The sequence below is a fragment of the Allobosea sp. P4_E12 genome, from assembly GCF_056401655.1.
Genome location: NZ_JBFUIY010000018.1, coordinates 1 through 55,562 on the forward strand (window position 1 = coordinate 1; position 55,562 = coordinate 55,562).

At 64.6% G+C, this 55,562-nt stretch carries 54 protein-coding genes (1 of these 54 running past the window's edge); 29 read left to right on the top strand and 25 right to left on the bottom strand.

Annotated elements, in window-relative coordinates:
- The first annotated feature begins 8 nt into the window (after window positions 1-8).
- The 4 genes from AC1DW9_RS21985 to AC1DW9_RS22000 all read left to right on the top strand — a co-directional run bounded on the left by AC1DW9_RS21985 (window position 9) and on the right by AC1DW9_RS22000 (window position 2,117).
- On the top strand, window positions 9-275 hold the full coding sequence (locus AC1DW9_RS21985; protein ID WP_476855189.1) for a YggT family protein: 267 nt from the start codon (window positions 9-11) through the stop codon (window positions 273-275).
- Between the two features lies 1 nt (window position 276).
- Window positions 277-594: a DUF167 family protein gene (locus AC1DW9_RS21990; protein ID WP_441508199.1), complete on the top strand. Its 318-nt coding sequence runs from the start codon at window positions 277-279 to the stop codon at window positions 592-594.
- A 71-nt stretch (window positions 595-665) separates the two neighbouring features.
- The gene (locus tag AC1DW9_RS21995; protein ID WP_441508200.1) at window positions 666-1,364 is read left to right on the top strand and encodes a carbonic anhydrase; all 699 of its coding nucleotides are present in this window, start codon (window positions 666-668) and stop codon (window positions 1,362-1,364) included.
- 90 nt (window positions 1,365-1,454) lie between these two features.
- The gene (locus AC1DW9_RS22000; RefSeq protein ID WP_476855180.1) at window positions 1,455-2,117 is read left to right on the top strand and encodes a cold-shock protein; all 663 of its coding nucleotides are present in this window, start codon (window positions 1,455-1,457) and stop codon (window positions 2,115-2,117) included.
- Between the two features lie 71 nt (window positions 2,118-2,188).
- Here the strand turns inward: AC1DW9_RS22000 and AC1DW9_RS22005 are convergent, their stop codons facing one another.
- Window positions 2,189-2,344 (bottom strand): hypothetical protein, encoded by a 156-nt coding sequence (locus AC1DW9_RS22005; RefSeq protein ID WP_476775541.1) that lies wholly within the window; start codon window positions 2,342-2,344, stop codon window positions 2,189-2,191.
- Between the two features lie 247 nt (window positions 2,345-2,591).
- On the opposite strand from AC1DW9_RS22005, the gene AC1DW9_RS22010 reads away from it, so the two are divergent.
- Entirely contained in the window at window positions 2,592-3,434 is an 843-nt protein-coding gene (locus AC1DW9_RS22010) for an inositol monophosphatase family protein (protein WP_441505808.1), read from the top strand.
- Window positions 3,435-3,641: 207 nt separating this feature from the next.
- Here the strand turns inward: AC1DW9_RS22010 and hemP are convergent, their stop codons facing one another.
- The 6 genes from hemP to AC1DW9_RS22040 form a co-directional block, all read right to left on the bottom strand.
- Window positions 3,642-3,824: a hemin uptake protein HemP gene (gene hemP / locus AC1DW9_RS22015; RefSeq protein WP_441505807.1), complete on the bottom strand. Its 183-nt coding sequence runs from the start codon at window positions 3,822-3,824 to the stop codon at window positions 3,642-3,644.
- 244 nt (window positions 3,825-4,068) lie between these two features.
- Complete coding sequence (gene bfr, locus AC1DW9_RS22020) at window positions 4,069-4,554, bottom strand: bacterioferritin (protein ID WP_113517171.1); 486 nt, start codon at window positions 4,552-4,554, stop codon at window positions 4,069-4,071.
- A 124-nt stretch (window positions 4,555-4,678) separates the two neighbouring features.
- Complete coding sequence (locus AC1DW9_RS22025) at window positions 4,679-4,966, bottom strand: (2Fe-2S)-binding protein (RefSeq protein WP_441505806.1); 288 nt, start codon at window positions 4,964-4,966, stop codon at window positions 4,679-4,681.
- A complete protein-coding gene (gene irrA, locus AC1DW9_RS22030; RefSeq protein ID WP_441492420.1) occupies window positions 4,963-5,502 on the bottom strand; it encodes an iron response transcriptional regulator IrrA in 540 nt (179 codons plus the stop codon). Before irrA ends, AC1DW9_RS22025 begins: the two co-directional genes overlap by 4 nt.
- A gap of 145 nt (window positions 5,503-5,647) precedes the next feature.
- Window positions 5,648-7,225, bottom strand: coding sequence for a DHA2 family efflux MFS transporter permease subunit (locus AC1DW9_RS22035; protein ID WP_476855181.1), 1,578 nt, complete (start codon window positions 7,223-7,225; stop codon window positions 5,648-5,650).
- Window positions 7,226-7,372: 147 nt separating this feature from the next.
- The gene (locus AC1DW9_RS22040; RefSeq protein ID WP_476768949.1) at window positions 7,373-8,560 is read right to left on the bottom strand and encodes an HlyD family secretion protein; all 1,188 of its coding nucleotides are present in this window, start codon (window positions 8,558-8,560) and stop codon (window positions 7,373-7,375) included.
- A 142-nt stretch (window positions 8,561-8,702) separates the two neighbouring features.
- Between AC1DW9_RS22040 and AC1DW9_RS22045 the strand changes: the two genes are divergently transcribed.
- The gene (locus AC1DW9_RS22045) at window positions 8,703-9,362 is read left to right on the top strand and encodes a TetR/AcrR family transcriptional regulator (RefSeq protein WP_441505803.1); all 660 of its coding nucleotides are present in this window, start codon (window positions 8,703-8,705) and stop codon (window positions 9,360-9,362) included.
- A gap of 5 nt (window positions 9,363-9,367) precedes the next feature.
- Here AC1DW9_RS22045 and AC1DW9_RS22050 read toward each other — a convergent pair whose 3' ends face one another.
- Together AC1DW9_RS22050 and AC1DW9_RS22055 are read right to left on the bottom strand one after the other, a co-directional pair.
- Window positions 9,368-10,270, bottom strand: a complete 903-nt coding sequence (locus AC1DW9_RS22050; RefSeq protein WP_441505802.1) for a DMT family transporter — start codon at window positions 10,268-10,270, stop codon at window positions 9,368-9,370.
- 187 nt (window positions 10,271-10,457) lie between these two features.
- Window positions 10,458-11,492: an aspartate-semialdehyde dehydrogenase gene (locus tag AC1DW9_RS22055; RefSeq protein WP_441492424.1), complete on the bottom strand. Its 1,035-nt coding sequence runs from the start codon at window positions 11,490-11,492 to the stop codon at window positions 10,458-10,460.
- 473 nt (window positions 11,493-11,965) lie between these two features.
- Between AC1DW9_RS22055 and AC1DW9_RS22060 the strand changes: the two genes are divergently transcribed.
- Window positions 11,966-13,030, top strand: a complete 1,065-nt coding sequence (locus AC1DW9_RS22060) for a hypothetical protein (protein ID WP_476775540.1) — start codon at window positions 11,966-11,968, stop codon at window positions 13,028-13,030.
- A 141-nt stretch (window positions 13,031-13,171) separates the two neighbouring features.
- A complete protein-coding gene (locus AC1DW9_RS22065) occupies window positions 13,172-13,477 on the top strand; it encodes a hypothetical protein (RefSeq protein WP_441492426.1) in 306 nt (101 codons plus the stop codon).
- 136 nt (window positions 13,478-13,613) lie between these two features.
- Here AC1DW9_RS22065 and AC1DW9_RS22070 read toward each other — a convergent pair whose 3' ends face one another.
- From AC1DW9_RS22070 to AC1DW9_RS22085, 4 genes are all read right to left on the bottom strand, one after another.
- Entirely contained in the window at window positions 13,614-15,050 is a 1,437-nt protein-coding gene (locus AC1DW9_RS22070; RefSeq protein ID WP_476768947.1) for a homospermidine synthase, read from the bottom strand.
- Window positions 15,051-15,218: 168 nt separating this feature from the next.
- Entirely contained in the window at window positions 15,219-15,746 is a 528-nt protein-coding gene (locus AC1DW9_RS22075) for a GNAT family N-acetyltransferase (RefSeq protein WP_441492428.1), read from the bottom strand.
- 117 nt (window positions 15,747-15,863) lie between these two features.
- Window positions 15,864-17,009 carry a type III PLP-dependent enzyme gene (locus AC1DW9_RS22080; RefSeq protein ID WP_069878757.1) on the bottom strand — a complete coding sequence of 382 codons (1,146 nt, stop codon included), beginning with the start codon at window positions 17,007-17,009 and terminating at the stop codon, window positions 15,864-15,866.
- A 584-nt stretch (window positions 17,010-17,593) separates the two neighbouring features.
- Window positions 17,594-18,151: a glyoxalase superfamily protein gene (locus AC1DW9_RS22085; RefSeq protein WP_476855182.1), complete on the bottom strand. Its 558-nt coding sequence runs from the start codon at window positions 18,149-18,151 to the stop codon at window positions 17,594-17,596.
- Between the two features lie 294 nt (window positions 18,152-18,445).
- Between AC1DW9_RS22085 and AC1DW9_RS22090 the strand changes: the two genes are divergently transcribed.
- A complete protein-coding gene (locus AC1DW9_RS22090) occupies window positions 18,446-20,035 on the top strand; it encodes an OpgD/OpgG family glucan biosynthesis protein (RefSeq protein ID WP_476775538.1) in 1,590 nt (529 codons plus the stop codon).
- 9 nt (window positions 20,036-20,044) lie between these two features.
- Here the strand turns inward: AC1DW9_RS22090 and AC1DW9_RS22095 are convergent, their stop codons facing one another.
- Window positions 20,045-20,428 (bottom strand): RidA family protein, encoded by a 384-nt coding sequence (locus AC1DW9_RS22095; protein ID WP_441505797.1) that lies wholly within the window; start codon window positions 20,426-20,428, stop codon window positions 20,045-20,047.
- A gap of 173 nt (window positions 20,429-20,601) precedes the next feature.
- Between AC1DW9_RS22095 and AC1DW9_RS22100 the strand changes: the two genes are divergently transcribed.
- The gene (locus tag AC1DW9_RS22100; RefSeq protein WP_476775537.1) at window positions 20,602-21,297 is read left to right on the top strand and encodes an AprI/Inh family metalloprotease inhibitor; all 696 of its coding nucleotides are present in this window, start codon (window positions 20,602-20,604) and stop codon (window positions 21,295-21,297) included.
- 21 nt (window positions 21,298-21,318) lie between these two features.
- Here the strand turns inward: AC1DW9_RS22100 and AC1DW9_RS22105 are convergent, their stop codons facing one another.
- The gene (locus AC1DW9_RS22105; protein ID WP_441492433.1) at window positions 21,319-21,936 is read right to left on the bottom strand and encodes a GNAT family N-acetyltransferase; all 618 of its coding nucleotides are present in this window, start codon (window positions 21,934-21,936) and stop codon (window positions 21,319-21,321) included.
- Between the two features lie 234 nt (window positions 21,937-22,170).
- On the opposite strand from AC1DW9_RS22105, the gene zapE reads away from it, so the two are divergent.
- The 8 genes from zapE (at window position 22,171) to AC1DW9_RS22145 (ending at window position 32,313) form a co-directional block, all read left to right on the top strand.
- On the top strand, window positions 22,171-23,370 hold the full coding sequence (gene zapE, locus AC1DW9_RS22110; protein ID WP_441505795.1) for a cell division protein ZapE: 1,200 nt from the start codon (window positions 22,171-22,173) through the stop codon (window positions 23,368-23,370).
- 13 nt (window positions 23,371-23,383) lie between these two features.
- Complete coding sequence (locus AC1DW9_RS22115; RefSeq protein WP_441492435.1) at window positions 23,384-23,983, top strand: TetR/AcrR family transcriptional regulator; 600 nt, start codon at window positions 23,384-23,386, stop codon at window positions 23,981-23,983.
- 261 nt (window positions 23,984-24,244) lie between these two features.
- Window positions 24,245-25,207, top strand: coding sequence for a malate dehydrogenase (gene mdh / locus AC1DW9_RS22120; protein WP_043241858.1), 963 nt, complete (start codon window positions 24,245-24,247; stop codon window positions 25,205-25,207).
- 83 nt (window positions 25,208-25,290) lie between these two features.
- Window positions 25,291-26,487 carry an ADP-forming succinate--CoA ligase subunit beta gene (gene sucC / locus AC1DW9_RS22125; RefSeq protein ID WP_476775535.1) on the top strand — a complete coding sequence of 399 codons (1,197 nt, stop codon included), beginning with the start codon at window positions 25,291-25,293 and terminating at the stop codon, window positions 26,485-26,487.
- A gap of 9 nt (window positions 26,488-26,496) precedes the next feature.
- Window positions 26,497-27,381, top strand: a complete 885-nt coding sequence (gene sucD, locus AC1DW9_RS22130) for a succinate--CoA ligase subunit alpha (RefSeq protein ID WP_476855183.1) — start codon at window positions 26,497-26,499, stop codon at window positions 27,379-27,381.
- Between the two features lie 111 nt (window positions 27,382-27,492).
- Complete coding sequence (locus AC1DW9_RS22135; RefSeq protein WP_441492437.1) at window positions 27,493-30,450, top strand: 2-oxoglutarate dehydrogenase E1 component; 2,958 nt, start codon at window positions 27,493-27,495, stop codon at window positions 30,448-30,450.
- Between the two features lie 45 nt (window positions 30,451-30,495).
- Window positions 30,496-31,722 carry a 2-oxoglutarate dehydrogenase complex dihydrolipoyllysine-residue succinyltransferase gene (odhB, locus tag AC1DW9_RS22140; RefSeq protein ID WP_476855184.1) on the top strand — a complete coding sequence of 409 codons (1,227 nt, stop codon included), beginning with the start codon at window positions 30,496-30,498 and terminating at the stop codon, window positions 31,720-31,722.
- A gap of 165 nt (window positions 31,723-31,887) precedes the next feature.
- The gene (locus AC1DW9_RS22145) at window positions 31,888-32,313 is read left to right on the top strand and encodes a VOC family protein (protein WP_441505793.1); all 426 of its coding nucleotides are present in this window, start codon (window positions 31,888-31,890) and stop codon (window positions 32,311-32,313) included.
- A 26-nt stretch (window positions 32,314-32,339) separates the two neighbouring features.
- Here the strand turns inward: AC1DW9_RS22145 and AC1DW9_RS22150 are convergent, their stop codons facing one another.
- Window positions 32,340-34,001, bottom strand: coding sequence for an L-lactate permease (locus tag AC1DW9_RS22150; RefSeq protein WP_441505792.1), 1,662 nt, complete (start codon window positions 33,999-34,001; stop codon window positions 32,340-32,342).
- A gap of 221 nt (window positions 34,002-34,222) precedes the next feature.
- On the opposite strand from AC1DW9_RS22150, the gene lpdA reads away from it, so the two are divergent.
- Window positions 34,223-35,620, top strand: a complete 1,398-nt coding sequence (gene lpdA / locus AC1DW9_RS22155; RefSeq protein ID WP_441505791.1) for a dihydrolipoyl dehydrogenase — start codon at window positions 34,223-34,225, stop codon at window positions 35,618-35,620.
- A 138-nt stretch (window positions 35,621-35,758) separates the two neighbouring features.
- On the opposite strand, the gene folD is transcribed toward lpdA, so the two are convergent.
- Window positions 35,759-36,622 carry a bifunctional methylenetetrahydrofolate dehydrogenase/methenyltetrahydrofolate cyclohydrolase FolD gene (gene folD, locus AC1DW9_RS22160; RefSeq protein WP_441505790.1) on the bottom strand — a complete coding sequence of 288 codons (864 nt, stop codon included), beginning with the start codon at window positions 36,620-36,622 and terminating at the stop codon, window positions 35,759-35,761.
- A gap of 223 nt (window positions 36,623-36,845) precedes the next feature.
- On the opposite strand from folD, the gene AC1DW9_RS22165 reads away from it, so the two are divergent.
- From AC1DW9_RS22165 to AC1DW9_RS22185, 5 genes are all read left to right on the top strand, one after another.
- On the top strand, window positions 36,846-38,174 hold the full coding sequence (locus AC1DW9_RS22165; protein WP_441505789.1) for a cytosine deaminase: 1,329 nt from the start codon (window positions 36,846-36,848) through the stop codon (window positions 38,172-38,174).
- On the top strand, window positions 38,171-39,598 hold the full coding sequence (locus tag AC1DW9_RS22170) for an FAD-binding oxidoreductase (protein ID WP_069878773.1): 1,428 nt from the start codon (window positions 38,171-38,173) through the stop codon (window positions 39,596-39,598). Before AC1DW9_RS22165 ends, AC1DW9_RS22170 begins: the two co-directional genes overlap by 4 nt.
- Window positions 39,599-39,600: 2 nt before the next feature.
- A complete protein-coding gene (locus AC1DW9_RS22175; RefSeq protein ID WP_441505788.1) occupies window positions 39,601-40,182 on the top strand; it encodes an NAD(P)H-dependent oxidoreductase in 582 nt (193 codons plus the stop codon).
- 93 nt (window positions 40,183-40,275) lie between these two features.
- Window positions 40,276-40,758: a MarR family winged helix-turn-helix transcriptional regulator gene (locus AC1DW9_RS22180; protein ID WP_441480592.1), complete on the top strand. Its 483-nt coding sequence runs from the start codon at window positions 40,276-40,278 to the stop codon at window positions 40,756-40,758.
- Window positions 40,759-40,855: 97 nt separating this feature from the next.
- The gene (locus AC1DW9_RS22185; protein ID WP_441505787.1) at window positions 40,856-41,770 is read left to right on the top strand and encodes a DMT family transporter; all 915 of its coding nucleotides are present in this window, start codon (window positions 40,856-40,858) and stop codon (window positions 41,768-41,770) included.
- Window positions 41,771-41,783: 13 nt separating this feature from the next.
- Here AC1DW9_RS22185 and AC1DW9_RS22190 read toward each other — a convergent pair whose 3' ends face one another.
- Window positions 41,784-42,701: an NAD(P)-dependent oxidoreductase gene (locus AC1DW9_RS22190; RefSeq protein WP_476775533.1), complete on the bottom strand. Its 918-nt coding sequence runs from the start codon at window positions 42,699-42,701 to the stop codon at window positions 41,784-41,786.
- A gap of 98 nt (window positions 42,702-42,799) precedes the next feature.
- Here AC1DW9_RS22190 and AC1DW9_RS22195 point away from each other — a divergent pair, with 98 nt between their 5' ends.
- Entirely contained in the window at window positions 42,800-43,879 is a 1,080-nt protein-coding gene (locus AC1DW9_RS22195; RefSeq protein WP_441505785.1) for a LacI family DNA-binding transcriptional regulator, read from the top strand.
- Between the two features lie 7 nt (window positions 43,880-43,886).
- Here the strand turns inward: AC1DW9_RS22195 and AC1DW9_RS22200 are convergent, their stop codons facing one another.
- From AC1DW9_RS22200 to AC1DW9_RS22220, 5 genes are all read right to left on the bottom strand, one after another.
- Complete coding sequence (locus tag AC1DW9_RS22200; RefSeq protein WP_441505784.1) at window positions 43,887-44,786, bottom strand: NAD(P)-dependent oxidoreductase; 900 nt, start codon at window positions 44,784-44,786, stop codon at window positions 43,887-43,889.
- A gap of 47 nt (window positions 44,787-44,833) precedes the next feature.
- On the bottom strand, window positions 44,834-45,739 hold the full coding sequence (locus AC1DW9_RS22205; protein WP_441505783.1) for a carbohydrate ABC transporter permease: 906 nt from the start codon (window positions 45,737-45,739) through the stop codon (window positions 44,834-44,836).
- Between the two features lie 11 nt (window positions 45,740-45,750).
- The gene (locus tag AC1DW9_RS22210; RefSeq protein WP_441492533.1) at window positions 45,751-46,650 is read right to left on the bottom strand and encodes a carbohydrate ABC transporter permease; all 900 of its coding nucleotides are present in this window, start codon (window positions 46,648-46,650) and stop codon (window positions 45,751-45,753) included.
- A gap of 129 nt (window positions 46,651-46,779) precedes the next feature.
- Window positions 46,780-48,099: an ABC transporter substrate-binding protein gene (locus AC1DW9_RS22215; RefSeq protein WP_441492451.1), complete on the bottom strand. Its 1,320-nt coding sequence runs from the start codon at window positions 48,097-48,099 to the stop codon at window positions 46,780-46,782.
- A 179-nt stretch (window positions 48,100-48,278) separates the two neighbouring features.
- Window positions 48,279-49,331, bottom strand: coding sequence for an ABC transporter ATP-binding protein (locus AC1DW9_RS22220; protein WP_069878780.1), 1,053 nt, complete (start codon window positions 49,329-49,331; stop codon window positions 48,279-48,281).
- 258 nt (window positions 49,332-49,589) lie between these two features.
- Between AC1DW9_RS22220 and AC1DW9_RS22225 the strand changes: the two genes are divergently transcribed.
- The 3 genes from AC1DW9_RS22225 (at window position 49,590) to AC1DW9_RS22235 (ending at window position 52,294) form a co-directional block, all read left to right on the top strand.
- On the top strand, window positions 49,590-50,351 hold the full coding sequence (locus AC1DW9_RS22225; RefSeq protein ID WP_441505782.1) for a FadR/GntR family transcriptional regulator: 762 nt from the start codon (window positions 49,590-49,592) through the stop codon (window positions 50,349-50,351).
- Window positions 50,352-50,522: 171 nt separating this feature from the next.
- Window positions 50,523-51,482, top strand: a complete 960-nt coding sequence (locus AC1DW9_RS22230; protein ID WP_441505781.1) for a 2-hydroxyacid dehydrogenase — start codon at window positions 50,523-50,525, stop codon at window positions 51,480-51,482.
- Between the two features lie 134 nt (window positions 51,483-51,616).
- Window positions 51,617-52,294, top strand: coding sequence for an AprI/Inh family metalloprotease inhibitor (locus tag AC1DW9_RS22235; protein WP_441492454.1), 678 nt, complete (start codon window positions 51,617-51,619; stop codon window positions 52,292-52,294).
- A 105-nt stretch (window positions 52,295-52,399) separates the two neighbouring features.
- Here AC1DW9_RS22235 and AC1DW9_RS22240 read toward each other — a convergent pair whose 3' ends face one another.
- Both AC1DW9_RS22240 and hppD read right to left on the bottom strand, forming a co-directional pair.
- Complete coding sequence (locus tag AC1DW9_RS22240) at window positions 52,400-53,722, bottom strand: dicarboxylate/amino acid:cation symporter (protein WP_441492455.1); 1,323 nt, start codon at window positions 53,720-53,722, stop codon at window positions 52,400-52,402.
- 134 nt (window positions 53,723-53,856) lie between these two features.
- A complete protein-coding gene (gene hppD / locus AC1DW9_RS22245) occupies window positions 53,857-54,990 on the bottom strand; it encodes a 4-hydroxyphenylpyruvate dioxygenase (protein WP_441505780.1) in 1,134 nt (377 codons plus the stop codon).
- 117 nt (window positions 54,991-55,107) lie between these two features.
- On the opposite strand from hppD, the gene AC1DW9_RS22250 reads away from it, so the two are divergent.
- Window positions 55,108-55,562: the 5' portion of an Lrp/AsnC family transcriptional regulator gene (locus AC1DW9_RS22250; protein ID WP_441505779.1), read on the top strand. Its footprint extends 25 nt past the window's final position; only the first 455 of its 480 coding nucleotides appear in the window; its start codon is at window positions 55,108-55,110; its stop codon lies off the right edge, out of view.

Below are 55,562 nucleotides of genomic sequence, written 5' to 3' on the forward strand. Positions count from 1 at the left end.
ACGTGGTGATGCTCGCGCTGAACATCTACACTTGGCTCCTCATCATATCAGCGGTTTTGAGTTGGCTGATCGCCTTCAACGTCGTTAATACCCGCAATCAGTTCGTCTCCTCGGTCTGGGATTTCCTCTATCGGGTGACCGAGCCGGTGCTCAGGCCGATCCGGAACATGCTGCCCAATCTCGGCGGTATCGACATCTCGCCGATCATCCTGCTGCTGATCATCTTCTTCATCGAGCGCGTGATCGAGCGCTATCTGTACCCTGCCGTATTCTGAGATGGCCGTTCCCTGGACGGCGACGCCCGGGGGATTGCGGCTGAGCGTCAGGCTGACCCCGCGCGGTGGGCGCGACGGGGTCGACGGCATCGAGGTCCTCGCGGACGGCCGTGCCGTGCTCAAGGCACGGGTGCGGGCCGCGCCCAGCGAGGGGGAGGCCAATGCAGCGCTGATCGCCTTGCTGGCGCGCAGCCTGTCGGTCTCCCGTTCCGCCGTGACATTGGCTGCCGGAAGCACGGCGCGGCTCAAGACTCTGCTGGTTGCGGGGGAAGCCGACCTGCTCGCGGTGCGGCTGGAACAGCTTCTTGCGGCGGGCTAGGGGCTCTTCGCTCCTCCCGCGCTGCACAAATCTCTTGACGAAGGCGGCCAGTTCCTGTCCGAACAAGGGCAATGGACACACCCCAGTCTTTTCCTGAGCGGCTCACGGAAGGCTATCGCGCCTTCCTCGACGAACGTTTCTCGCGCGAGAAGAGCCGCTATGAGGAGCTCGCCGAAAGCGGCCAGACTCCCAAGATCATGCTGATCGGTTGCTGCGACTCGCGTGTCGCGCCCGAAACCATCTTCGATGCGCGCCCCGGCGAAATGTTCGTGGTGCGCAACGTCGCCAATCTGGTTCCGCCATTCTCGCCCGACGATCAGCTGCACGGCACCTCGGCCGCGCTCGAATATGGCGTTCAGGCGCTGAAGGTCGAGCATATCGTCGTGATGGGCCATGGCCGCTGTGGCGGCATCCGCGCCTTTGCCGATGATGCGCAGGGGCCGCTTTCGCCCGGCGATTTCATCGGAAAATGGATCACGCTGATCAATCCGGCAGCACAGCGCAGCGGCGGCCGCGGCCGCAACGAGGACCTGGAAACCTATGTCGAGCGCCTGGCGCTGGCCTCGATCCAGCAATCTCTCGCCAATCTGCGGACGTTTCCCTGCATCAGCATCCTCGAGGGCAAGGGCCGGCTGAAGCTGCACGGTGCCTATTTCGCCGTCGCGACCGGCGTGYTGATGGTGCTCGATGCCGCGACCGGACAGTTCGTTCCGGCCATTGGCGAGATGCCCAAAAAGGTGCAGACTATCCGCTGCAGCGAAGCCGGATGAGGGCGAAAATTTAGCTGCTCCGCCCCCCATGACGGCGGGCGCGGCTTGCGCTAGATTGTCGCTTCCCGGTCACTGATTTTTGAAGCTCGCATGTTCGATCGTCGTAAGCCCTCGGCTCCCGCTCCCTTCGTCACCCACGAAAATATCGAAGCCAAGATCAAGTGGTTCGACCCTGAGAAGGGCTTCGGATTCGCGTCTCCTGCCGACGGATCCGGCGACGTTTTTGTGCATGTCTCGTCCATCGGTCCGCTCGATCCGCAGGATCTGCAGCCGGGTGCGACGATCGTTGCCGATCTCGGCGAAGGCCGCCGCGGTCTTCAGGTCGTGGCCGTGCACGAGATCGACGCCTCGACCGCAACGCCCGCCGCCCCGCGTGGCGAGCGTGCTCCGCGCCCGTTCTCGCCGCGCCCGCCGCGTGACGATTTCGGTGGTGGCGGCTATGGCGGCGGCGGTGGTTATGGTGGCGGTGGTGGTGGCTACGGTGGCGGTGGTTACGACCGCGGCGATCGCGGCGGCTTCGGCGATCGCAACAGCGCCCCGATGGAAGGGCCCTATGACGGTGCCGTCAAGTTCTTCAACTCCGATCGCGGATTCGGCTTCATCGCGCCTGACAATGGCGGACCGGATGTGTTCCTGCATGTCAGTTCGCTGAGCCGCAGCGGCCTGCAGCCGCCGATGGACGGGCAGCGCGTGCGTTYCTCGATCCGCGCCGGCAAGAAGGGCCCGGAAGCTGCGAACGTCAGTTTCATCTGATCGTTGCTTTTGCACCGACCTGATCCAAGGCCCGCCGGTTTGGCGGGCCTTCTCTTTTGGGGCGGTAGGAGTCAAGCAAAAGCGCCCACCGCGGGGTCATAGAGCCCGCCGTCGATCGCCTCCGGCTCGCTCTCGACCTTGCTCTCCCGGATCAGCTTGCCGCCCGCATCCATGACGCAGACGCTGGTGGTGCGAACAGACACATCAAGACCGACGAACAGCTCCATGGCAGGCCTCCTGACCGGTTGGATCGATGGAGCCCGACCGGAAGACCGCTCTCCGTCATCCCGTATCAACGGGCGGCCGGAGCCCCAACAACCCGATCTTTTTGTTTCGCGATCGGTGCTCGCGGTTCGGGCGCGAGTACGGGGCGCTTCCTTTGAAACGCGGCGCCGGTTTGGGTGGTGGTAGGCGGTCCTTGGCAAATTGGCGGGATCCAGAAGGCAAGCCCGAGATAGGGGAGCCGAAATCACGATGAGTCTGATCGATAAAGTATCGACGGTTCTGCGACAGGCAGCTGCAGAGGCGATTTTGCCGCGCTTTCGCAATCTGACCGCGCGTGATGTGGAGGAAAAGTCCCCGGGAGAACTCGTCACCGTTGCCGATCAGCATGCCGAACGGTTGATCGGCGAGCAATTGCTGCTGCTCGATCCGTCCGCCAGGGTCGTGGGCGAGGAAGCCTGCGCCAAGACGCCTGCATTGGCTGACACTCTCGATCGGGGCACCGTCTGGTTGATCGATCCGCTGGACGGCACCGGAAATTTCATTTCCGGCCGAGGACCATTTTCGATCATGCTTGCACTGCTTCGCGAAGGCGAGGTCGTCGCAGCCTGGATGCTCGATCCGTTGTCGGATCAGCTTCATGTCGCCGAACTGGGCAGCGGCGCCCAGATCAATGGAGTGCCCGTGGTCGCTGATGGGAAGCCGGATGGGCTGCGGCGGGGCTCGATCTCCACTCGTTTCCTGCCGCCTGACGTGCTTGAGGTCATCGAGGCGCGCTTGGATCGAGTGCCCTTAATCGTGCCGCCGCTGCTTTGCGCGGGGGCCGAATATCCTGCCATTGCCACTGGCGAGCGCGATTTCGCCGTCTTCTGGCGAACGCTGCCATGGGATCATCTGCCCGGAACGTTGTTCCTGAGCGAGGCTGGCGGCCGCGTCGCGCGCTGGGATGGTTCGCCCTATCGCGCTGGACAAGACGGCTCTGGCCTCTTGGCAGCGCGCACGCCCGAACATTGGCGAGCGACGCACACGGCGCTCTTCGATTGGCGCAATGATCGCTCAGGGCCGAGCGAGTCTTGGTTGCGAGCGCTCGACTAGACCCGTTCGAGCGCGCGATGCGGGAGGTCAGGCAAGGTCAGGCCGATGGCATCGCCTGAGCGGATTTCGCCGCCCGCCAGAACGATCGCCATGATTCCGGACTTGCGAACGAGCCGGCCCTCGGAATCGCGCCCGAGGACAGCGGAGAGGAGTCCGGGACGGAAGCAGGCTCTCTGGCACAGAGCGCGTGGCTTGGCGAGCGGGGCGCTATTTGGTCAGGATCAACCGGTCGCGGGCGGTGACGCGCAGGCGATAGGCCTCGCCAAGATGCATCAGGATGACCTCGCGTCCGGTGCCGACCAATTGGCGGACGTCGACGACCGGGACGTCCGATTGTCCGGAGTGGGGTGCTGTCTTGCCAGCAAGATCAGATGGCGGAACGGAACTCATCGCAGCGATCCAAATCGATAATCTGCAGGAGGCAGACAAGGTTCGGCGCTGATCTTCCGTAGAGCTTCAGTATTGAACGATAATCATTACAAACTACGTCGGTATCAGCCTATGAATTAGGTCGCTTTCAATCGCGCCGTCAAGGCGGTGGTCCTGTTCCGACTTCGGGCCACTGCTTCCGCACGAAAAAGCCGGACCTGCGGGGCAGGTCCGGCTTGCGACCGGCGTCGGAATGCTTCGGGGATCAATGATCCGCTTCGAGTCCGCCGATATGTTTCTGGGTGTAGAGTTCGATGCCGACGCGCTCGATGAGGTCGAGCTGGGTCTCGAGGAAGTCGATATGACCTTCCTCATCCTTCATCAACGCCTTGAACAGGTCCTCGGACGGGTAGTCGCCGACCTCGCGGCAATACTTGGCCGCTTCCTGATAGAGTCCGCGCGCCTCGACCTCGGCCTTGAGATCGCACTCGATCACTTCCTTGACGTTCTCGCCGATGCGCAGTGCGTCAAGCGTCTGCAGATTGGGGAAGCCCTCGAGGAAAAGGATGCGGTCGACGAAACGGTCGGCATGGACCATTTCCTCGATCGATTCCTTCTTCCAGGTCTTGGCCATCTCCTTCAGCCCCCAATTGTCGAGCATCCGGTAGTGCAGCCAGTACTGATTGATCGCGGTCAGCTCGGAGCGGAGCCCCTTGTTGAGGTATTCGATGACCTTCTTGTCACCCTTCATCGCAGCTCTCCTCGGGCTCGCATCACATTAGAATGATCCTAATGTAGAGCGGCAATTCGGAGAATGAAAGGGAGAAGTCGCGCCAGGACCGGGAAATATCGACGTGGCCCGCGGCCGAGAAGCCTCAGGCCGCGATCGTGTCTTTCTCGATCGCCAGCCCGTCCATCATCTGGGTGACGGAGACATGCACCGCGCATTCAACGTCGCGACTGGCGCAGGAATGGCATTGGCTGGCGCAGGCGGCGCGGGCCTCAGCAAGAATGGCTCTGACGGCCCGGGCGCAACGTCCGCAGTCCGGGCTGCAGCCCAGACAGTCATAGGCCTCGCCAGCCGTCACCGGTCCAGTGCCATCGGGGGCAATGGTTCCCTTGATCTGCCGACAGGACAGGACGTTGCAGGAGCAGACGATCACGCGTGGTGCCCAGCTCCGGCGGCGACCCGGGTCTCGACTTCGGCGCCATCGGCGTTGCGCAGGCGGACAATGACCTCCACGGACGAGATCATCATGCCTTCCGGGGCGACGGGCAGGCCGGAGACCTGGATTTCCGAGCCAGGGATGTCGACGACGGTTTCGTCGTCCTCGTTATAGAAATGGTGATGCTCCGACACATTGGTGTCGAAGAAAGTCTTGGGGCCGGACACCGAAACCTGGCGGAGCAGGCCAGCTTCCGAGAACTGCCGCAGCGTGTTGTAGACGGTCGCGAGGGACAGCGGTTCGCGGGCGCGCAGCGCCTCCTCATAGAGCATTTCGGCGCTGACGTGCCGGTCGCCCTTGGCGAAGAGCAGCCAGCCCAGCGCCATGCGCTGCCTGGTCGGACGCAGGCCAGCATTGCGTAGCCGCGTTTTCACCGCGCTGATCGGGCAGGAAGCAGGGCTCTTCTGCGGCCACGGAATCTGTTCCGCGGCAGCACGGGCCTGGCTGGGATCCTTCACGGGCAAAACGCTCATCGGTACGCCTTCCACATCGCCGGCATGCCGGCCTCGTAGTTTAGAAAATATCTAAACTACTGATATCATTGCTATATTTGGCGGGACTCCGCGCGAATGTCAATCCGGAGCCGGCTGCGACACGGTGCATCAGGTCCCGGCGCGGCTAGTGCCCGGCCTCGGCGGGGGGCGCTTTGGGCGGCTTGCGCATGAACACGGCCAGCACGACCAGCCCTGCAAAGATCCAGGTCAGGCCGAGAAAGACATCGCCGAAGGCCATGACCAAGGCCTCGCGATGGGCGAGTTGACTGATTTTGGCGAGCGCCATCGCCTCGGCATTGGCGCCATAGCTGGCGAAAAGCTGCATCATCTGGGCCAGCCTCTCTTCGGCGACCTGGCTGCCGACAGCGACAGCTTCATGCAGCCGGGTGATGTGCAGGTCGGTCCGGGTGTTCAGCAGCGTGTTGATCACGGCGAGGCCCACCGCGCCGCCAAGATTGCGCGTCAGGTTGTAGAGGCCCGATGCGTTCTTGAGCTGCGCCGGAGGCAAGGTGCCGAGCGCCAGATTGTTGATCGGCACCATGCACAGCATCAGCGAGACGCCGCGCAGGATCTGGGGCAGCAGCAGTTCGTGGAAGTCCCAGTCCTTGGTGATGAAGGACGCGAGATAGGTGCCGGCGGCGAAGCCGGCGAAACCGATCATCATCATCACGCGTGGATCGAGCTTCTGCGACAGCTTGCCGGCGACGGGCGCCGTCAGGAACATGCACAGGCCGGTGACGAACATCGTCTCGCCGATCATCAGCGCGTCATAGCCGCGGATGCGGCCGAGAAAGACGGGGTRGAGATAGGTCAGCCCGTAGAGGCCAATGCCCATCGTGAAGCTGAAGAGCGAGCCGAAGGCGAAGTTGCGGTTGGTGAAGGCGTAGAGATCGACGAGCGGATCCTCGCGCGTCAGCGCCCGCCAGAAGAACAGGACCGCGCCCACCAGCATCAACGCGGTGAAGAACACGATCTCGTGGCTCTGGAACCAGTCGAGCCGCGTGCCTTCCTCCAGCACATATTCGAGGCTGCCGAGGAAGGCGGCCATGCTGGCGAGGCCGAGCCAGTCGAAACGCTTGAGCAGGCCGGGCTGCGGCTTGTCGAAATCGATCAGCGTCCAGGCTGCGATGGTGACGCCGATGCCGGGGATGACGTTGACCAGGAAGAGCCAATGCCAGGAGAAGGCATGGCTGAGATAGCCGCCGACCGTCGGGCCGATGGTCGGCGCGAGCGTCGCGACAAGCCCGATCAGCGGCGAGACGATCGGCCGCTTCGAGGCCGGGAAGATGGTGAAGGCGGCCGCGAAGACGCCGGGAATCATGCCGCCGCCGATGAAGCCCTGGACCGCGCGCCACAGGATCATCTCGTTGATCGAGGACGACATCGCGCACAGCACGCTCGAGACCGTGAACCCGGCTGCGGCGATCGAGAAGAAGACGCGGGTCGACAGCGCCCGGCTGAGATAGCCGGAGAGCGGGATCATGATCACTTCTGCGATCAGATAGGCGGTCTGGACCCAGGCGATCTCGTCGGCGCTGGCTGACAGGCCCGCCTGGATCTCGGCCAGCGAGGCGGAGACGATCTGGATGTCGAGGATCGCCATGAACATGCCGAAGACCATCGCCAGGAAGGCGAAGATCCGCCGCATCGGGATGGCGTCGGAGGCCGCCGGCGCGCCGGCTGTCAGTGTTGCAGTGGCCATGACGGCCTCGTCTTCCTGGCGCCCCGCACCGTCGCCCTGGCCAAGCGGCATTGGCCGCGCAAAGCCGGGGTCAATCGGTGGGCGTTACGGCTGCATGGATTCCGGATCGTCGCGACGCGCCATCCGGAATGGGTCTTGTGGTTCCGTTCAGGCCTGAGGGCGCGGGTCGATCTTCACCACGACCGACATGCCCGGACGCAGCGCATGGCGCGCAATGGCCTGCGGGCTGAGCGTGATGCGCACCGGGACGCGCTGGACGATTTTGGTGAAATTGCCGGTGGCGTTGTCAGGAGGCAGCAGCGAGAACACCGAGCCCGTGCCGCCGGAAATGCCGCTGACGACGCCGTCAAACACCTGATCGGGCAGGGCGTCGACCGTGACCCTTGCCTTGTCGCCGATCTTCAGGCCGCCAACCTGCGTCTCCTTGAAGTTGGCATCGATATAGACCTGGTCGAGCGGGACGATCGACATCAGCCGCTTGCCGGCACTGACGAGGTCGCCAAGCTGGACATTGGTGTTGGCGACCAGTCCGTCGATCGGCGCTGCGATCCTGGTGAAGGACAGGTCGCGGGCGGCCTTGTCCTCGGCGACCTTCAGCTCGTCCATCTGGCGGGAGGCTTCGTTGCGCTGTGCCTCCAGCACCTTGATATTGGCTTCGGCCGCGGAGACCCCGGCCTCGGCGCTGGCCAGTGCGGCGCGGGCTCGGTCACGCGCTGCCGTTGCCGCATCGAGGGTCGCCTGCGATCCGTAGGACTTGGCGGCAAGGCTGTTGGCGCGGTCGAAATCGGCGACGGTGCGGATGATATCGGCCTGGGTCGAGTCCCGCTGCGCCTGGGCCTGCAGCAGGCTGGCGCGGCCGGCCTCGATCTGGCTGTCGATGCGCAGCAGCGTCGCGCCTGCCGTCGCGCTCTTGGCGCGGGCGCTCTCCAGTGCGATGCGCTGGTCGCCATCGTCGAGGGTGACGAGCGGCTCGCCGGCCTTGACCTGCTGGTTCTGCTTGACGGCGACAGTTGCGACATTGGCTGCGAGCTTGGCCGAGATCGTGGCCATCTCGGCGCCGACATAGGCGTCGTCAGTCGAAACGATGAAACGGCCATTGCGCCACCAGTCGACGCCGAACCAGAGTCCGGAGCCGAGCGCGGCTGTCGCCAGCAGCATCATGCCCGCACGGCGCACCGTCTTGCCGCGGGGCTTGGCGGCGGCAGGGCTCTCCGCTTCGCGCGGAGCTGCTTCGTCGGCCTTGCGGGCCTGGGCGGGGAGCGGCGTGGTTTCGAGCGCGGGGTCGACCAGCTTCAGCCGGTCCCGACGCGACTCAGTCTTTGTCTCGGCGGACATGGGCGATCCTGATAATCACTGTTCGAACCGATCGGTTCGATTTCAGTTGAAATAGCGCTGGCGATGGCGCATATCAAGTGAAATCGAACTGAGTGGTTCGATTATTTTTGTGCGGCGCAAAATGCCGGGGCGAGATGGGGTCATGGACGAGGTTGTGAAGATCGCAGGAGTGCCGCCGCGCCGGAAACGGCGTGCGGCGGGCGCAGATCCCGACAAACGTCGCCAGATCCTGGACGGAGCCCATGAGGTCTTCCTGACGCGCGGGTTCGACAATGCCAGCATGAGCGACATTGCCGCGGCCGCGAATGTCTCGAAGGGCACGCTCTATGTCTATTTCGAGGACAAGGAACATCTCTTCGTCGCCCTGATCGAACGCGAGCGTGAAGAACAGAAGCGCGGGATCTTCGAAGCGCTCGACGATGATCCCGATCTCGGTCATGCGTTGACGCATTTCGGCGAGCGGATCGTCCAGCTCCTGGTCTGCGATTTTGCGCTCAGCGCCCAGCGCATCGTCGTTGGCGTGGCGGAGCGCATGCCCGATCTCGGCCGTGAATTCTACGAGAACGGACCGTTGCAGGGCGCACGGCGCATCGCCGGCTATCTCGACCGCAAGGTCGCGGAGGGACAGCTGGAGATCGACGATACCGCGCTGGCAGCCGTGCAGTTCGTTGACCTGTGCCAGTCGACCGTGCTGCGCCCGCGCCTGTTCAATGCGGTGCGCGAGCGACCGTCCGAGGCCGAGATCTCCCGCGTGGTTGCCTCGGCGGTCGCAATGTTCCTCGCGCGATACGGCAAGCGATAGTCCGCTTACAAGGCTCGCGCCCGCATCCGCTCGCGATGGGCGGTGTAGAGGCCCGAGGCGGCGATGATCACCGAGCCCAGCAAGGTGAAGAGATCCGGCAGGACCGAGAACAGGAAGAAGCCGAAGACCGAAGCCCAGAGCAGTTGCACATAGGAGAAGGGCGCGAGCAGGGAGGCGTCGGCATGGCGGAAGGCGATGATGACGAACCAGTGCCCGATGGTCGAAGCGACGCCGATGAAGATGCCGATGGCGATCGCCTCCGCCGTAAGTGGCTGCCAGCCGAGGGGCTGCAGTACGGTCAGCAGCAGGAAGCCGACCACGGCCGACCAGGTCAGTGTCGTCACCGGATCCTCGGTCGTGCTCATCATGCGGGTAACGATCAGGGCAAAGGCCCAGGTCGCGGCTGAAAGCGCTGGCAAAAGCGACGCGGCGTGGAAGTTGGCACCTCCGGGCCGGACGATGATCAGGACACCGGCCAAACCGACCAGGGTCGCGGTCCAGCGCCGCCAGCCAACCTTCTCCCCAAGCATCGGGATCGACAAGGCCGTGACGAAGAGCGGCGCAATGAAGCTTGTCGCGGTCGCATCAGCGATCGGCAGGTATCGCAGCGACGAGACGAAGATGATGGAGGAGAGGGTGACTGCGACGCCTCTCAGCAACTGCATGTGCAGACGCTTCGGTCGCAGGCGTGCTGCGCCGCCGCGCAGTGCCACCGCCAACATGATCGCCGTAAAGGCGGCATAGCGCAGCCAGGTGATCTGTAGCGCGGGCATCGTCGCCGCGAGATATTTCGAAGCGACGTCGGAGCTGGACAGGAAGATGCTGGCAAGCAGCATCAATCCGATGCCGCGCAGCGCAGCATCGCGACGTTGCGGCACGGGAGGAACGGCCTCGGTATGCGCGGGCAAGGCCGGTACCGGAGCTTTTGAAGGGTGGGGAGAGGACAAGGCGACGCCGGAACTGGAGAGTGGGACGACGCTAGCAGGATTTGCCTGCGGCGGGCGCGCAAACTCGGAACAGCGCCCATGCGCCCGGGCCCTTCATGAAAAAGGCGGGCTTGCGCCCGCCTTCGTGGAGCTTTCCGAGCTGTCGGAATCAGGCCGCCTTCTTGCGCGGCTGGATCAGCTTGCGGTTGACCAGCACCTCGGCGATCTGCACGGCGTTCAGGGCTGCGCCCTTGCGCAGATTGTCCGAGACGCACCAGAAGGCGAGACCGTTCTCGACCGTATTGTCCTCGCGGATGCGCGAAACATAGGTCGCGTCCTCGCCGGCCGCCTCGTGCGGGGTGATGTAGCCGCCGGGCTCGTGCTTATCGATGACGAGGATGCCGGGCGCGGTGCGGAGCACCTCGCGCGCCTCGTCGGCTGTGATCGGCTTCTCGCATTCGATGTTGACGCTCTCGGAATGGCCGATGAAGACGGGCACGCGCACGCAGGTGGCGGTCAGCTTGATCTTCGGATCGAGGATCTTCTTGGTTTCCGCCATCATCTTCCACTCTTCCTTGGTGAAGCCGTCCTCCATGAAGACGTCGATCTGCGGGATGAGGTTGAAGGAGATGCGCTTGGGGAACTTCTTGGTGACGACGTCGCCGGCCGAGAACACGGCGCGCGTCTGGTTGAAGAGCTCGTCCATGCCTTCCTTGCCGGCGCCGGAGACCGACTGATAGGTCGAGACGACGACGCGCTTGACGCCGAAGCGGTCATGCAGCGGCTTCAGCGCCACGACGAGCTGCGCGGTCGAGCAGTTCGGGTTAGCGATGATGTTCATCTTGGAGAAGCCGGCGGCCGCCGCGGCATTCACCTCCGGCACGATCAGGGGCACGTCGGGATGCATGCGCCAGGCCGAGGAATTGTCGATGACGACGCAGCCCTGGCCGCCGATCTTCGGCGACCATTGCTTCGAGACCTCGCCCCCCGCCGACATCAGGCAGATATCGGTATCGGAGAAATCATAGTGATCGAGCGCCTTCACCTTCAGCGTCTTGTCGCCGAAGGAGACCTCGGTACCAATCGAGCGCGAGGAGGCAAGCGCCACGACCTCGCTCACCGGGAAAGCCCGCTCGGCAAGGATGTCGAATATTTCGCGACCCACATTGCCTGTGGCGCCGACAACCGCGACCTTGAAGCTCATGCTGCTGTTCCTTTTGGAAGTAACCGGTTCTGCCTCCCCCGGGAGATGCCGACCCGCCTGGTCTGGATGGCGGGTTCGGCCTTAGCCCCCGCCGGGGGGGAGGGCCCGGAACCGAGGCGAAGCGTCAGCGCGACGTCCGGAGCGTGCCGGTCGTCGTTTTGGTCGTGCGTTTCGTCGTCAGGGCGACAATCACAGAGCCAAATCCCATAGGGCTGAAAGCATTCGCGGTCGCGCTCGAGTGGATGCTCGCCTCGCGATGCTCATCCAGAACACCCGCGGCGATAAAAAGTCAATTGGTCTCGGCAGCCCAGCGCGTCAGGACGGGATTAACCCTGCCTCCTAACCAGCGATTCACGACAATCGCGGTTCGCAGGCCGCCGGTAACCCGATACTGACCCGGATGCCCTCAGCGTCGCCGGCGGGTGAGGACAGGCTGCTGGCGCGGAGGCGCAGGCAACGAGCGGGGTCTTGTCGTGTCGCGTGAGTTCGCAGCGTTACTGGTCAATGGCTTTCGCCGGCTCGGCTCGAGCTGCCGGGAGCTCGGCTCGGCGGCCGCACATCGTGCCTTGCCTGTGGCGGGCAGCGTGAAGGGCAAGCTCGGCGGTCCCGATCCGATTGGCGCCTTGATCAGCGTGATGGACCATGTCGAGGCAGCGATGCGGACAATCCTCCGCTGGCTGCGCGCTGCCGTCCGCCATCGTGGCCTGGGCCTGACCGGCGGTCTGGCCTGGCGCGGCCTGGCAGCCGTTGCCGGTATCGGGATGGCGGCTGCGCTCGTCACGGGCCTTTCGGGCGATGGCGGCGAGATGCAGGTCGCCAGCCTTGCCGAGCAACCGGCTGCGGAGATCCGGTCCGTTCGGGACGTTCGCCAGGAGCCGCGCCTGCTCGGCGCCCAACATGAAGACTGGACCAGGATCGCGCGGCCGATCGCGATGTTTGGCCTCGACTCTCCGGAATTGGAGCGCCAGGCCATGGCCTATGAGGCGAGCCGGAGCCAGGACGGCGCGAAGCGTGAGGATGTGTTGAGCTTTGGGGCGTTCACCGAGGCAAAGCCGCATCTGCTCCTGCGCCTCGTCGTTGACCATGGCGACGATCATCTGACGCAGCCCTTCATCATCGCGCTGGTGCGCGAGGCCGCTGCGCGCGGCATGTCCGTGCAGCGCAGCGGTGCGCCGACAGGGCTCACCACCAAATTCGGCTCTGTCGAAGCTACGGATGTGACCCTGAGCGATGGTGCGAATGAACGCGCCTGCATCGGCTTCCGCCACCGGGGCGGCGACACGCCGCTGCGACTGAGCGGCTGGTGGTGCGGTGGGGCGGCGCGCCCGGTCGATCGTCAGCAACTGGCCTGCCTGGTCGATGGGCTTGCCCTGCTCAGCGCCGGCGAGGATCAAGTGCTGCGTAGCCTCTTTGCCGCAGCTGAACGTAACCGCGGCGGCGCCTGCTCACCGCCGCGCCCATCCGCGGCCGGTCGCAAGACGTCATCGCTCGACGCCGAAGGCACGCTGCCGAGCCACCAGGCGGCCGCGAAAAGGTGAGGGGACGGCCGTTGAAATCGGCTGCCCGAGCGTTATCTCAGAGCTATGGGGCAGTAAAAGCGTTAACCGCGGCGGGATAGATTTGGCGCTATCAATCGCCGCTTTACTTCCCCTTGGTCATCGCCTCAGGAGACCCTCGCCATGAATTCCTTCAAGCGTCTCGCCGCCGGTCTCGGCATTTCGCTCGTGGCGTTGACCGCGGTCGCTTCGGTGGCCGAGGCGCAGCAGCAGCGCAAGCCGTTGCGCGTGATCGTGCAGAAGCGCAGCTATCTCGATCCCGGCAATGTCGTGCCGGTCGGCTCGCTGAACCGATACGCCACTCAGCAGCTCATCTCACCCCCGGTCTATTCGAATGTCGCTGAGCTTTACGGCGATAGCACCTTGCCGCCGCGCATCGGCGCCGGTGTGAACCCGTTCCGGAACACGTTTTCGACGCCGGGCTTCTGAGCCGTCCGGGCAGAGACGAGAAAGGCCCGCCGGATCGGCGGGCCTTTCTGTTTGGTGCGTGCTGCCTTGCTTCAGGCGGTGCAACGGGGTCCGGAGACCCTCGGGCCGGTGCGAGGCTTCCCGAGGATGGTAGGCGTCAGCGGACCAGAATGTTCCGGAACTGCCAGGGATCGCTGGTGTCGATATCCTCCGGGAAGAAGCCCGGGCGGCCCTGCAGCGGCGTCCAGTCGGTATAGGTCCCGACCACCGGGCCGAGATAGGGCAACTGCACTTCCAGGCAGCGACGGAAATCGAGCTCATCGGATTCGACGATGCCGGCCTTCGGGTTCTCCAGGGCCCAGACCATGCCGGCAAGCACGGCGGAGGTCACTTGGAGGCCCGTGGCGTTCTGATAAGGCGCAATCCGGCGGGTCTCTTCCACGGAGAGTTGCGAGCCGAACCAGTAGGCATTCTTGCCGTGGCCATAGAGCAGTACGCCGAGTTCGTCGATGCCATCGACGATTTCGCTCTCCTCGAGGATGTGCTGCTTCTCCTGCACCTTGCCGGCGCTACCGAACATCTCATGCAACGAAAGCACGGCGTCATTGGCGGGGTGATAAGCATAGTGGCAGGTCGGCCGATAGGTCGGGTTGCCGGCCTCGTTGCGCACCGTGAAGTAATCGGAGAGCGAGATCGCCTCGTTATGCGTCACCAGGAAGCCGTATTGCGGGCCGGGCGTCGGGCACCAGCTCCGCACGCGCGTCTCGGCCCCGGCCTGGAGCAGATAGATCGCCGACTGGCAGCCAGCCTCATGCGTGCGACCGTTCTCTGGCATCCAGCGCTCATGCGTGCCCCAGCCGAGCTCCGCCGGCTGCTGGCCTTCCGAGACGAAACCCTCGACCGACCAGGTGTTGACGAAGACATCGCGCGGCTTGGGATGCTTGGCACGCTGGGTGTCGCGCTCGGCGATATGGATACCCTTGACGCCAACCTGCTGCATCAGGGCGCCCCATTCGGCGCGGTTCTTCGGTTCGGGGGTCTGGAGGCCGAGATCGGCCGCGACGTTGAGCAGGCCCTGCTTGACGAACCATGAGACCATGCCGGGATTGGCGCCGCAGCAGGAGACTGCCGTGGTGGTGCCGGCCGGACGCGCGCGCTTGGCAGCCATGGTGGCTTCGCGCAGCGCATAGTTCGAGCGGGCCTCGGGACCCTTGCTGTGGTCGAAATAGAAGCCGAGCCAAGGCTCGTTGACGGTGTCGATATAGAGTGCGCCAAGCTCGGAGCAGAATTGCATGATGTCGAGCGAGCCGGTGTCGACCGACAGGTTGACGCAGAAGCCCTGGCCACCGCCTTCGGTGAGAAGGGGCTGCAGCAGGCTCTTGTAGTTCTCGGGGGTCACCGCTTCCTGGATGAAGCGGATGCCGCGCTCGTCGAGGAGGGCACGGTTGGTGTCATGCGGGTCGATGACGACGAAGCGGCTGCGGTCGTATTCGAAATGCCGCTCGATCAACGGCAGTGTTCCGCGTCCGATGGAGCCGAACCCGATCATTACGATCGGTCCGGTGATGGTGCCGTGGACGGGCCAATGAGTCATGATGTTTCCTTGGTTGGGGTGGAACGGGGGTAAATCTTTCGCGGGCTCGTATGGAGAGCGGCCGCGCTCGTCAATCCGGAACGCCATTTTTGCGCCGCCAGGGTCGATTCCGACCCCGACGACGCTGAAGACAATCCGGTGCGGATGACGCCGTGGTGACGCTCGCGATCAGGCTGCGAGCGCCGCGGCAGGCAGGGGCTCGATCAGGCGCCCCGTTGCGGACAGGACGCCGGCGGCGCCCGCGAGCGCGCCGGGGCGCAGTTCGAGGCCGAGGAAGCGCTCGCGCTCGACCGGGCCGGGCATGGCAAGATCGCGCATCGGCTCGGCCGAGAAGCCAAACCGAGCGTAATAGGGCGCATCGCCGACCAGCAGCACAGCGCCGTGGCCATGGCAGGCAGCGCGCCAGATCGCCTCGCGCATCATCGTCTTGCCGAGCCCTTCGCCGTGCAGATCCGGGGAGACGGCGAGCGGCCCGAGCAGCAGAGCATCATGGCCGCCGGCATCGATGTTCCAGAGCCTGACGGTTGCCACGACTGCGCCGTCGCGCTCCGCGACAAGCGCCAGCCCGGCGGCCGGCATCCGGCCTTCACGCAGGCGTTCGCTGGTCTTGGCGAAACGGCGCTCGCCGAAGCAACGGTCGAGCAGGGCCTCACGGGCCTGGATGTCGAACGCGGTTTCCTCGCGGATCGTGATCATGACGCACCTCCGGCCGGAGCGCCTGCGCAAGAGCGCAGACCTTCCCGGCGCCGCGCGCGAACGCGGCCAAACAGAATGATTTGGGGGGCGGCTCCGGCAGGTGCCGGAGCCGGAACGTCAGATGACGTATTGCTTCAGCGGCGGGAAGCCGTTGAAGGCGACGGCCGAATAGGTCGTCGTATAAGCACCGGTGCCCTCGATCAGCACGCGATCGCCGATCTCCAGGCTGAACGGCAGCATGTACGGAGTCTTTTCGTACATGACGTCGACCGAGTCGCAGGTCGGGCCGGCCAGGACGCTCGGCACGGTCGCGTCACCGTCGCGCGGGGTGCGGATCGGATAGCGGATCGCCTCGTCCATGGTCTCGGCGAGACCGCTGAACTTGCCGATGTCGAGATAGACCCAGCGAACCTGATCGTCCTCGCTCTTCTTCGAGACAAGCACGACCTCGGCCTCGATCATGCCGGCTTCGCCGACCATGCCGCGGCCCGGCTCGATGATCGTCTCCGGAAGCTGGTTGCCGAAATGCTTCGACAGCGCCCGGAAGATCGCATCGCCATAGGCCGGAACGCCTGGGATCGGACGCAGGTAGCGCGCCGGGAAGCCACCGCCGAGATTGACCATCGACAGCGACATGCCACGGGTGGCGCATTCCTTGAACACCGCCGAGGCCGAGGCCAGGGCGGAATCCCAGGCGTTCACGTTCGCCTGCTGCGAGCCGACATGGAACGAGATGCCATAGGCGCCCAGGCCAAGACGATGGCCATGCTCAAGCACGTCCGCGGCCATTTCGGGCACGCAGCCGAACTTGCGCGAGAGCGGCCAGTCGGCGCCGGCGCCGTCGCAGAGGATGCGGCAGAAAATGCGCGCGTCCTTGACCGCGGTGAGGGCGGCGGAACGGGCGATCTTGTCGACCTCGGCTACGCAATCGACGGCGAACAGGCGCACGCCGAGCTCCATGGCGCGCGCGACGTCGCGCTCCTTCTTGATCGTGTTGCCATAGGAGATGCGGTCAGCGGTGGCGCCGGCCGCGAGAGCGAGCTCGATCTCGACGACCGAGGCGCAATCGAAGCAGGAGCCGAGCTTGGCCAGCAGGGCAAGCACCTCCGGTGCCGGGTTCGCCTTCACGGCGTAGAAGACGCGCGTGTCGGGAAGGGCCCGGGAGAAGGCACGATAATTCTCGCGCACGACATCGAGATCGATGACGACGCAGGGGCCGTCTTCACGGCGGTTACGCAGAAATTCACGGATGCGCTCGGTCATCGGCGCGACTCCCCTACGGCGCAAGCGGCGCCGATACGACGTATCGCCGGGTGAGTCGTTCGCAGGTCACGGCGCGATGGAGACGCCGAGAACAGCGGACGAAACGTCCGGACCCGAAACACCGTCGATTGGGGAACCCCCGCACGGCCGGCAATGAAGGACAAGCCTCTTCGGTGTTGACCTGTGGAAAGCCAACGAGACCAAAAAAGCCCGCTCCGTCGTTGCTTTAAGCTGCGTCCCCCGTGGAGATTCGGGGTTTGCCGGTTTCGCCTCCGGCTGCTGGTCGCTGTTCGGGAGCGGCTCTCTTGCGAGAGCCGGGAGCGTGATTTGAGGGGATATCCATCCCCCTCCATCCGTTTCCCATCCCTGGCGGCTGTCCGGCCTCTTGTCCGAATGCCCACCGACCAGCACGCGGCCACAGGCACGTGCGAATTGGGTAAGCCGCATATACGAACTGCGGCCCCCCTCTACAAGTTCTTTTTGACCTCGGGGTTCGGTTTTTTCGCCGAACGCGCGAGGCAGAAGCGCGCCGGGCTGGTCGACGGGCGCGCAACCGCAGGTATCGAGGCTGATCGAGCCTCAATCTAGGCCCGTTTCTCGCAAAAGCGGATGCGGTTCCCAAATGGGTCCGGCACCTCGAGCGTGCGACCGCCCGCGCCATTTTCCTGGATACCGGGTTTCGAGAAGGGATAGCGCTTGCCGATCAGTTCGGCGCGATAGGCGTCCACGCCCTGCATCCAGACGAAGACGGTCGATCCTGGGCTGGCGTCGCCATGATGCTCGGAGAGGTGAAGTTGCAGGCCCGAGCGTGAAACCTGCATATAGATCGGGAATTCAGGTCCGTAGCGGTGGTCCCAATCCATGCTGAAGCCGAGGAAGCCGAGATAGAACTCCTTGGCTTTCTCTAGGTCGAAGATCCGCAGGATCGGGATACCCATATTCAGGGTCACGCCTGCCTGGTCGGTGCCGGCGGCCGGGCGGGCTTCTGCCTCGCCGATTTTCGCCGCGAGGATGTTCCAGTCGTCATAGCCGAACTGCCGGGCGACGATTTCGAGCGCCTGGGCGTGTGAAAGCGCGGTCTGCGGAGCCACGGCTTCGCGCAGGGCCTTGGCCATCAGTTTCGCATCGCGATAGGTGCGCATGTTCACAATCCTTCTCGATGGTGGACGAAGCGGCCAGGGCTCGCATTGCTGGAAGCGTCCACCGGATCGATCGGGATCGGGACGGAAGCGGGATGCATTCACCATGCCCGGGAGGGCGCGAGCGGCGGGCTGCATCCGGCCCGGGGCGAAACGTAGAAAACAGGGCGATCGGCTGTCAACATCGTGCGTGCCGGAGATGCGCCGCCGCTGCGCCCTAGACCGGCCCCATTTCATCGCCTAAGTCGTTGGCGAGATGCGCCTTCGGGCGCAAACGCGACGGGGCTTCCTCGAATCATGACCGTATCCAATCGCCGCCAGATCCTGGCCGGCCTTTCCGCCGCCTTGAGCTTTTCCGTGGCGCCCGCCGCGCTGCTCGCGCAGCAGCCGGAGACGCAGCCGGCTCCGGCCCCGACCCCACCGCAGCCGCGCTTCGGCTTCGAGGACGTGGTGCGCCGGGCTCGCGAGATCGCGGCCGCGCCCTATGAGCCTGGTCCGACCCTGCCGGAACCGTTGTCGCGTCTCGATTTCGACGCCTGGCGCGATATCCGCTTCCGCCCCGAGCGGGCGCTGCTGGCGCCGACCGGTTCGGGTTTCCGGATGCAGATGTTCCATCCCGGCTTCCTGTTCACGCGCCCGGTGACCGTGAACATCGTGCGCGACGGCGTACCGACACCGGTGCCTTATTCGTCGAACCTGTTCGACTATGGCCGGATCAAGTTCGAGAAGCCGCTGCCGGTCAATCTCGGCTTTGCCGGCTTCCGCCTGCATTATCCGCTCAACGATCCGCGCATTTTCGACGAGCTGATCTCCTTCATCGGCGCCAGCTATTTCCGGGTGCTCGGCCGCGAGCAGCGTTACGGGCTTTCGGCGCGCGGCCTGGCCATCGGTGCCGGCGTGCCCGGAGGCGAGGAGTTCCCTGTCTTCCGCGAGTTCTGGGTGGAGGCACCGAGCGCGGGCGCCGAGCGCGTCACGGTCTATGCGCTTCTCGATTCAGCCTCGGTATCGGGCGCCTACCAGTTCCATATCTATCCGGATGTCGACAGCGTGGTCGATATCAGCGTCGCGCTGTTCCCGCGCAAGACGATCGAAAAGCTCGGCCTCGCGCCGCTGACCTCGATGTTCTTCACCGGCGAGAACGACCGGCGCTTCCATGACGATTTCCGGACCGAGCTGCATGATTCCGACGGCCTGATGGTGCACTCGCGCACCGGCGAATGGATCTGGCGGCCCTTGCGCAATCCGCGGCAGCAGGCGGTTTCCTCCTTCGTCGAAAGCAATGTGCGCGGCTTCGGGCTGATGCAGCGCGACCGCGTCTTCGAGCACTATCAGGATCTCGATCTCAGCTACGAGCTCAGGCCGTCCTACTGGATCGAACCCCAGGGCGACTGGGGTGAGGGCGTGGTCGAGCTGATCGAGCTGCCGACCGGCGACGAGACCAATGACAATATCGTCGCGCTCTGGGCACCCAAGGCCGCGCTCGAGGCCGGCCGCGAGTTCCGCTTCGGCTACAAGCTGACCGCGCTGCTCGACTCCAGCGACCTCCACCCCGGCGGCCGTGTGATCAACACCTACCAGGCGAAGCCGAAGGCGCTCGGCTCGGGCGAGCCCGTCACCGATGGCGCGCGCCGCTTCATCGTCGATTTCGCCGGCGGCGATCTCGACTATCACCTGAAGCAGCCGGAGAAGGTCGAGATCGTGCCGTCGATCGCCTATGGCCGGATCAACCGTGCCTTTATCGTGCCTAACCCGAAGACCGAAGGTTTCCGCGCCTTCATCGACATCGTCGTCGAGCCCGGGCAACTCGCAGAGATGCGTGCCTTCCTGAAGAGCGGCGACAAGACGCTGACGGAGACCTGGAGTTATCCGTGGCGTGCCGAGGTCTGATCGCTCGGATCAGGCTGCTGCGGCCACGACCTCGATCTCGACCTTGAACTCGGGCAGAGTGAAGCCGGAGACGATCATCAGGGTCGAGGCCGGAGGCGGCGTGCCGACATGGGCGTCACGCGATTCCATATAAGGCTTCATATACGCCCGGTCGGTGACATAGGCATTGATCCGCACGATATCGGCGAGCGTCATGCCGGCTTCGCCGAGGATCTTGGCGATGTTGGCGAAGCAGAGATCGGCCTGAGCCCGTGCATCTTCGGGAATGCCGCCATCGGCCGTGATGCCGAGCTGCCCGGAGCAGAAGACGAGGCGCTGCCCGCCGGGCAGTTCGGCTCCATGGCTGTAACGGGCGAAGGGCGGGCGGATCGAGGGCGGGTTGAGCGGCTTCATGCTGGTTCTCCAAAGCTGCCGGACTATGCCGCGCCGGGCACCCAAGAACCAAATGCCCCGTGGCGGAGTTGATCAGTTCCGGTATTTGGGGGATTGAGGTGCTCATGCCACGTTCATTGCGCAGGCCTAGGCTTGCGAATCAGCTGAGCCAACGAGACGGGAATAGGCACCGCATGACGACCGTGACCGCGACACGACATCGCTTCTTCAAGGCCGCCTGCCTGCTGCCCTTCCTTGCGCTCACGGCCTGCGCGGGGTCGCAGCGTTTCAACGGGCCGGGACCCGGCTTCTCCGGTGGGCCGGGCTACGGCCAGCCTCAGCTGCAATCGGCTCCGCCGATCAGCTCTGCTCCCGTGACGTCGCAGCCCTTGCCGCCGCCGGGCGGATATCCGGCCGCCTCCGCGCCTTCGTCGCCGGGAGCCCTGCCGGCGCCGCAGGATCCGTTCTTCGATCCCAATGCAGGACGGCCGCAACCGCAGAGCGCGCCGCCTGTCGCCGGGGCAACCGAGATTCCGCAACTCAGAGGCGGCAGCGGCCAGGTCGCGACGCTGGGCCAGGGCGCCGCCCCCGCCCGCAGCGCGGGATCTTCGCGTGACAGCGTCATCGGGAGTTGGACCGCGCGCGAGGCGACGGGCAGTTCCTGCCGGATCCACCTGTCGAGCACGCCGGCTCTCGATCTCTACCGCGCCAATGCGGCAGGCTGCGCCAATCGTGACCTGCAGAAGGTCAATGCCTGGGACTATCGCGACGGCGAGGTCTATCTCTACCAGCCGGGCGGCACGGTAGTCGCGCGTTTGCGTGCCGGGGACAGTGGCAGCATGAACGGCGCTGTCACCAAATCCGGCGCCGCCCTCTCGCTCAACCGCTGAGGCGGGCCTGCTCGTCGCGCCTCATGGGCGCGACGACGATCTCGCGAAAAAGGCCGGGCGCCAGAACCGGCGCTGCAGCGACAGCGCCAGAGTGGCAAAGCCCTTGGCATTGTCGAAGGCTTCGTCGAGGACGGTGAAAGGCGTCGGCCCGCCGGTGGCGATCGTCCCCTCGACATCGTTGTAGCCGCCAATCAGCTCGGCCTCGAACTTGCGCGCCAGCCGGCGCATGGCAGCGTTCTCGGGCAGGCAGGTCATGTAGAGCGTGCGAATGCCGCGATTGCGCGAGGCCGTGATCAGCCGCGTGAACAGCGCTTCGCCGATGCCTTGCCGGCGCCAGGCCTTCTCGACGCTGAACGCGGCTTCGCCCGTCTGGGTGACGATGTCTTCCAGGCCGCGCAGTTCGGCCGCGCCGCGGACCTTTCCGTCCTCGATATAGGCATAGACCAGCCCGCCGACGCCGAAGGTGGTCTCAGCGTAATTGACGAGAAAATCGTCGTTGACGGCCGTGCCAAAGCGCTCGCGACGCGTAAGCACGTCCAAGCGCAGCAGATGATCGATGAAGAGGGTGCGTTCCGCAGGCCAGAGCCGGCGAATTTCACCCTGGCCGGACATTGCGCCGGCCTTTGTCGAACGAGCCAATTGTCTTCTCCTGTCACAGCGCCAAGTCGCGCTACCGTCCAGGAGGCGTTCGTCCCTAGAGCTCGGGTCGGAAGATGCGCCGCCAATCTGGGAATGCAAGAGGCGAAGCTGTGGCAAATTTGGGCGGGAGCGCGGATATTTCGCCCAATCTGCCCCGATCTGCGGCCCATGCCTAAGCGTGCATCAGCCAGCAGGCTTGCGGTTGCATCGAGCCTGGCTTAACCCGGGCAGCCGATGCTGTCCCGCCCGCAGGCCATGCCCGCCACCATCTCCGAACGCTATGTCGCCATGGTCGAGGCCGGCGTCATCGAGCGCGATGCGGCGCAATTCGCCGTGGTGAAGCGGCTCGAGGCGCTGTCGGAGACACTCGCCTCACGCCAACTGGCCAGAAAGAGCAGTGCGCTCGGCTGGCTGTTCGGCAAGCGGCAGGCGTCGGCCAATGGCATCAAGGGCCTCTACATCTGGGGTTCGGTTGGCCGCGGCAAGACCATGCTGATGGACATGTTCTACGACTCGGCGCCGGTTATGGCCCGCAGGCGCGTGCATTTCCATTCCTTCCTGGCCGATGTCCATGCGCGCATCCACGCCTACCGCCAGCGCCTGAAGGCGGGCGAGGTCAAGGAGCCCGACCCGATCGGTCCCGTCGCAGCCGAACTCGCCGAAGAGGCAACGCTGCTCTGCTTCGACGAATTCACCGTCACCGATATCGCCGATGCAATGATTCTGGGGCGCTTGTTCACGGCGCTCTTCGCGGCCGGCGTGGTGGTGGTCGCAACCTCGAATGTCGAGCCGTCGCGTCTCTATGAGGGCGGGCTCAACCGAGCGCTGTTCCTGCCCTTCATCGCATTGCTGACCGAGAAGGTCGATGTGCTGCGTCTCGATGCCCGCACCGACTTCCGGCTGGAGAAGCTTGGCGGCGCACCGACCTATCATGTGCCTGCCGATGCAACGGCCAGGGCCGCGCTCGACAAGGCTTTTCTGACTCTGAGCGGGGTCGCCCATGGGCGGCCGCTCGTCCTGTCGGTCAAGGGGCATGAGCTGCGCGTGCCGGAAGCGGCCGGGGGCGTCGCGCGCGCCGGTTTCAGGGATCTCTGCGCCGAGGCCTATGGCGCCTCGGATTATCTCGAGCTGGCGGAGCGCTTCCATACGCTGATGATCGAAGACATTCCGGTGATGGACGAGACGCAGCGCAACGAGGCGAAGCGCTTCATCATCCTGATCGACACGCTCTATGAGCTCCATGTGAAGCTGATCGCTTCGGCGCAGGCCGAGCCGCACGAACTCTACATCGCCACGAGCGGTCGCGAGGCGTTCGAGTTCGACCGTACGGTCTCGCGGCTGATCGAGATGCGCTCCGGCGATTACCTGGCCTTGCCGCATGGCCGTGTCGATTCCGCCGCCAGCGGCGACACGACCGGCCTGGTCGAGACTTGAGAAGCGTCGCCGCATGCCGACGCGCGAGCCGAGCGAAACCCGCATCCTCACCGTCGCCAGCGAGCATCTGCGCCTGCACGGGCTGAAGCGCTTCACCGTCGTGGCGGTCGCCGAAGAAGCCGGCATGACGCATGCCAATGTCTATCGCTATTTCCCGTCGCGGGCTGCGCTCGTCGACGCCGTGGTCGATGTCTGGCTCAAGGCGACGGAGCGCAGCCTCGCCGACATCGCCGACGGACCAGACCCCGCCCATGACAAGCTGGAGCGGCTGATCCTGGCTCTGGCCAAGGCCAATCGCGACCTGCTGCTGGAGGACCGGCATCTGTTCGCCGCGTTGTCGCAGGCTGTCGCCGGGCGTCATGCGATCAGCCGTCGCAACCGCACCCGGGTGAGGGCGCTGTTCGAGCGGGTCATCGACGAGGGCATCGGCTCGGGCGCCTTCGAACCGCGCGATCGCGACAGGGCGATCGCCTTCGTCATCGATGCCACGCATCGCTTCATTCACCCTGCTGCGCTGGCGCTCGACGCGGATGTGCCGCAGGCTTCGGTAGACCTTCGGTTGGCGACGCTGATCAGGGTCATCCTGCGCGTGCTGGCGACGGGCATCGTCTGAAAATTCTGGCTACAAATTACATTTTTTGTAATTTGTAATCGGAAATTTGCCCGCCTTATTCTTGCCTCGCGCGAGGCGTGCATTGCGCAAGACATTGATTTGACGGCGAGAAAGGTGAAGGCTGTTTTCCAGGGCGCGTGCGCTCCAGCCCGACCGTGATCGCCATAAGACGACTTGCAGCAAAAGGCCTGTTTGGGCCAAAGAAACCCACGGTTTCGCCGGGTCTCCGGCATCTCGCAGCGCAAGCACAAGGACTAGGCTATGGCCCGCAAGAAGATCGCCCTCATCGGCGCCGGCCAGATCGGCGGCACGCTCGCCCATCTCGCCGGGCTCAAGGAACTCGGCGACGTCGTGCTGTTCGACATCGCCGAAGGCATCCCGCAGGGCAAAGGCCTCGACATTGCCGAGTCATCCCCGGTCGACGGCTTCGACGCCGGCTACAAGGGCACCCAGTCCTATGAGGACATCAAGGGCGCCGATGTCGTCATCGTCACCGCCGGCGTGCCGCGCAAGCCCGGCATGAGCCGCGACGACCTGATCGGCATCAACCTCAAGGTGATGAAGTCGGTCGGCGAGGGCATCAAGCAATATGCGCCGAAGGCCTTCGTGATCTGCATCACCAACCCGCTCGACGCGATGGTCTGGGCCCTGCAGAAGTTCTCGGGCCTGAAGCCCAACATGATCTGCGGCATGGCCGGCGTGCTCGACTCGGCCCGTTTCCGCCATTTCCTGGCTGAAGAGTTCCAGGTCTCGGTCAAGGACGTCTCGGCCTTCGTGCTCGGCGGCCATGGCGACGACATGGTGCCGCTGGTGCGCTATTCCGGCGTCGCCGGCATCCCGCTGCCCGATCTCGTCAAGATGAAGTGGACGACGCAGGAGCGTCTGGACGCCATCGTCGAGCGCACCCGCAAGGGCGGCGGCGAGATCGTCAACCTGCTCAAGACCGGCTCGGCCTTCTACGCTCCGGCGGCCTCGGCCATCGCGATGGCCGAGAGCTACCTCAAGGACCAGAAGCGCGTCCTGCCGGCGGCTGCCGCGTTGAAGGGCCAGTACGGCGTGCGCGACATGTTCGTCGGCGTTCCCGTGGTCATCGGCGCCAAGGGCGTCGAGAAGGTCGTGAAGATCCGTCTCAACAAGGCGGAGCAGGAAATGCTCTCGAAGTCGGTGGCTTCGGTGCAGGGCCTGATCGACGCCTGCAAGTCCATCGATTCGTCATTGGCGTGAGATAGAGCGAAGGGCGTGCGGCAGTCTCACTGCTGCGCGCCCTTCCATTCGCCCTCGCCAGCGCACGCAAGGAATTCGAGCACATGAACATCCACGAATATCAAGGCAAGGCGGTCCTCAAGGAGTACGGCGCGCCCGTCTCCGCCGGCTTCCCGGCCCTTACGGTGGCGGAAGCCGTCGAGGCCGCCAAGAAGCTCCCGGGCCCGCTCTATGTCGTGAAGAGCCAGATCCATGCGGGTGGTCGCGGCAAGGGCAAGTTCAAGGAACTGCCGGCCGATGCGAAGGGGGGCGTGCGTCTCGCCAAGTCGATCGAAGAGGTCGAGTCCCATGCCAAGGAAATGCTCGGCAACACGCTCGTGACGGCCCAGACCGGCCCGGCCGGCAAGCAGGTCAACCGCCTCTATATCGAGGACGGCTCGGACATCGAGAAGGAATTCTACCTTTCGGCCCTGGTCGACCGCGAGACCTCGCGCGTTGCCTTCGTGGTTTCGACCGAAGGCGGCATGGACATCGAGGCTGTCGCCCATGACACGCCCGAGAAGATCCTGACCTTCTCGGTCGAGCCCGCGACCGGCATCATGCCGCATCACGGCCGCACCGTTGCCAAGGCGCTGGGTCTCACCGGCGACCTCGCCAAGCAGGCCGAGAAGGTCATCGCCCAGATCTATGCCGCCTTCGTCGGCAAGGACATGGCGATGCTCGAGATCAACCCGCTGATCGTGACGACGCAGGGCCAGCTCAAGTGCCTCGACGCCAAGGTCTCGTTCGATTCCAACTCGCTCTATCGTCACCCCGAGGTGATGACGCTGCGCGACGAGACGGAAGAGGATGCCAAGGAGATCGAGGCGTCCAAGTATGACCTCGCCTATATCGCGCTCGACGGCACGATCGGCTGCATGGTCAACGGCGCGGGCCTCGCCATGGCGACGCTCGACATCATCAAGCTCTACGGCGAGGAGCCGGCGAACTTCCTCGATGTCGGCGGCGGCGCCTCGGAAGAGAAGGTCACTGCAGCCTTCAAGATCATCACCGCCGACCCGCAGGTGAAGGGCATCCTGGTCAACATCTTCGGCGGCATCATGAAGTGCGACGTCATCGCGCGCGGCGTCATCGCCGCCGTGAAGGCGGTCGGCCTCCAGGTCCCGCTGGTGGTGCGCCTCGAGGGCACGAATGTCGAGGAAGGCAAGGAGATCATCCGGACCTCCGGCCTCAATGTCATCCCGGCGGACGACCTCGACGATGCGGCACAGAAGATCGTCGCTGCGGTCAAGAAGGCTTGAGGAAAAACAATGTCCATCCTGATCGACAAGAACACCAAGGTCATCTGCCAGGGCTTCACCGGCAAGAACGGCACCTTCCACTCCGAGCAGGCGATCGCCTATGGCACGCAGATGGTCGGCGGCACCTCGCCCGGTAAGGGCGGTGCGCTGCATCTCGGCCTGCCGGTCTTCGACACCGTCGCCGAGGCGCGCGCCGCGACCGGGGCCGATGCCTCCGTCGTCTATGTGCCGCCTCCGGGCGCGGCCGACGCGATCTGCGAGGCGATCGACGCCGAGATTCCGCTGATCATTTGCATCACCGAAGGCATCCCGGTGCTCGACATGGTGCGGGTCAAGCGTTCGCTCTCCGGCTCGAAGTCGCGCCTGATCGGGCCGAATTGCCCGGGCGTCGTCACCGCCGGCCAGAGCAAGATCGGCATCATGCCGGCCAATATCTTCAAGCCCGGCTCGGTCGGCATCGTCTCGCGCTCCGGCACGCTGACCTATGAGGCCGTATTCCAGACCACCCGCGAGGGTCTCGGCCAGACCACGGCCGTCGGCATCGGCGGCGACCCGGTCAAGGGCACCGAGTTCATCGACATGCTCGAGATGTTCCTGGCSGACCCCAAGACCGAGTCGATCRTCATGATCGGCGARATCGGCGGYTCGGCGGAAGAGGACGCCGCGSAGTTCATCAAGGACGAGGCCAAGCGCGGCCGCAAGAAGCCGATGGTCGGCTTCATCGCCGGCCGCACGGCTCCTCCCGGCCGCCGCATGGGCCATGCCGGCGCGATCATCTCCGGCGGCAAGGGCGGCGCGGAAGACAAGATCGCCGCGATGGAAGCGGCCGGTATCCGGGTCTCGCCTTCGCCGGCTCGCCTCGGAAAGACCTTGGTCGACGTGTTGAAGGGCTGAACGCCCACGCGACGAGATGGCCGGGCCAGCCCGGCCATCTTACTTAAGACGCAATGACGGCATGAGACGCTCCGGGAACGGGGCAGGACGACGGTAGAAGGCAGGACGACAATGGCTCGCCAGGACATCAACGAGGCTCTCGCGCAGACGGGTTTCCTCTATGGCGGCAACGCGGCCTATATCGAGGACCTCTATGCGCGCTATCAGGCCGATCCGAATTCGGTCGACGAGCAGTGGCGCGGGTTCTTCGCCGGGCTGAAGGATGATGGCCCGGCCATTATCCAGAACGCCAAGGGTGCGTCCTGGACGAAGCCGAACTGGCCGATCCATGCCAACGGCGAGCTCATCTCGGCGCTCGATGGCCATTGGGGCGTGGTCGAGAAGGTCATCGGCGACAAGCTCAGCGCCAAGGCCAAGGCTGCCGGCGCGACGCTCAGCGCGTCGGACGTGCAGCAGGCGACGCGGGATTCTGTGCGCGCCATCATGCTCATCCGCGCCTACCGGATGCGCGGCCATCTCCACGCCAAGCTTGATCCGCTCGACATTGAGCAGGCGAGGGATCCCGAGGAGCTGTCGCCGGCCACTTTCGGCTTCACCGACGCCGATCTCGACCGCAAGATCTTCATCGACAACGTGCTCGGCATGGAGTTCGCCACGCTTCGCGAGATGGTCGCGATCCTGCAGCGGACCTATTGCAACACGATCGGCATCGAGTTCATGCACATCTCCGATCCGGAGCAGAAGGCATGGCTGCAGGAGCGGATCGAGGGGCCGGACAAGGAGATCGCCTTCACCCGCGAAGGCAAGAAGGCGATCCTCAACAAGCTGGTCGAGGCCGAGGGCTTCGAGAAGTTCATCGACCTGAAATATACCGGCACCAAGCGCTTCGGCCTTGATGGCGCCGAGGCGCTGATCCCGGCGCTGGAGCAGATCATCAAGCGCGGCGGCGCGCTCGGCGTGCGCGACATCGTCTTCGGCATGGCCCATCGCGGCCGCCTCAACGTGCTGACCCAGGTGCTCGGTAAGCCGCACCGCGCGCTGTTCCACGAGTTCAAGGGCGGCTCCTTCGCTCCCGACGATGTCGAGGGCTCGGGCGACGTGAAGTACCATCTCGGTGCCTCGTCCGACCGTGAGTTCGACGGCAACAACGTCCATCTCTCGCTGACCGCCAACCCGTCGCATCTCGAGATCGTCGATCCCGTGGTGCTCGGCAAGGTCCGCGCCAAGCAGGACCAGTTCGGCGATATCGTCGAGCGCTCCAAGGTGCTGCCGCTGCTGCTGCATGGCGATGCCGCCTTCGCCGGCCAGGGTGTCGTGGCCGAGTGCCTCGGGCTGTCCGGACTGAAGGGCCATCGCACCGGCGGCTCGGTGCATTTCATCATCAACAACCAGATCGGCTTCACCACCTATCCGCGCTATTCGCGGTCCTCGCCCTATCCGTCCGACGTGGCGAAGATGGTCGAGGCGCCGGTCTTCCATGTGAACGGCGACGACCCCGAAGCGGTCGTGTTCGCCGCCAAGATCGCGATCGAGTTCCGGCAGAAATTCCACAAGCCGGTCGTCATCGACATGTTCTGCTATCGCCGCTTCGGCCATAACGAAGGCGACGAGCCGGGCTTCACCCAGCCGCTGATGTATCGCAAGATCCGCGGCCACAAGACCACGCTGGAGCTCTACGCCACCAAGCTGGAAGCCGAAGGCGTGGTGCAGCCGGGCGAGTTCGACGAGATGAGGGCGGCCTGGAAAGGCAAGCTCGAGATCGAGTTCGACGCCGGCCAGACCTTCAAGCCCAACAAGGCCGACTGGCTGGACGGGCGCTGGGCCGGCATGAAGGCGATCCGCGCCGACGAGGACGACCCGCGCCGCGGCGCGACCGGCGTTCCGGCCGCGGTGCTGAAGGAGATCACCGAGAAGATCACCTCGACGCCGCCCGGCTTCAACGTCCATCGCACGATCCAGCGCTTCCTCGACAATCGCCGCAAGGCGGTCGAGGCCGGGCAGGGCATCGATTGGGCGACGGCCGAGGCGCTCGCCTTCGGCTCGCTGCTGCTCGACGGCCACCCCGTGCGTCTCTCCGGCCAGGATTGCGAACGCGGCACCTTCTCGCAGCGCCACTCGGTGCTGATCGACCAGGAGACTGAGGCCCGCCATACGTCGCTGAACAACATCCGCGAAGGCCAGTCACGCTACGAGGTCATCAACTCGATGCTCTCGGAAGAGGCGGTGCTCGGCTTCGAATACGGCTACTCGCTGTCGGAGCCCAACGCCCTGACTGCCTGGGAAGCGCAGTTCGGCGATTTCGCCAATGGCGCGCAAGTCGTGTTCGACCAGTTCATCTCGTCGGGTGAGCGCAAGTGGCTGCGCATGTCGGGCCTCGTCTGCCTGCTGCCGCATGGCTATGAGGGCCAGGGGCCGGAGCATTCCTCGGCCCGCCTCGAGCGCTTCCTGCAGATGTGCGCCGAGGACAACATGCAGGTCGCGAACTGCTCGACCCCTGCGAGCTATTTCCACATCCTGCGCCGGCAGCTGAAGCGCGACTTCCGCAAGCCGCTGATCCTGATGACGCCGAAATCGCTGCTGCGCCACAAGCGCTGCATCTCCGACCTGTCGGAGCTGGCCGAGGGCTCGACCTTCCACCGCGTGCTGCATGATGATGCCGAGCGCGGCCGGTCCGAGACGAAGCTGGTCAAGGATGGCAAGATCCGCCGGGTCGTGCTGTGCTCCGGCAAGGTCTATTTCGACCTGCTCGACGAGCGCGAGAAGCGCGGCATCGACGACGTCTACCTGATGCGCGTCGAGCAGCTCTATCCGTTCCCGCTGAAGACGCTGGCGCAGGAGTTGGCGCGCTTCAAGGCCGCCGATGTGGTCTGGTGCCAGGAGGAGCCGAAGAACATGGGCTCCTGGACCTTCGTCGAGCCCTATCTCGAATGGGTGCTGGGCCATGCCGGCTCGAAGCCGAAGCGCCCGCGTTATGTCGGACGCCCGGCCTCGGCCGCGACAGCGACCGGCCTGATGTCGAAGCATACCGCCCAGCTCGCAGCGTTCATGGACGAGGCCTTCGCGGCCTGACCCTGTCCGAAGACGCCAGACAAAGACACGAACAAGAGGCCTGATATGGCGACCGAAATCCGCGTACCCACACTCGGCGAATCCGTCTCGGAGGCGACGATCGGCAAATGGTTCAAGAAGCCGGGCGAGGCTGTGAAGGCCGACGAGCCCCTGGTCGAGCTCGAGACCGACAAGGTCACGCTCGAGGTGAACGCCCCGGCTGCCGGCGTCCTCGGCGAGATCGTCGCCAAGGAAGGCGAAACGGTCGGCGTCAACGCCCTGCTCGGCTCGATCTCGGCCGGTGACGGCGTGGCTGCAGCTCCGGCAAAGCCTGTCGCGGCTGCCGAGGCTGCGAAGCCTGCCGCTGCTCCGGCCGCTGCTGCTGCGCCGGCGACCAAGGCTGCCGATTCCGGCCCGGCCGTCGCGCGCCTCGCCGCCGAGAGCGGCGTCAATCCGGCGAATGTCGCGGCGTCTGGCAAGGACGGTCGCGTCACCAAGGGCGACATGCTGGCCGCCATCGCGACGGGTTCAGTGGCTGCGGCCGCGCCCGCAGCTCCGGTCCAGGTCCGCGCCCCGTCGGCTCCCGATGACGCTTCGCGCGAAGAGCGCGTCAAGATGACGAAGCTGCGCCAGACCATCGCGCGCCGCCTSAAGGARGCSCAGAACRCYGCSGCCATGCTCACSACCTTCAACGAGGTSGACATGWSGGCKGTSATGGCSCTGCGCAACCAGTACAAGGACGKSTTCGAGAAGARSCACGGCGTGAAGCTCGGCTTCATGRGCTTCTTCGTGAAGGCCTGCGTGCAGGCCCTGAAGGAAATCCCCTCGGTCAATGCCGAGATCGACGGCACCGATATCGTCTACAAGAACTACTACCATATCGCGGTCGCGGTCGGCACCGACAAGGGCCTCGTCGTGCCGGTGGTTCGCGATGCCGACCAGCTCTCGATTGCCGGTGTCGAGAAGGAAATCGGTGTGCTCGGCAAGAAGGCGCGCGATGGCGCGCTCAAGATCGAGGACATGCAGGGCGGCACCTTCACGATCTCGAATGGCGGCGTCTATGGCTCGCTGATGTCGACGCCGATCCTGAACGCGCCGCAGTCGGCTATCCTCGGCATGCACAAGATCCAGGAGCGCCCAATGGTGGTCGGCGGCCAGATCGTCGTGCGCCCGATGATGTATCTGGCGGTCAGCTACGATCACCGCATCATCGACGGCAAGGAGGCTGTGACCTTCCTCGTTCGCATCAAGGAAGCTCTTGAGGACCCGGCACGTCTCGTCCTGGACCTCTGAGTTCGCATAGGACTGCGGGAACCGTGCCCGTGCCCGGCACGTCGCTCAGGCGGCCATCGCCGGGTGCGAGCTTGGTTCCCATTTCAAGGGCCTGATCCGGCTGCGCGACCACTCGGCTTGTCTTGCGGTCTCGCGCTGGGATCAGGGATAGGGAAGGAGTTCGCGATGGCTTTTGGCCCCAATCCTCCCTCGCTCCAGGCGCATCTTTGCGTCAAGGGCGGCCTCCAGGCGATCGCCTTCTACGAGAAGGCTTTCGGCGCCGAGTGCACCTTCAAGCAGATGGCGCAGGATGGCGTGCGGGTGTTGCACGCCAATCTTGCGCTGTTCGGCAGCGAAATCCTGCTGCATGACGAGTTCCCGGAATTCGGGGGGCCTGTCGCTTCGCCGCATGCACATGGCGGCGCCAGCATCGCGCTCAACGTCAATCTGCCGAGCCCGAGCGATGTCGACGCGGCAATGGCCCGGGCGGAAGCTGCGGGCGCAATCACCTTCATGCCGGCGGGCGATGTGTTCTGGGGCGCGCGTTACGGCCGCCTGACCGATCCCTTCGGCCATGTCTGGGCCTTCAACGCGCCGCTGGCGCCGGGCTGAAGCCTAAGCCCGATCGCGCCATTGCTTCAGTGCACGACCATCGCCGAGAAGGGGTGGACATAGGCCTGCAGCATCACGAGGCCGCCGACGAGGCAGGCTAGCGCGATCGAATGCCAGAAGACGAAGCGCAGGATCGTGCCCTCGTGCCCGAACCAGTTTGTCGCCGTGGAGGCGACGACGATCGACTGGGCATCGATCATCTTGCCCATGACACCGCCGGACGAGTTCGCCGCCCCCATCAGGATCGGCGAAAGGCCGAGCTGTTCTGAGGTGACCTTCTGCAGATTGCCGAACAGCACGTTCGAGGCGGTGTCCGAGCCCGTCAGCGCCACGCCGAGCCAGCCGAGCAGGGTGCCGAAGAAGGGATAGAGCACCCCGGTTCCGGCAAAGGCGAGCCCGAGGGTGGCATCGATGCCTGAGAGCCTGGTCAGGGTACCAATCGCCAGCATGGCCGAAATGGTGATCAGAGAATAGGCGCAGAGCCTGATCGTCCGGACATAGGTCATGATCATGCGACCAGGCGTGAATCCCATGACGAAGCCGGAAATGATCGCTGCGATCAACATGCCCGAGCCGGTATAGGAGAGCCAGGTGAACGAGAACACGGCGGCCTCCGGTGTCGGACGTGGCGCAACCGGCGCCACCTTGGCGATCTGGTTATGGAGATCCGGCACCGGATAGCTCCACACGGCCCAGGAATTCACACTGGTCTTGAACCAGTCCGTGCCCCAGATCAGCAGGATCGCGCAAACGATGATCCAGGGCGCCAGGGCCATCCAGACCTGCGCAGGTGCGGATCGCTCCGTGGATACAGCCGGTATGATTCGCCCCTCGGCGGAGACGTCATGGCCGCGCAGGGCCGGTGAGGCCCAGATCTCGCGGGGCTTCCAGATCTGCAGGAAGCCGATCAGGCAAGCCATCGAGATCAGCGAGGCGCCGATATCGACGATCCAGGGATTGATGAAGTTCGAGATGAGGAACTGCGGCACCGCAAAAGAGACGCCGGTGACCAATATGGCCGGCCAGATCTGCAGCATGCCACGCCGGCCGGCGAAGACCCAGATCAGCCAGAACGGCACGAGCAACGAGAAGAACGGCAATTGTCGGCCGACCATGGCTCCAAGCAGGAACGGATCAATTCCGGTGACCTGGCTGAGCCCCTGGATCGGTGTTCCAAGAGCACCAAAGGCGACCGGCGCCGTATTGGCGATGAGCGAGAGCCCAGATGCTGCCAAGGGGGAAAAGCCGAGCCCGATCAGAATCGCGCCGGTCACCGCGACCGGGGTGCCGAAGCCCGAAGCGCCCTCGAAGAAGGCTCCGAAGGCGAAGGCAATCAGCAGGAGCTGAATCCGTCGGTCGCTGGTCACTCCGCCGATCGTGGTCTGCAAGGTTTCGAAGGCGCCTTTCTCGACCGTAAGCCGGTAGAGAAAGATCACATTTAGGACAATCCAGCCTATTGGGAAGAATCCAGTCACCGCTCCGAGCGCCGTAGCGCGGGCCGACATTCCGGCGGGCATCGTGAATATAAATATCGCCACAAGATTGGCGACAATAAGAGCAATGATCGCTGCAATATGTGCTTTGACGGTATTTGATGCGATCAATCCTAATAATACAAGGACCGGAAGCGCTGCGGCGAGCGTCGACAGGGCGCTGTTTCCGAATGGGTCGTAGACCTGATTCCACATGGCGCTATCTTCCCTTGAGCCGTCGCAAGGCGGGAACGCGAAATGTGCTTCTTGGTATTGTTGCGAATTATACGCTCAATCAACGGAAATGATAGCAATCGCGCTCGCAATGTCGACATCTATTGCGGGCATGGCGGACTGCGTCAAAGCGATGTATTGCGGCCGGTAAGACGCCGCGCCGCGAGTGTCGGCGCGCATTGCCTGCTCAACGGAAGGAAGTCATGTCCTACGATCTCGTCGTCATCGGTACTGGCCCCGGGGGCTATGTCTGTGCCATCCGCGCCGCTCAGCTCGGCCTCAAGGTCGCCGTGGTGGAGAAGCGCAAGACTCATGGCGGCACCTGCCTGAATGTCGGCTGCATCCCGTCCAAGGCCTTGCTGCACGCGTCGGAAATGTTCGAAGAGGCCGGCCACACCTTCCCGAGTCTCGGCATCAGCGTCGGCACGCCCAAGCTCGATCTCAAGCAGATGTTGGTCCACAAGCAGGAGACGATCGACGCGAACGTCAATGGCGTCGCCTTCCTGCTGAAGAAGAACAAGATCGAGGCCTTCCAGGGCACCGCGAGCATCCCCGGCGCGGGGAAAGTCGAGGTCACGGGTGCGGACGGCAAGAGCCAGGTCCTCGAGACCAAGAACATCGTCATTGCGACGGGTTCGGAAGCGGCCGGCCTGCCGGGCGTCGAGATCGACGAGAAGACCGTGGTGACCTCGACCGGCGCACTCGAGCTTGCGTCCGTGCCGAAGGAGCTGCTGGTGGTGGGCGCCGGCGTAATCGGTCTCGAAATCGGTTCGGTCTGGAGCCGTCTCGGCGCCAAGGTCACCGTGGTCGAATATCTCGACCGCATCCTGCCCGGCATGGATGACGAGATCGCCAAGCAATTCCAGCGCATCCTGCAGAAGCAGGGCTTCGAATTCCACTTGGGTTCCAAGGTCACCAAGGTCGAGACGGGCAAGAAGGGCGCGACCGTCACGGTCGAGCCCGCCGCCGGCGGTGAGGCCAAGACGCTGTCTGCCGATATCGTGCTGGTCGCGATCGGCCGTCGTCCGAACACCGATGGCCTCGGCCTGGACGCCGCTGGTGTCGCGACCGAGCGTGGTCGCGTCGTGATCGACGACCATTTCAAGACCAACGTCGCGGGCATCTATGCCATTGGCGACGTGGTGCGCGGTCCGATGCTCGCTCACAAGGCCGAGGACGAGGGCATGGCGGTGGCCGAGCTGATCGCCGGCAAGGTTGGGCATGTGAACTATGACGCCATCCCGAGCATCATCTACACGGCTCCCGAAGTCGCCGCGATCGGCAAGACCGAGGAGGAGCTGAAGGCTGCGGGCATCGCCTACAAGATCGGCAAGTTCCCCTTCACCGCCAATGGCCGCGCCCGCGCCATGCGCCACACAGAGGGCTTCGTGAAGTTCCTCGCCGATGCGGCGACCGACCGCGTGCTCGGCTGCCATATCATCGGCCCGCATGCCGGGGACCTGATCGCCGAAGTCACGGTGCTGATGGAGTTCGGCGGCTCGTCGGAGGATCTCGCCCGCACCTGCCATGCTCATCCGACGCTGGCCGAGGCGGTCAAGGAAGCTGCGCTCGCCGTCGACAAGCGCGCGATCCATATGTGAGCGGCATCTCGATTCCCGGCCGAAGCGTAGGCGGAGGCCCGGGAATCTCAGCCCCTATGACAAACGCCCGGCGCTTCGCCGGGCGTTTCACGTTTCGGGTGATGCGAAGGCAGAACCGGCGTCCGCGTGACCTCGGCTTTATCGGCCCCGCCTTGCATGAAAGGCGGTCAGGGTGTTGCGCAGCAGGCAGGCGATGGTCATCGGGCCGACGCCGCCCGGTACAGGCGTGATCGCGCCTGCAACCTTCACGGCCTCGGCAAAGTCGACATCGCCGGCGAGCTTGCCGTCGGGCAGGCGGTTGATGCCGACATCGATTATGGTGGCGCCGGGCTTGATCCAGTCACCCCTTACGAAGTGGGGCCGCCCGACCGCCGCGACCAGGATGTCGGCGCGCCGGCAGATTGCGGGAAGATCGCGGGTACGGGAATGGGCGATGGTGACGGTGCAGTCGGCCTGGACCAGCAACTGCGCCATCGGCCGGCCGACGATGCCCGAGCGGCCGATCACCACGGCTTCCAGTCCGGCGAGCGTTGGCAGGGTCTGCTTCAGCAGGATCATCGAGCCGAGCGGCGTGCAGGGGATCAGGCTGGCCTGGCCGTTGGCGAGGCGGCCGACATTGATCGGATGGAAGCAGTCGACGTCCTTGGCGGGGTCTATCGCCTCGATCACGCGGTCGGGATTGATGTGCTTCGGCAAGGGCAATTGCACCAGAATGCCGTCGACTCTGTCGTCGGCATTCAGCGCGGCGACCTTGGCCAGCAACTCCGCTTCGCTGGTCTCGGCCGGCAGGCGGTGAACCGCAGAGTTCATGCCGATCTCGCCGGCAAGCTTTTCCTTGGAGTTCACATAGACACGGCTCGCCGGGTCGTCGCCGACGAGCACGACATGCAGGCCGGGGACCAGGCCCCGTTCAGCCTTGATCGCGGTGATCTCCTGGCCGATCTCGGCACGCAGTGCCGCAGCTGCCGCCTTGCCGTCGATGATGCGCGCCTGATCCGCCATGACCCACCGCCTGTGTTTCGCTGAGTGCTCCTCATGCGCGATCATCGTGCGGGCGGCAAGTATCGACGCACCATTATCGATGCGCCGTCGCCTTGGCCATTTGCGCCAAAGGCGCTGTTCTTGCCTGCGGCGACGGCAGCGTGATCGCCGCCTTGCCGCCACTCATGCTGGCCTGTATCGAGCGAGGGCAAGGCAGCGATTGACGGGATGGAGTGCTGACGACGTGACGACAGGATTTGCCGCCATTCCCGCCTCGACCAGCTATCGCCTGACCAATGCCCGCTCCCCGCTCTGCCTGATCGAGGGCGCGGACCTTGCTGCCGATCGTGATGGACTGGCGCTGGTCGACCTTCGCGTCGAGGATGGGCGCATCGCGTCGATCCTGCCGGCCGGTACGGAAGCGCCGGAGGGCGGTCCCAGGCTCGATCTCGATGGCGGCATCGTGCTGCCGCGGCTGGTCGATGCGCATGTCCATCTCGACAAGGGCCATATCTGGCCGCGCCGCCGCAATCCGGACGGCACCTTCATGGGCGCACTCGAGAATGTCATGGCCGATCGCGAGGCCAATTGGACGTCGGAAGATGTGCGTGCCCGCATGGATTTCGGCCTGCGCTGCGCCTTCGCCCATGGCACGAGCGCGGTCCGCACCCATATCGACTCGCTCGGCAAGCAGATCGGCATCTCCTGGCCGGTGCTGGCCGAGATGCGGGCGGAATGGGCCGGGCGTGTCGCGCTGCAGGCCTCGCCGCTTTTCGGCATCCAGTTTGCGCTCGACGCCGAGCACATGCAGGCGGTGACGCGGGCCGTGAAGGCGCATGGCGACGGCATCTTCGGCTGCGTCACCTATATGATCCCGGAGCTCGCGGAGGCGCTCGACATCGTCTTCCGCACGGCGATCGAGAACGGCTTCGATCTCGACTTCCATGTCGATGAGACCAATGATCCGGCGGCGCGGTCGCTTGAATACATTGCCGAGGCCGCACTCCGGCATCGCTTCACCGGAAAGATCCTCGCCGGCCATTGCTGTTCGCTCGCTGTGCAGGCTCCGCAGGATGAGGCGCGGATCATCGCCAAGGTCGGGCAAGCCGGCATTGCGGTTGTGTCCCTGCCGATGTGCAACATGTATCTGCAGGACCGCGACGGCGGCCGCACGCCACGCTGGCGCGGCGTCACTGCGCTGCACGAACTGAAGGCTGCCGGCGTGGCGGTGATGATCGCTTCCGACAATACGCGCGATCCGTTCTATGCCTATGGCGATCTCGACCTCGTCGAGGTGCTGCGCGAAGGCACCCGCATCCTCCAGCTCGATCATGGCCCGACCGATTTCGCGGCGATGATCGCGCGCGCACCGGCTGCGATCATGGGCGTCGCCGACAAGGGCGTTGTGGCGCCAGGACTGTCCGCCGACCTGATCCTGACCCGCGCCCGCGATTGGACCGAATTCTTCGCGCGCCCCCAGGCTGATCGCACGGTGCTGGTCGCCGGCAAGGCGATCGACCGGACGCTGCCGGATTACCGCGAACTCGACCATCTGATGAGCAAGAGCGCATGAGCCCCCGCTACGACATCGCCGCCCTGAAGAACCGTCTCGGCGGAATCAGGACCGAGGACAATCCGGCGCTGGTGAAGCAGAAGAGCCGCGACTTCTTCTGGTACTCGCCGACCCTCAAGCGTCAGCTCGACCACGTCACGGCCGATATCATCGTCTCGCCGACCAGCGAGGCCGAGGTGCTGGACGTCCTTGCGGCCGCTCATGCACTCGGCATTCCGGTGACGCCGCGCGGCACCGGGACCGGCAATTACGGCCAGGCGATGCCGCTCTCTGGCGGGGTGCTGCTCGATCTCTCGGGGTTCAACAAGGTCAAGTCGATCGGGCCTGGACGCTATGTCGCCGAGCCGGGCGCGGTCATGGCCCGCATCGACGAGCAGACGCGGGCGCATTCCAGGCAGGAGCTGCGCCTGCATCCCTCGACCTATCAGACCGCCTCGATCGGCGGCTTCATCGCCGGTGGTTCGGGCGGCGTCGGCTCGATCAAATGGGGTGGCCTGCGCGACTGGGGCAACATCATCCGGCTCAAGGTCGCGACGATGGAGGCCTCGCCCCGGATCCTCGAATTCACCGGCGACGACCTGCACAAGGTTGCCCATGCCTATGGCACCAACGGCATCATCACCGAGGTCGAGATGCCGCTCGGGCCCGCCTATGACTGGGTCGACGTCATCCTCGGCTTCGACACGCTGCGCGCGGCGACCGAGTTCGCCAATGCGCTTGGTGAGCAGGACGGGCTGGCTCTGAAGAACCTCGCGGTCGTCGCGGCCCCGGCGCCGCATGACTATTTTCTGCGGCACAAGAAATTCCTGCCGCGCGACAGCCATGTCGTGATCGTCATGGCGGCGGATTTCGCAGTCGATGCACTGCTCGCCTATGCCCGGCATTTCCGCGGCGCCGAACTGCTGATGCGCTCCGACAAACTCTCGCCGGAAGAGGCCAAGGGCCTGCCGCCGGGCTATGAGCTGGGCTGGAACCACACGACGCTGCGGGCGCTGCGGGTTGACCCGTCCATCACCTATCTCCAGGTGCTCTACCCCTTCCCGAACCAGGTCGAGCTGATCCAGCGCATTCATGAGCGCTTTGGCGACGAGGTGCGCTGCCATCTCGAATTCGTCCGCTTCGACGGCAAGGTCACCTGCTTCGGCCTGCCGCTGGTGCGCTTCACCAGCGAGGAGCGGCTCGAGGAGATCATGGCGATTCATGAGGAGATGGGAGCGCCGATCTTCAACCCGCATCGCTACACCTTGGAAGAAGGCGGCATGAAGCAGACCGACGAGCTGCAGCTCGCTTTCAAGCGCGAGGCCGATCCGCAAGGCCTGCTCAATCCCGGCAAGATGATCGCCTGGGAGGATCCGTCCTACGATTACAAGTCTGGCAAGACCTTCCTGTTCCGCAGCCTGGCCGATGCCGGCGTGGGTGGATGATCATGCGCGTGCTCGTCCTCTACGCTCATCCCGATCCGGACAGTTTTGGGGCGGCGTTGCATCGGGCCGTGGTGAAGGGGCTCGAAGAGGCCGGCCATGAGGTCGACGATTGCGATCTCAATGCCGAGGGCTTCGATCCGGTGCTGAGCCGGGAGGGCCGGGTCGGCTATCACGATGTTGCCAGCAACACGCTTCCGGTTGCCGGCTATGTCGAGCGGCTACGAGCAGCCGAGGCGCTGGTCCTGTGCTTTCCTGTCTGGAATTTCGGCTATCCCGCGATCCTCAAGGGCTATTTCGATCGCGTCTTCCTGCCCGGTGTTTCGTTCAAGCTGAACGATGGCAAGGTCAGGCCCAATCTCTGGAATATTCGCCGTCTCGTGGCCGTCACAACCTATGGCGGCTCGCGCTGGCGCGCCTTTCTGATGGGCGATCCGCCGCGCAAGGTGGTGTGTCGGGCCCTGCGCGCCGTTTGTCATCCGAGTGCACGCCCGCTTTACCTGGCTCACTACGACATGAATCGCGCAACAGCGGGCAGCCGAGACGCCTTCCTTGCGCGCGTCTCGAAAAAGATGCGTACTCTGTGATTGTGCGCTGCACTTGCGTCATCACACTGTCATGATCGCAAGCGATCTCAGAGCCGGCGAATAGATTTCCGAGCAGTTTCCAAGGACCGGCTCATGACCAAGTCCCTCGAGAAAAGCGTCGGTCGAGCTCTCCTTGTGGCTGCGCGCCTGCATCGGGCGCGCATGGGCGAGAGGCTCAACGGCCTCGGGCTCTTTCCCGGGCAGGAGCAGGCGCTGAAGGCCCTCCAGCCAGCCCCTATGACGATGGGCGAACTGGCGACCCTGCTTCGGGTCAAACCGCCGACGGTGTCCAAGACCATTGGCCGGCTCTCCTTGCAGGGGCTGGTGACGCGCGAGGGCGGTAGCCGCGATGGCCGGCTGGTTCAGGTCGCGTTGACCGAGCACGGTCAGAAGACCGCGGCTGCGCTCGATGCGGTCTGGAATCAGGTCGAGGACGAACTGCTGGAAAAGCTCGACGCCAAGGAGCGCAAGCAGCTCCGCAAGCTGCTGCGCAAGGCCTCGAAGGGCCTGTCCAAGGCCGGGGCCGAAATCGACGAGCCTGACGCCGATGGGGACGAGGCCGAGGCTGAGGCCTGATCAGCGCATGGAACGCATGCCCTCTGGCGCTGGCGTCGTTCCCTAAATCGGTTAAATCTCTCTCCGTCATTCTTCTCACGCATGACGGGACGGTCCTTTGCCCGCCTATTCCCATCGACCGGAAACGGGCCGCTCCCGCCTGATCGCCATCGGGCTGATGTGCGGTGCCGTGCTGTGCTTCTCGCTGCTCGATACCAGCGCGAAATGGCTGGCCGGTCATATGGACCCGCTTCAGGTGGTGTTCGCGCGCTATGCCGGCAGCATGATCCTGGTCTCGCTGCTGCTCAACCCCTGGAGCCATCCCGGTATCCTGCGCACCAAGAAGCCCTGGCTGCAGGCGGTCCGTTCGCTGCTGCTGCTCGGTTCGACGGCGCTGAACTTCTTCGCGCTGAAATATCTGCAGCTCGCCGAGACCGTGTCGATCATGTTCGCGACGCCGCTTCTGGTGGCGCTGGTTTCCGGGCCGCTGCTCGGCGAATGGCCCGGGCCGCGCCGGCTCGTCGCGATCGGTGTCGGGTTCATCGGCGTGCTCGTCATCACACGGCCTGGCCTTGGCGGCATGCATCCGGCGGCGCTGCTCTGCATGATCGGCGTCGTCTGCTACGCCTTCTATTCGATCTCGACCCGGCTTCTGGCGGCCTTCGACCCGCCGGAGACGACAATGGTCTATTCCGGCGTCGCGGGAACGGTCGCGCTGCTGCCGCTCATTCCCCTGTTCTGGACCTGGCCGGATGGACCGTTGCCCTGGGCGCTGATGCTGGTGACCGGCGCCATGGGCGGCTTCGGGCATTGGCTGCTGATCCTGGCGCACCGGCTGGCGCCCGCGACGGTGCTGGCGCCGTTCATCTATTCGCAGATCGTCTGGATGGTCACGCTCGGCTATCTCGTCTTCGGGCAGCTACCCGACCGCTGGACCTTCATCGGCGCAGCCATCGTGATCTCGTCGGGACTCTATCTGCTCTATCGCGAGCGGGTCCGGGCCGTGCCCGAGGGCTCGGCCCGGCTCGATTGAGCACTGGCAGGGCTCAGTCCTTCGGCGCCAGCGAAACGCCACTCTGCTGGGCGATCCAGTCGGAGAGCATCGGCACGTAATCATCGCCCCGGCCATTGGCAACGGCGGAGGCATAGGCGTTCTTGACGGCGTTGCCGATCGGGTTCGGGACGCCTGCCGCATTGGCGACGCCTTCGAGATAGCGCACATCCTTCAGCGCGTTGACCAGCGTGAACTTGTGCGCGTCACGGTCGCGCTCCAGCACGTATTTCATGAAGGTCTGATAGAAGCCGCAATCCATCCGGCTGCCGGAGAGCACGCTGTTGAAGGTCTGCGGCGTGATGCCGATCTTCTGGGCCAGAGCGAGCGCCTCGCAATAGATCGCGCCATAGCCCATCGACAGGAAGTTGTTGAGCAGCTTCATCTTGTGGCCGTCGCCGACGGGGCCGAGATGGACGACCTTCTGCGCCCAGGCCTCGCAGGCCGGCTTGATGCGCGCGAAGACCGCATCGCTGGCGCCGATCATGGTCGAGAGCTGGCCCTGAGCGGCCTGTGCCGGTGTGCCGCCGAGCGGTGCGTCGCAGAGATGCAGGCCGTTCGCCTCGAGTTCGGCGGCAAGGCGGATGGTCGAACCGGGATCTGAGGTCGAGCAATCGACCACGATCGTGCCGGGCCTGGCGCCGGCGACGATGCCGTCCGGGCCGTTCAGCACGGACTCGACCTGGGGCGAGCCGGTCACACACAGGAAGATGATCGTCGCCTGCGAGGCCAGTTCCTTCGGTGTCCTGGCCTCGGTTGCACCAGCCGCCACCAGTTCCTCGACCGGCTTGCGGTTGCGGTGGCCCATCACCGTCAGCTGGAAGCCCTTGTCGAGCAGATTGCGGGCCATGCCTTGCCCCATCAGGCCGACGCCGATGAAGCCGATCGACTCTTTCGCGGTGCTCATCTTCAATTTCTCCGACTTATATGAGAAGGACTCGATCAGACGGCCTTTCGCAGGCCGGTTGAAACTCGCGGGACTCTTTCGCTTCCGTCTGAAGAGGGCGTGTCATGACCAGCAACGGCCACACCCCCGAGGCCGGGCCAGCCGGGAAGGCGGGACTGGCTGCGCCGGGCCGTGGGCGGGTGACATTGCAGATCATCGCCGACCATCTCTCGGTGTCGACGGCGACGGTGTCGCTGGCCCTGCGCGGCTCGCCTCTCGTCGCGGACGCGACACGGCTGCGGGTTCAGCAGATCGCGCGCGACATGGGCTACAGCTACAACCGCAGCGCCGCGTCGCTGAGGACCGACCGCACCAATATCCTTGGCGTCGGCTTCCACGACATCACGAATCCCTATTTCGCCGAACTCCTGGCCGCGATCGAGGAAACGGCGACGGCGCATGGCCGCTCGATCCTGCTCGGTACCTATGCGGAGAACCTGGAGCGGCAGGACCGGGTCCTGAACACCCTGAAGGAGTATCGACCCGACGGCATGGTGATCTGTGCCGCAGGCGGCAGCACGGCTGAAACCTTCGGCCATCTGATTGAGGCTGGTGTCCCGCTGGTCCAGCTCTCCCGGGAGATTCCGGGTCTCGACCTCGATTTCGTGGGGTCGGATGATCATCACGGCACCGTGCTGGCGCTGGAGCATCTGATCGGTCTTGGCCACCGGCGCATCGCCTTCCTCGGCGAAAACAACCTGATCTCGACGGGCCGCAACCGGTATCGGGGCTATTGCGAGACGCTCGCCCGGCACGGGATTCCGCTTGATCCTGCGTTGGTCTATGCGTCGATCGGCACCCGCGAGAACGGCCTCAAGGGCATTCAGAAGGTGCTCGATGCGCAGAATCCGCCAACCGCGGCCGTCTGCTTCAATGACCTCATCGCCTTCGGCGCGATGCTCGGCCTGCGTCATCGTGGGCTGGAGGCCGGGGTCGAGTTTTCGCTCGTGGGCTGCGACGACGTCCAGGAAGCGGCGCAGTGGTATCCGGCGCTGACCACGCTGAAGAACTTCCAGGACGAGATGGGCCGCAAATCGGCGGAACTGCTGATCCGGCGCATCGAGAATCCGACTGCGCCGACGCAGCGGATCGTGCTGACGCCGGAGCTCGTCGTGCGGGGCACGACGACACCGCCCAAACGCTAGATCCCGCTCATGGATCATTCGCGGGTTTGGCGTTGAGCGCGCGATAGGCGCGCACGACCTGCGAATCGTCGCGCGCGCCATGGCCGAGGCCCGAGCTCGCCAGGAACATCTGATGTGCAGCGGCGGCGAGCGGCAGTGCTGTCCTGGCGGCGCGGCCGGCATCGAGCACGATCCCGAGATCCTTGACGAAAATGTCGACCGCACTGGCGACGGGGGCATCTTCCAGCAGCATGCGCGGACCGCGATCCCGCAGCATCCAGGACGAGGCAGCCGAGCCACCCATGATCTCGAAGAGAATCTTGCCGTCGATCCCCGCCTTCTCGGCGAGCGAGAGCGCTTCGGCCGCCACCGCGATATGGACGCCGCAGAGCAGTTGGTTGACCGTCTTCACGGTCGCACCCTGCCCGGGCTTCTGGCCGACATGGAAGACCTTGTCGCCCATCGCATCGAGCACGGGCTTTGCCAGTGCGAAACTCTCCTGCGGCGCACCGACCATGATGGTCAGCGTCGCGCCGCGCGCGCCGCTGATGCCGCCGGAGACCGGGGCATCGACGAAGTGACGGCCGGTTTTCGTGACCTCCGTCGCGATCGCCTCGACCTCGCCGGGAGGGCAGGTCGCCATCAGCAGCACGCTCGCGCCGGGCGCGAGTGCCGCCAGGGCGCCGGCCTCGAACAGGACCGAGCGCGCCTGCGCGGCATTGACGACCATCAGGACGAGCGCATCGGCATCTCTTGCGGCCGCCGCGGCGCTCTCGGCAGCGTGGCCTCCGGCTGAAACTAGCGCCTCGCGGGCGCTCTTGCGCATATCGAAGCCAGTGACCCGGAACTGACGCTTCACGAGGTTCTCGGCCATCGGCGCCCCCATGGCGCCGAGCCCGACGAAGGCGATGGATTTGATCTCGTTCACGAACGCAGTCCCTCAAACGCAAACGGGGCCCGGCGGGCCCCGCTGGATTATTCCTTCACGGCTCCGGTCATCGACGAGACGTAATGCTCGACGAAGAAGGAGTAGAGAATGACGACCGGGAGCGAGCCGAGCAGCGCGCCGGCCATCAGCGCCCCCCATTCATAGACGTCCCCGCGCACCAGCTCGGTGAGAACGCCGACAGCGACGGTCTTGTTCTCCGAGGACTGGATGAAGGTGAGCGCGTAGATGAACTCGTTCCAGGAGAGGGTAAAGGCGAAGATGCCGGCCGAGATCAGCCCCGGCACCGCCAGTGGCAGGATGATCTTGACCAGGATCTGCCAGCGGCTGGCGCCGTCGACGAGCGCGCATTCCTCCAGCTCGTAGGGGATCGAGCGGAAATAGCCCATCAGCAGCCAGGTGCAGAACGGCACCAGGAAGGTCGGATAGGTGAAGATCAGCGCGAGCTTGGTGTCGTAGATGCCGAAGCCGAAGATCAGCACGGCGAGCGGGATGAACAGGATCGAGGGAGGTACGAGATAGGCGAGGAAGATCGCCAGCCCGGTGACCCGCGAGCCGCTGAAGCGCAGACGCTCGATCGCATAGGCGGCGAACACGGCGGCGGTGAGCGACAGGATCGTCGATCCGATCGAGACCAAGATCGTGTTGAGCAGCCAGTGCGGATATGTAGTTTCGAACAGCAGATATTTGATGTGGCGCAGCGTAGGCTCGCCCGGCCAGAGCGGGTTGTGGCTCTTGAAATCCGTCAGCTCGTGATTGGGCTTCAGCGCCGTCACGCCCATCCAGTAGAATGGAAACAGCAGCACGAAGATGAAGACGATGAGCGGCAACCAAGTGGTCACCAGCCGACGCGGCAGGTTGGCCATGTAGCTGGTGCCGACGCTTTCGTCGGTGAGCTGAACGCGCGGGGCGGTCGGTTGACTGATGTCGGTCATGGCTGGCGTCCTCAGTCCGCGCCGCCCTGCTGCCATTTCCGCCGCTGCAGGCCGAAATAGCTGAACAGGATCGCTCCGAGCAGGAAGGGGATCATCGCGACTGCGATCGCTGCGCCTTCGCCAAGCTGGCCGCCGGGGATGGCGCGCTGGAAGGAGAGGGTCGCCATCAGGTGAGTGGCGTTGAGCGGGCCGCCGCGGGTCAGCACGTAGATGAGCTGGAAATCGGTGAAGGTGAACAGCACAGAGAAGGTCATCACGACCGCGATGATCGGCGAGAGCAGAGGCAAGGTGATGAAGCGGAAGCGCTGCCAGTTGGTTGCACCGTCGAGCATCGCGGCCTCGTAGAGCGAGGGCGAAATGGTCTGCAGGCCGGCCAGCAGCGAGATCGCGACGAAGGGAATGCCGCGCCAGACATTGGCTGCGATCACCGAGGCGCGCGCATTCGTGGTGTCGCCGAGGAAGTTGATATTGGTCGAGATCAGGCCGAGCTCCTTCAGAGCCCAGGAGATCACCGAGAACTGGGTGTCGAAGATCCACCAGAAGGCGATCGCCGAGAGTACGGTCGGCACCACCCAGGGCAGCAGTACAATGGCGCGGATGAAGGCCTTGAAGGGTAGGTGCTCGTTCAGGAGCAGCGCCAGCCAGAGCCCGAGCGCGAATTTCAGGGCCGAGGCGACGACCGTGTAGAGGATGGTGTTGAAGACCGCGAGCCGGAACACCGAGTCGGTCAGCAGCGACTCGTAATTCTCGAGCCCGATGAAGACGCCCGCCCGGCCGATGCGGGTATCGGTGAAGCCGAGCCAGACGCCGAGGGCCAGCGGCCAGGCGAGGAAGACGATCAGGAAGATCGCCGCGGGCACCATGAACAGGATGCCGAGTCCGTTGCGGCTCTGGCCCAGCCGCGCCAGCATAGAAGGTCTCGCACGCTCCGCCGGCCGCGCGATTGCGGTGTCAGCCATGGTGATCTCTCCCGGATGCAGGGCCGGCGGCTCTTCGCCGCCGGCGGGCGCGGCCGTGGCCGCGCCGTTTCGTTGCAGCGATCAGACGCGATAGTAGCGGTTGATCCGTGCCTCTGCGCGCTTGGCCGCTTCCTCAGGCGTCCGCTGGCCGGTGGCGCCTTCCGCGAACATGTCGACAAGAACGTAGTCGGCCATCACCGCAGCCGAAGCGTAGCCGAGCGGGCCGGAATAGCCGTTCGGGCGCAGTGTCTCAGAGGCCTTCTGATACGGGGTGTGAACCGGATCCGAGGTCCAGACCGGATTATTGGCGTAGGCCTTCAGCGGCTGGCAGCAATAGGCGCTGGCCTGGGTGATCCAGGTCGGCATCTGTTCCTGCTCGTACATGAACTGGAGATAGGCCTGTGCCGCCTGCGGGAACTTGGTGTGCTTGAAGATCACGCAGGTGGTGGTCTGGTGCAATTCGACCGACTGGCCCACCGGGCCGATCGGCATGTTCGCCGACCTCATGTCCTTGGCCATGTCGGCGAGCTTGGGGTCGTTCTTCGCGGAGTAATAGAGCGAGACGCCGTTGGCGGTGACCGAAACCTCACCGGCCAGGAAGGCGCGGTTGTTGTTGATGTCGAGCCAGCTTTCCGTGCCCGGGATGAAGGTCTTGTAGAGCTCGGCGGCGTATTTGATGGCCGCGATCGTCTCGGGGCTGTTGATCGCGACCTTGCCGGCATCATCGACGGTTCGGCCACCATGGCTCCAGAGCAGCCAGTGGCAGAAGTTGTTGCCGTCGCCGACACCCTTTCCGAGGGTGAAGCCGGCGGGGTGCCCCTTGGCCTTCAGCGCCTTGCAGAGATCGAGGAAGGCGTCGGTCTTGGTCGGGAAGGTCGAGTGGCCGGCTTCCTTGACCCAGCTGTCGCGATAAAGCACGGCGTTTGCGATGGCAGCCAGCGGCAGGCCGATGAACTTGCCGTCCTTCTTGGCGTAACCTTCAAGGCCGGGATACCAGCCGCCATATTTGCCGCCGAGATAATTGCCGAGCTCGGTGACGTCGAGCAGCTTGTCGGGATACTGGAAGGCATCGTCGAACCAGACGAGCACGATGTCGGGGCCTGCGCCGACATTGGCGGCGACGGCGGCCTTCGGACGAATATCTTCCCAGCCTTCCTTGTCGACCCGGATCTGAACGCCGGTCGCATCCGTGAACTTCTTGGTATTGGCGAGCCAGGCGTCTTCCTCACCCTTGACGAAGGGGGCCCAGCGCAGCACGCGCAGTTGAGCGCCTGGTTCGGGGGTGAATTTTGGAGCGGCCGCCTGGGCGAAGGCGGGGGCGGTCCCCAAGTGCCCCATCAGGCCGGCGCCCGCAGCCACGCCGGCGCTGCCCAGCAGCATATCGCGTCTTGAAATCGTCATTGGTTGTTCCTTCCCGGAAAGAAGGGACCTTTTTTATGTGGCCTGCGACCCGTCCCTGGAAGTCATCGCCGGCTCTTTTGGCTGCGCCAGGCCAGCCGGTGTCCGTGCTGGCCTGTCGTAACGTCATGTCATGCGGGCCAAGGCGCAATCAGGCGCGGGCCTCCGCAGCAGTCAGAAGCTCAGATACGCTTGCCGGTGGCGGCGTCGAACAGATGCGTGACGCTGGTGTCCGGCGTGATGCCAATGGTCTCGCCGGGCTTGGCCGTGATGCGTTCGCGGAAGACGCAGGTCAGTTCCTGCCCGCCGCAGCGCACGACGACCTGCGTCTCGGAGCCGGTCGGTTCGATGACCACGACCTCGGCCTTGAGGCCGTTGGGGTTGAGTTGGAGGTGCTCCGGACGGATGCCGAAAACCGCGGCCTTGCCGTTCGAGTCAGCCGGATGCTGCCCGATGGGCCAGATCACGCCGCCCTCGGTCTCGAACCCGGCCGCGGTGATCTTGCCCTTGAGGAAGTTCATCGACGGCGAGCCGATGAAGCCCGCGACGAAAAGGTTGTTCGGCCGGTCGTAGAGGTCGAGCGGAGCGCCCATCTGCTCGACGATGCCGTCATGCATCACGACGATCTTGTCGGCCATGGTCATGGCCTCGATCTGGTCGTGCGTGACATAGACCGTCGTGGTCTTGAGACGCTGATGCAGTTCCTTGATCTCGGTGCGCATCTGCACGCGCAGCTTGGCGTCGAGATTCGAAAGCGGCTCGTCGAAGAGGAAGACCTGCGGATCGCGCACGATCGCGCGGCCCATGGCGACACGCTGGCGCTGACCGCCCGAAAGCTGGCGCGGATAGCGGTCGAGCAGCTTGTTGAGGCCGAGAATGCCGGCAGCCTTGTTGACGCGCTCGTCGATCTCGGCCTTGGGGGCATTCCGCAGCTTCATCGAGAAGGCCATGTTGTCGGCCACTGTCATGTGCGGATAGAGCGCGTAATTCTGGAACACCATGGCGATGTCGCGCTCTTTCGGCGGCACGTCGTTGACGACGCGCGGGCCGATGCGGATCTCGCCTCCGGAAATATTCTCCAGCCCGGCGATCATGCGCAGAAGGGTCGATTTTCCGCAGCCGGAGGGGCCGACGAGAATAACGAACTCGCCATCGTTGATGTCGATATCGACGCCATGGATGACCTGCGTCGAGCCGTAAGCCTTGCGCACATCAGCGATCTGGACTGAGGCCATCTGAACCCTCTCCCGGACTTAAGTTTCCTCTGGGGTCCGGTATCGTCCCGTGTCCGGGCACTCCGCACCGCCGCTGCTGTCGGCTTCTCGTGACCGACCGACGAAAAGCGCCGCAGACCAGGCAGTGCCTGTTGCGCCGGGTTTCATCTACGATAAAGTCATACGATACGGACAGGCGTGTCAAGCGCCGGAATCGCTCCAATGAAACCGCCTTCCGGCGGCTTGGGCGCGATTGAAAACGGGTGAGGACGCCAGCAGATGCGGGTGCGCGACTTTTCGCGGCCGACGACCCTGAATCCCGACCGCCTGTTCGGGCAGGTGGCTCAGAAGCTCGCGGTCGCGATCATTTCAGGGACGTTCAAAGCCGGCGAGCTGTTGCCGAACGAAGCCGATCTGAAATCCGAAATCTCGGTCTCGCGCACCGCCTATCGCGAAGCTGTGAAGTACCTGACGGCGAAGGGGCTGGTCGAGGCGCGCCCGAAGAGCGGCACGCGGGTAGCGCCGCGCGACGGCTGGAACCTGCTCGATCCCGACGTGCTGTCCTGGCATTTCGAGGCCGACCCGAACGAGAAATTCATCCGCGACCTGTTCGAGTTGCGCAGTTTTGTCGAGCCGAGCGCAGCGCGCCTTGCGGCCCTGCGGCGTACGCCCGCCGATCTCGTACGAATCCAGGCGGGTTATCACGGCATGATCGACAACCCGCCCTATGCCGAGGCAACCATTCGTGCCGACCTGGCTTTCCACGAGGCGATCCTCGCTGCCGCGCAGAATTCGACGCTGCAATGTCTGGCAAGCGTCGTCTCGGCGACGATCCAATGGTCGCTGCTGCTGAAGTCGGGAGACGATCAGGGGTTCTATGTCACGTCGCTGTTCGATCACGAGCGGGTGCTGGATGCGATCATCCAGCGGGACGGCGATCTCGCCGCGGCCCGGATGAGTGCGCTGGTAACGGACAGCCTGAACACCACGCTCACCTTCCTGGCATGGGCCGGACAGCAGAGCACCCCGAAAATCGCCTGAATAAGTCATACTACATATGACAACGACGCGCTTTTCTCGCTCTGCAGCCCGTGTAGTACTGCTCTGCCGATGCCGCGTGGCGGAGGCCTTGAGGTTTCGCGATCTAATCGTTTTAAAGAATTGAAATCAAGCCAGCCGCTCTGACACTCACGCCCGACGAAAGTTCACGATATGACCGACATCATCATGACCGGCCCGCTGATGGCCTATGCTGCCGACCAGTTGAAGGCCCGTTTCACGGTGCATGAACTCTGGAAGGCAGAGGACCGGACCGCCATGCTGAAGGAGATCGGCGGCAAGGTTCGTGGCGTCGCCGGGGGCGGCGCGCATGTCAGGATCGATGGCACGCTGTTCGACGCCCTGCCGAAACTGGAGATCGTTGCCAATTTCGGCGTCGGTTACGACACCGTCGATGCCAAGGAAGCCGGCAAGCGCGGGCTGATCGTCACCAATACTCCGGACGTGCTGACCGATGAGGTTGCGGACTTGGCACTCGGCCTGCTGCTCGCGACGGTGCGCCAGCTGCCGCAGGTCGACCGGTACCTGCGCGCCGGCAAGTGGCTGGAGAAGGCCTATCCGCTGACGACCTCGCTGCGGACCCGCAAGGTCGGCATCGTTGGGCTCGGCCGAATCGGCAAGGCCGTGGCGCAGCGTATCGAGGCCTTCGGCCTGCCGGTCAGCTATCATGGCCGCACCCGCCAGGCGGATGTGTCCTATCGCTACTATCCTTCGCTGATCGAGATGGCGGCCGATGTCGACACCCTGATCTCGGTTGCGCCTGGCGGCGCTGCGACTCATCACATGATCAATGCCGACGTCCTGAAGGCGCTCGGCCCCAATGGCATCGTCATCAATGTCGGCCGCGGTTCGGTGGTCGACGAACAGGCGTTGATCGAGGCGCTCAAGAACAAGGTCATCCTTTCGGCCGGCCTGGACGTCTTCGAGGACGAGCCGCGCGTGCCGGCCGAACTGATCGCGATGGATCATGTGGTGCTGTTGCCGCATGTCGGATCGGCATCGGTGCATACGCGTGAACAGATGGGCCAGCTTCTGGTCGACAACCTGGTTTCATGGTTCGATGGCAGGGGTCCTCTGACGCCGGTTGCCGAGACACCATGGAAGAAAGCCTGAGACACCACGTTTTGGTTCAGATGAGGCGCGGATGCCTGCCGCTTGTGGCGGGCGTCCTTTTCGCGGGGCCCGTACAGGCGCAGAAGCCGCCGCTTCCGAAGGGAGCGGAGACCGCGCCTGACACCGTTCGCCCCATGATCGGTGCCTGGAACCTCGAACAGGTCGGCGCGCCGCGCCAATGCACCATTACCCTTGGAGCGGAACAGTCGGGACAGGGGCGGCAATTGCGCTTCCCTGCCACCTGCCGCCGCGCATTGCCCATTATCGGGCAGATTGTGTCCTGGAGTGTGGCTGAGGGGGGCGGGCTGCGCCTGAATGACGAGGCCGGCAAGGCCGTGATCACGCTCAGCAAGTCCGGCGCCGGCCTGAATGGCAAGGGCACGGACGGGCAGGACTATCTGCTGGATCCGAAGGATCATCCACGCAGCGCGCGTCCAGTGCCTCCGAGCGCGGCAGAGCGCGCCGCGACCGCTGCGGCCCGGCCGACCGTTGTCGACCCTGCGGGCGCGCCTGCCACCGACGCCGTGCCCGGCCGCTATGTCACGATGCGCCAGCAGAACCGCGAGGGATGTCGCCTCATGCTTGCGGCCGGCCCCGCAAATTCTCCGGGTGGCGCTCCCGCCCGTTTCGACGGGCGCTGCGACGATACTGGCTTGACGATCTTCGATCCCGTCGGTTGGCGCTATGCGGCCGGGCGCCTTTCGCTGGTTGCACGCAAGGGGCACAGCGTCGATCTCGTCTTCGAGAACGGCCAATGGCGCAAGGACCCTGCGGTGGGCGCACCGCTGATGCTGCGCAAGCTCGCGCCCTAAGCATCGGCCCGAAAAGTGGATCGCGGTTTTCGGGAAAGCCGATGCAAACACAAAGGTGAGATCATCGGGCTGGATACGATATCCCGTCAGATGATCTGGCAGCGCTCAGACCGCCACGACGCGCTCGGGCTCGGCGGCGTCGTAATCGGCTTCCTTGGCGAGGATGCGCTGCATGCGACGCTCGTCGAGCGAATTTTCCCATTTCGCCACGACGATCGTCGCGACGCCATTGCCGATCAGATTGGTGAGGGCGCGCGCCTCCGACATGAAGCGGTCGACGCCGAGGATCAGGGCGATCGACGCCACGGGAATAGTGCCGACCGAGGCCAGTGTTGCGGCGAGTACGATGAAGCCGGAGCCCGTGACGCCGGCCGCGCCTTTCGAGGTCAGCAGCAGCACGGCGATGATGCCGATCTCCTGCGACAGGCTCAGCTCGGTATTGGTTGCCTGGGCGAGAAAGATCGCGGCCATCGTCAGATAGATGCAGGTGCCGTCGAGGTTGAAGGAATAGCCGGTGGGGATGACCAGGCCGACGACATTCTCCTTGCAGCCGAGATAGCTCATCTTGGCGATCATCCGTGGCAGGACGCTCTCGGAGGAGGAGGTGCCGAGCACGATCAGCAGCTCTTCCTTGATATAGGCGATGAACTTCACGATGCTGAAGCCATGCAGCCGGGCGATCGTGCCGAGCACGAGGAAAATGAAGATGAGGCAGGTCGTGTAGAAGGCGGCCATGAAGCTGCCCAGCGACAGCAGCGTGCCGATGCCGAATTTTCCGATCGTGAAGGCCATCGCGCCGAAAGCACCGATCGGTGCCGCCTTCATGATGATGCCGACGATCTTGAAGAAGACCTGGGCGATATCGTCGACGAAGTGCAGGACCGGCTTGCCGCGTTCGCCGAGCATCTGCAGACCAAAGGCAAAGAGCAGGGCGAAGAACAGCACCTGCAAGATTTCGCCGGTTGCGAAGGCACCGACCACTGTCGCCGGGATGATGTCCATCAGGAAGCCGATGGTACTCTGCTCCTTCGCCTTGGCCGTGAACGCGGTGATTGAGCTGGTGTCGAGCCCGCCGACATCGACACTCATGCCGACTCCGGGTTTCCAGAGATTGATCACGATGAGCCCGACGATGAGCGCAAGCGTCGTCACCACCTCGAAATAGAGCAGTGCCTTCACGCCGACGCGGCCGACCTTCTTCATGTCGTCCATCGACGCGACGCCGTGCACGACGGTGAGAAAGATGATCGGCGCGATGATCATCTTGATGGCCTTGATGAAGGCGTCGCCGAGCGGCTTCATCGCCTCGCCGGTATGCGGATAGAAATGCCCGACGAGCACCCCGATCGCGATGGCGGTCAGCACCTGGACGTAGAGATGCGTCCACCAGGGACCCTGATGACCGCGCGTGATCGCAGCTGTCGACATGGGCAGTCCCTCGAGACGCGCACTTGGCTGCGTGCGCGCTCCCGAAAATGCTACGCTTGTCTTGGCTCCCCGACAAGCGAAACGCGGCGCTGCCGTGGGGGGCGGCGCCGCGTCCTGTGCCGCGATCGCGGAGGTTACTCGGCCGCCTCGACCTTCAGCACGCCGCGACGGATCTGGTCCTCTTCGATCGACTCGAACAGGGCGCGGAAGTTGCCCTCGCCGAAGCCGTCATCGCCCTTGCGCTGGATGAACTCGAAGAAGATCGGCCCGAGCACCGTGCCGGAGAAGATCTGGAGCAGGACCTTGCTCATCCGGCCCTCCTTGGAGCCGACCGCAACCGCACCCTCGCCGTCGATCAGGATGCCGTTGGCCTTCAGCCGCTCGACCGGTTCGCCATGGCCGGGAACGCGCGCCTCGACGCGCTCATAATAGGTTGCCGGCGGCGCCGGCATGAAGGGCAGGGCGTTGCGGCGCAGCTGCTCGACGGTGGCGTAAATGTCGTGGGCTCCGAGCGCGACGTGCTGGATACCCTCGCCCTTGTACTGGCGCAGGTACTCCTCGATCTGGCTCTTGTCGTCGAGCGACTCGTTGATCGGGATGCGGATCTTGCCGCAGGGCGAGGTCAAGGCGCGCGAGATCAGGCCTGTGAGCTTGCCCTCGATATTGAAGAAGCGGATCTCGCGGAAGTTGAAGAGTTTGCCATACCAGCCCGCCCAATGGTCCATGCGGCCGCGATGGACGTTGTGGGTGAGGTGGTCGAGGTAATAGAGACCAGCCTGCTCCGGGTGCGGATCCGGCTCGTCGATCCACTCGAAATCGACATCCCAGATCGAGCCCTTCGCGCCATAACGCTCGACGAAATACAGGATCGAGCCGCCAATGCCCTTCACGGCGGGAATTTGCATCTCGCCGGGGCCGACCTTGCTTTCATAGGGCTCGGCGCCAAGCGACACGGCGCGCTCGAAAGCATGCCTGGCATCGACGACGCGGAAGGCCATGGCGCAAGCGCAGGGGCCGTGCTCGGCCGCAAAGCGCTGGGCAAAGGAATCCGGCTCGGCATTGACGACGAAATTCACGTCACCCTGACGGTACAGCGTGACCTTCTTGGAGCGATGCCGGGCGACGGCGGTGAAGCCCATCTGCTGGAAGAGCGGGCCGAGCTTCTCTGGCTCGGGATGGGCGTATTCGACGAACTCGAATCCGTCCGTTCCCATCGGATTGACCTCGGAAATAGCGGGAGGGGCGGTGTCGTGCGGAAATGGACCCATGGCGTTCTCCTCTCGATGGGATTGCCGACATGGTCGCGCACGGCGAAGGCAAGGAGCTTGCAAAATGCCGCGTCATGGCGCGAGATCCGCACAACTTGTGCAGGGAGGTCACCAACGGTGCGTGATGTGAGCGGTCTCGATTCCTTCGACTGGCGCTTGATCGATGCGCTCCAGCAGGATGCCTCCCTGACGAATGGCGCGCTGGCCGAGAAGGTCGGGTTGTCGGCGAGCCAGATTTCCCGCCGGCGCCAACGGCTCGAGGAGGAGGGGACGATCCGCGGCTACCGCGCGCTGATCGATCCGGCAGCCGTCGGGCTCGGCGTGACCGTCTTCATCCATGTCGCGCTGAACACTCATTCGCGTGACAATGCCCGCCGCTTTCGCGATCTCGTCAGGCTGACTCCCGCGATCCTGGAGGCGCATGCCCTGACGGGTGAGGCGGATTATCTGCTCAAGGTTGCGGTCGGCGACCTCAAGGAGCTCTCGCGCTTCGTCAACGAGATCCTGATGCCGCATGAAAGCGTCGCGCGGGTCCGCTCGGAAATCGCGCTCGAGACGTTGAAGGAGCCGGG

What these genes read in the sequence shown, in the direction of transcription:
- AC1DW9_RS22075 (WP_441492428.1), bottom strand. Translation starts at nt 15,746, where the DNA reads ATGATCACGATCCGCGAGGAAACCGCGTTCGACATCCAGGCCCGTGAG.
- AC1DW9_RS22085 (WP_476855182.1), bottom strand. Translation starts at nt 18,151, where the DNA reads ATGCGCACCTATCGCGATGCGAAACTGATGGCCAAGGCCCTGCGCGAA.
- AC1DW9_RS22090 (WP_476775538.1), top strand. Translation starts at nt 18,446, where the DNA reads ATGACCGTATCCAATCGCCGCCAGATCCTGGCCGGCCTTTCCGCCGCC.
- AC1DW9_RS22210 (WP_441492533.1), bottom strand. Translation starts at nt 46,650, where the DNA reads ATGCTGGCGCGGCTGGGCCAGAGCCGCAACGGACTCGGCATCCTGTTC.
- zapE (WP_441505795.1), top strand. Translation starts at nt 22,171, where the DNA reads ATGCTGTCCCGCCCGCAGGCCATGCCCGCCACCATCTCCGAACGCTAT.
- AC1DW9_RS22100 (WP_476775537.1), top strand. Translation starts at nt 20,602, where the DNA reads ATGACGACCGTGACCGCGACACGACATCGCTTCTTCAAGGCCGCCTGC.
- AC1DW9_RS22240 (WP_441492455.1), bottom strand. Translation starts at nt 53,722, where the DNA reads ATGTCGACAGCTGCGATCACGCGCGGTCATCAGGGTCCCTGGTGGACG.
- folD (WP_441505790.1), bottom strand. Translation starts at nt 36,622, where the DNA reads ATGGCGGATCAGGCGCGCATCATCGACGGCAAGGCGGCAGCTGCGGCA.
- AC1DW9_RS22135 (WP_441492437.1), top strand. Translation starts at nt 27,493, where the DNA reads ATGGCTCGCCAGGACATCAACGAGGCTCTCGCGCAGACGGGTTTCCTC.
- AC1DW9_RS22195 (WP_441505785.1), top strand. Translation starts at nt 42,800, where the DNA reads ATGACCAGCAACGGCCACACCCCCGAGGCCGGGCCAGCCGGGAAGGCG.
- AC1DW9_RS22045 (WP_441505803.1), top strand. Translation starts at nt 8,703, where the DNA reads ATGGACGAGGTTGTGAAGATCGCAGGAGTGCCGCCGCGCCGGAAACGG.
- AC1DW9_RS22040 (WP_476768949.1), bottom strand. Translation starts at nt 8,560, where the DNA reads ATGTCCGCCGAGACAAAGACTGAGTCGCGTCGGGACCGGCTGAAGCTG.
- AC1DW9_RS22230 (WP_441505781.1), top strand. Translation starts at nt 50,523, where the DNA reads ATGACCGACATCATCATGACCGGCCCGCTGATGGCCTATGCTGCCGAC.
- hemP (WP_441505807.1), bottom strand. Translation starts at nt 3,824, where the DNA reads ATGAGTTCCGTTCCGCCATCTGATCTTGCTGGCAAGACAGCACCCCAC.
- AC1DW9_RS22065 (WP_441492426.1), top strand. Translation starts at nt 13,172, where the DNA reads ATGAATTCCTTCAAGCGTCTCGCCGCCGGTCTCGGCATTTCGCTCGTG.
- AC1DW9_RS22055 (WP_441492424.1), bottom strand. Translation starts at nt 11,492, where the DNA reads ATGAGCTTCAAGGTCGCGGTTGTCGGCGCCACAGGCAATGTGGGTCGC.
- AC1DW9_RS22115 (WP_441492435.1), top strand. Translation starts at nt 23,384, where the DNA reads ATGCCGACGCGCGAGCCGAGCGAAACCCGCATCCTCACCGTCGCCAGC.
- AC1DW9_RS22205 (WP_441505783.1), bottom strand. Translation starts at nt 45,739, where the DNA reads ATGACCGACATCAGTCAACCGACCGCCCCGCGCGTTCAGCTCACCGAC.
- AC1DW9_RS21990 (WP_441508199.1), top strand. Translation starts at nt 277, where the DNA reads ATGGCCGTTCCCTGGACGGCGACGCCCGGGGGATTGCGGCTGAGCGTC.
- AC1DW9_RS22220 (WP_069878780.1), bottom strand. Translation starts at nt 49,331, where the DNA reads ATGGCCTCAGTCCAGATCGCTGATGTGCGCAAGGCTTACGGCTCGACG.
- AC1DW9_RS22175 (WP_441505788.1), top strand. Translation starts at nt 39,601, where the DNA reads ATGCGCGTGCTCGTCCTCTACGCTCATCCCGATCCGGACAGTTTTGGG.
- AC1DW9_RS22080 (WP_069878757.1), bottom strand. Translation starts at nt 17,009, where the DNA reads ATGACCGAGCGCATCCGTGAATTTCTGCGTAACCGCCGTGAAGACGGC.
- AC1DW9_RS22170 (WP_069878773.1), top strand. Translation starts at nt 38,171, where the DNA reads ATGAGCCCCCGCTACGACATCGCCGCCCTGAAGAACCGTCTCGGCGGA.
- AC1DW9_RS22010 (WP_441505808.1), top strand. Translation starts at nt 2,592, where the DNA reads ATGAGTCTGATCGATAAAGTATCGACGGTTCTGCGACAGGCAGCTGCA.
- AC1DW9_RS22070 (WP_476768947.1), bottom strand. Translation starts at nt 15,050, where the DNA reads ATGACTCATTGGCCCGTCCACGGCACCATCACCGGACCGATCGTAATG.
- AC1DW9_RS22235 (WP_441492454.1), top strand. Translation starts at nt 51,617, where the DNA reads ATGATCGGTGCCTGGAACCTCGAACAGGTCGGCGCGCCGCGCCAATGC.
- irrA (WP_441492420.1), bottom strand. Translation starts at nt 5,502, where the DNA reads ATGAGCGTTTTGCCCGTGAAGGATCCCAGCCAGGCCCGTGCTGCCGCG.
- AC1DW9_RS22095 (WP_441505797.1), bottom strand. Translation starts at nt 20,428, where the DNA reads ATGAAGCCGCTCAACCCGCCCTCGATCCGCCCGCCCTTCGCCCGTTAC.
- AC1DW9_RS22005 (WP_476775541.1), bottom strand. Translation starts at nt 2,344, where the DNA reads ATGGAGCTGTTCGTCGGTCTTGATGTGTCTGTTCGCACCACCAGCGTC.
- mdh (WP_043241858.1), top strand. Translation starts at nt 24,245, where the DNA reads ATGGCCCGCAAGAAGATCGCCCTCATCGGCGCCGGCCAGATCGGCGGC.
- AC1DW9_RS22150 (WP_441505792.1), bottom strand. Translation starts at nt 34,001, where the DNA reads ATGTGGAATCAGGTCTACGACCCATTCGGAAACAGCGCCCTGTCGACG.
- AC1DW9_RS22215 (WP_441492451.1), bottom strand. Translation starts at nt 48,099, where the DNA reads ATGACGATTTCAAGACGCGATATGCTGCTGGGCAGCGCCGGCGTGGCT.
- AC1DW9_RS22180 (WP_441480592.1), top strand. Translation starts at nt 40,276, where the DNA reads ATGACCAAGTCCCTCGAGAAAAGCGTCGGTCGAGCTCTCCTTGTGGCT.
- bfr (WP_113517171.1), bottom strand. Translation starts at nt 4,554, where the DNA reads ATGAAGGGTGACAAGAAGGTCATCGAATACCTCAACAAGGGGCTCCGC.
- sucC (WP_476775535.1), top strand. Translation starts at nt 25,291, where the DNA reads ATGAACATCCACGAATATCAAGGCAAGGCGGTCCTCAAGGAGTACGGC.
- AC1DW9_RS21985 (WP_476855189.1), top strand. Translation starts at nt 9, where the DNA reads ATGCTCGCGCTGAACATCTACACTTGGCTCCTCATCATATCAGCGGTT.
- lpdA (WP_441505791.1), top strand. Translation starts at nt 34,223, where the DNA reads ATGTCCTACGATCTCGTCGTCATCGGTACTGGCCCCGGGGGCTATGTC.
- AC1DW9_RS22145 (WP_441505793.1), top strand. Translation starts at nt 31,888, where the DNA reads ATGGCTTTTGGCCCCAATCCTCCCTCGCTCCAGGCGCATCTTTGCGTC.
- AC1DW9_RS22225 (WP_441505782.1), top strand. Translation starts at nt 49,590, where the DNA reads ATGCGGGTGCGCGACTTTTCGCGGCCGACGACCCTGAATCCCGACCGC.
- hppD (WP_441505780.1), bottom strand. Translation starts at nt 54,990, where the DNA reads ATGGGTCCATTTCCGCACGACACCGCCCCTCCCGCTATTTCCGAGGTC.